This window comes from Streptomyces sp. NPDC054866 (assembly GCF_053610745.1).
The window spans coordinates 452,381-510,051 of sequence record NZ_JBSGZA010000006.1 but is presented as its reverse complement, the minus strand read 5'-3'; the positions used below and the strand labels follow the sequence as shown (position 1 = coordinate 510,051).

General features: G+C 70.6%; 43 protein-coding genes, 1 tRNA gene and 1 riboswitch (2 of these 45 running past the window's edge). Of the genes, 20 read left to right on the top strand and 24 right to left on the bottom strand.

Annotated elements, in window-relative coordinates:
* The 11 genes from eno to ACWGI2_RS30345 all read right to left on the bottom strand — a co-directional run.
* Window positions 1-1,131 carry the 5' portion of a phosphopyruvate hydratase gene (gene eno / locus ACWGI2_RS30395; protein WP_453400206.1) on the bottom strand. The gene continues 150 nt to the left of window position 1, outside the view, so 1,131 of the gene's 1,281 nt are visible here — the first part of the coding sequence; it begins with the start codon at window positions 1,129-1,131; the stop codon falls past the left edge of the window.
* A gap of 263 nt (window positions 1,132-1,394) precedes the next feature.
* A complete protein-coding gene (locus ACWGI2_RS30390; RefSeq protein ID WP_453698789.1) occupies window positions 1,395-2,108 on the bottom strand; it encodes a transglycosylase family protein in 714 nt (237 codons plus the stop codon).
* Between the two features lie 3 nt (window positions 2,109-2,111).
* A riboswitch (cyclic di-AMP (ydaO/yuaA leader) is annotated at window positions 2,112-2,299 on the bottom strand.
* A 182-nt stretch (window positions 2,300-2,481) separates the two neighbouring features.
* Window positions 2,482-3,468: a transglycosylase family protein gene (locus ACWGI2_RS30385; protein WP_453698788.1), complete on the bottom strand. Its 987-nt coding sequence runs from the start codon at window positions 3,466-3,468 to the stop codon at window positions 2,482-2,484.
* 135 nt (window positions 3,469-3,603) lie between these two features.
* Window positions 3,604-4,944: a cytochrome P450 family protein gene (locus ACWGI2_RS30380; protein ID WP_453698786.1), complete on the bottom strand. Its 1,341-nt coding sequence runs from the start codon at window positions 4,942-4,944 to the stop codon at window positions 3,604-3,606.
* Window positions 4,945-4,990: 46 nt separating this feature from the next.
* On the bottom strand, window positions 4,991-5,395 hold the full coding sequence (locus ACWGI2_RS30375) for a type II toxin-antitoxin system VapC family toxin (protein ID WP_453698784.1): 405 nt from the start codon (window positions 5,393-5,395) through the stop codon (window positions 4,991-4,993).
* Entirely contained in the window at window positions 5,392-5,673 is a 282-nt protein-coding gene (locus ACWGI2_RS30370; RefSeq protein WP_453400201.1) for a type II toxin-antitoxin system Phd/YefM family antitoxin, read from the bottom strand. Before ACWGI2_RS30370 ends, ACWGI2_RS30375 begins: the two co-directional genes overlap by 4 nt.
* 61 nt (window positions 5,674-5,734) lie before the next feature.
* Window positions 5,735-6,715 (bottom strand): nucleoside triphosphate pyrophosphohydrolase, encoded by a 981-nt coding sequence (locus tag ACWGI2_RS30365; protein WP_453698783.1) that lies wholly within the window; start codon window positions 6,713-6,715, stop codon window positions 5,735-5,737.
* Window positions 6,716-6,790: 75 nt separating this feature from the next.
* Window positions 6,791-7,456 (bottom strand): SurA N-terminal domain-containing protein, encoded by a 666-nt coding sequence (locus tag ACWGI2_RS30360; RefSeq protein WP_453400199.1) that lies wholly within the window; start codon window positions 7,454-7,456, stop codon window positions 6,791-6,793.
* Between the two features lie 128 nt (window positions 7,457-7,584).
* Complete coding sequence (locus ACWGI2_RS30355) at window positions 7,585-9,123, bottom strand: protein kinase domain-containing protein (RefSeq protein ID WP_453400310.1); 1,539 nt, start codon at window positions 9,121-9,123, stop codon at window positions 7,585-7,587.
* A 14-nt stretch (window positions 9,124-9,137) separates the two neighbouring features.
* On the bottom strand, window positions 9,138-9,716 hold the full coding sequence (locus tag ACWGI2_RS30350) for a hypothetical protein (protein ID WP_453698781.1): 579 nt from the start codon (window positions 9,714-9,716) through the stop codon (window positions 9,138-9,140).
* 183 nt (window positions 9,717-9,899) lie between these two features.
* Window positions 9,900-11,978: an N-6 DNA methylase gene (locus tag ACWGI2_RS30345; RefSeq protein ID WP_453698780.1), complete on the bottom strand. Its 2,079-nt coding sequence runs from the start codon at window positions 11,976-11,978 to the stop codon at window positions 9,900-9,902.
* Window positions 11,979-12,176: 198 nt separating this feature from the next.
* Between ACWGI2_RS30345 and ACWGI2_RS30340 the strand changes: the two genes are divergently transcribed.
* Window positions 12,177-12,944, top strand: a complete 768-nt coding sequence (locus tag ACWGI2_RS30340; RefSeq protein WP_453698778.1) for a hypothetical protein — start codon at window positions 12,177-12,179, stop codon at window positions 12,942-12,944.
* A gap of 33 nt (window positions 12,945-12,977) precedes the next feature.
* Here the strand turns inward: ACWGI2_RS30340 and ACWGI2_RS30335 are convergent, their stop codons facing one another.
* The 3 genes from ACWGI2_RS30335 to ACWGI2_RS30325 all read right to left on the bottom strand — a co-directional run bounded on the left by ACWGI2_RS30335 (window position 12,978) and on the right by ACWGI2_RS30325 (window position 15,346).
* Entirely contained in the window at window positions 12,978-13,721 is a 744-nt protein-coding gene (locus ACWGI2_RS30335; RefSeq protein ID WP_453698777.1) for an N-acetyltransferase, read from the bottom strand.
* 102 nt (window positions 13,722-13,823) lie between these two features.
* A complete protein-coding gene (locus ACWGI2_RS30330) occupies window positions 13,824-14,570 on the bottom strand; it encodes an HNH endonuclease family protein (protein ID WP_453698775.1) in 747 nt (248 codons plus the stop codon).
* Window positions 14,567-15,346, bottom strand: a complete 780-nt coding sequence (locus ACWGI2_RS30325; protein WP_453698773.1) for an MOSC domain-containing protein — start codon at window positions 15,344-15,346, stop codon at window positions 14,567-14,569. The genes ACWGI2_RS30330 and ACWGI2_RS30325 overlap by 4 nt, the downstream gene beginning before the upstream one ends.
* An 81-nt stretch (window positions 15,347-15,427) precedes the next feature.
* Here ACWGI2_RS30325 and ACWGI2_RS30320 point away from each other — a divergent pair, with 81 nt between their 5' ends.
* Complete coding sequence (locus ACWGI2_RS30320; RefSeq protein ID WP_453698771.1) at window positions 15,428-15,847, top strand: nuclear transport factor 2 family protein; 420 nt, start codon at window positions 15,428-15,430, stop codon at window positions 15,845-15,847.
* A gap of 137 nt (window positions 15,848-15,984) precedes the next feature.
* Window positions 15,985-16,743 (top strand): GNAT family N-acetyltransferase, encoded by a 759-nt coding sequence (locus tag ACWGI2_RS30315; protein ID WP_453698769.1) that lies wholly within the window; start codon window positions 15,985-15,987, stop codon window positions 16,741-16,743.
* A gap of 36 nt (window positions 16,744-16,779) precedes the next feature.
* Here the strand turns inward: ACWGI2_RS30315 and ACWGI2_RS30310 are convergent, their stop codons facing one another.
* Window positions 16,780-17,409: a TetR/AcrR family transcriptional regulator gene (locus tag ACWGI2_RS30310; protein ID WP_453698767.1), complete on the bottom strand. Its 630-nt coding sequence runs from the start codon at window positions 17,407-17,409 to the stop codon at window positions 16,780-16,782.
* Window positions 17,410-17,624: 215 nt separating this feature from the next.
* Between ACWGI2_RS30310 and ACWGI2_RS30305 the strand changes: the two genes are divergently transcribed.
* The gene (locus ACWGI2_RS30305; protein ID WP_453698765.1) at window positions 17,625-19,922 is read left to right on the top strand and encodes an MMPL family transporter; all 2,298 of its coding nucleotides are present in this window, start codon (window positions 17,625-17,627) and stop codon (window positions 19,920-19,922) included.
* A gap of 77 nt (window positions 19,923-19,999) precedes the next feature.
* Here the strand turns inward: ACWGI2_RS30305 and ACWGI2_RS30300 are convergent, their stop codons facing one another.
* On the bottom strand, window positions 20,000-21,070 hold the full coding sequence (locus tag ACWGI2_RS30300; protein ID WP_453698763.1) for a saccharopine dehydrogenase family protein: 1,071 nt from the start codon (window positions 21,068-21,070) through the stop codon (window positions 20,000-20,002).
* Between the two features lie 600 nt (window positions 21,071-21,670).
* Here ACWGI2_RS30300 and ACWGI2_RS30295 point away from each other — a divergent pair.
* The 4 genes from ACWGI2_RS30295 to ACWGI2_RS30280 all read left to right on the top strand — a co-directional run bounded on the left by ACWGI2_RS30295 (window position 21,671) and on the right by ACWGI2_RS30280 (window position 28,164).
* Complete coding sequence (locus tag ACWGI2_RS30295) at window positions 21,671-23,968, top strand: hypothetical protein (protein WP_453698761.1); 2,298 nt, start codon at window positions 21,671-21,673, stop codon at window positions 23,966-23,968.
* A 75-nt stretch (window positions 23,969-24,043) separates the two neighbouring features.
* Window positions 24,044-26,587, top strand: a complete 2,544-nt coding sequence (locus ACWGI2_RS30290; RefSeq protein ID WP_453698759.1) for an aminotransferase class III-fold pyridoxal phosphate-dependent enzyme — start codon at window positions 24,044-24,046, stop codon at window positions 26,585-26,587.
* Between the two features lie 48 nt (window positions 26,588-26,635).
* Window positions 26,636-26,899: an acyl carrier protein gene (locus ACWGI2_RS30285; protein WP_453400185.1), complete on the top strand. Its 264-nt coding sequence runs from the start codon at window positions 26,636-26,638 to the stop codon at window positions 26,897-26,899.
* Complete coding sequence (locus ACWGI2_RS30280) at window positions 26,896-28,164, top strand: beta-ketoacyl-[acyl-carrier-protein] synthase family protein (RefSeq protein WP_453698757.1); 1,269 nt, start codon at window positions 26,896-26,898, stop codon at window positions 28,162-28,164. Before ACWGI2_RS30285 ends, ACWGI2_RS30280 begins: the two co-directional genes overlap by 4 nt.
* Before the next feature lie 117 nt (window positions 28,165-28,281).
* Here ACWGI2_RS30280 and mfd read toward each other — a convergent pair whose 3' ends face one another.
* The 3 genes from mfd to ACWGI2_RS30265 all read right to left on the bottom strand — a co-directional run bounded on the left by mfd (window position 28,282) and on the right by ACWGI2_RS30265 (window position 35,447).
* A complete protein-coding gene (gene mfd / locus ACWGI2_RS30275; RefSeq protein ID WP_453400183.1) occupies window positions 28,282-31,812 on the bottom strand; it encodes a transcription-repair coupling factor in 3,531 nt (1,176 codons plus the stop codon).
* Between the two features lie 264 nt (window positions 31,813-32,076).
* Entirely contained in the window at window positions 32,077-34,662 is a 2,586-nt protein-coding gene (locus ACWGI2_RS30270) for an ABC transporter permease (protein ID WP_453698755.1), read from the bottom strand.
* Window positions 34,659-35,447 (bottom strand): ABC transporter ATP-binding protein, encoded by a 789-nt coding sequence (locus tag ACWGI2_RS30265; RefSeq protein WP_453400181.1) that lies wholly within the window; start codon window positions 35,445-35,447, stop codon window positions 34,659-34,661. Before ACWGI2_RS30265 ends, ACWGI2_RS30270 begins: the two co-directional genes overlap by 4 nt.
* Window positions 35,448-35,893: 446 nt before the next feature.
* Here ACWGI2_RS30265 and ACWGI2_RS30260 point away from each other — a divergent pair, with 446 nt between their 5' ends.
* The 3 genes from ACWGI2_RS30260 to ACWGI2_RS30250 all read left to right on the top strand — a co-directional run bounded on the left by ACWGI2_RS30260 (window position 35,894) and on the right by ACWGI2_RS30250 (window position 39,713).
* The gene (locus tag ACWGI2_RS30260; RefSeq protein WP_453698754.1) at window positions 35,894-37,492 is read left to right on the top strand and encodes an MFS transporter; all 1,599 of its coding nucleotides are present in this window, start codon (window positions 35,894-35,896) and stop codon (window positions 37,490-37,492) included.
* Window positions 37,493-37,614: 122 nt separating this feature from the next.
* Window positions 37,615-38,070: a DUF485 domain-containing protein gene (locus ACWGI2_RS30255; RefSeq protein WP_453698752.1), complete on the top strand. Its 456-nt coding sequence runs from the start codon at window positions 37,615-37,617 to the stop codon at window positions 38,068-38,070.
* Window positions 38,067-39,713, top strand: a complete 1,647-nt coding sequence (locus ACWGI2_RS30250) for a sodium/solute symporter (protein ID WP_453698750.1) — start codon at window positions 38,067-38,069, stop codon at window positions 39,711-39,713. The genes ACWGI2_RS30255 and ACWGI2_RS30250 overlap by 4 nt, the downstream gene beginning before the upstream one ends.
* Before the next feature lie 245 nt (window positions 39,714-39,958).
* Here the strand turns inward: ACWGI2_RS30250 and ACWGI2_RS30245 are convergent, their stop codons facing one another.
* From ACWGI2_RS30245 to ACWGI2_RS30235, 3 genes are all read right to left on the bottom strand, one after another.
* Window positions 39,959-40,843 carry a cellulose-binding protein gene (locus tag ACWGI2_RS30245; protein ID WP_453698748.1) on the bottom strand — a complete coding sequence of 295 codons (885 nt, stop codon included), beginning with the start codon at window positions 40,841-40,843 and terminating at the stop codon, window positions 39,959-39,961.
* A 401-nt stretch (window positions 40,844-41,244) separates the two neighbouring features.
* Window positions 41,245-44,010: an SUKH-4 family immunity protein gene (locus ACWGI2_RS30240; protein ID WP_453698902.1), complete on the bottom strand. Its 2,766-nt coding sequence runs from the start codon at window positions 44,008-44,010 to the stop codon at window positions 41,245-41,247.
* 7 nt (window positions 44,011-44,017) lie between these two features.
* Window positions 44,018-45,004, bottom strand: a complete 987-nt coding sequence (locus ACWGI2_RS30235; protein WP_160505501.1) for an SMI1/KNR4 family protein — start codon at window positions 45,002-45,004, stop codon at window positions 44,018-44,020.
* 315 nt (window positions 45,005-45,319) lie between these two features.
* Between ACWGI2_RS30235 and ACWGI2_RS30230 the strand changes: the two genes are divergently transcribed.
* Together ACWGI2_RS30230 and ACWGI2_RS30225 are read left to right on the top strand one after the other, a co-directional pair.
* Entirely contained in the window at window positions 45,320-45,889 is a 570-nt protein-coding gene (locus ACWGI2_RS30230) for a YwqJ-related putative deaminase (RefSeq protein ID WP_453400176.1), read from the top strand.
* A gap of 56 nt (window positions 45,890-45,945) precedes the next feature.
* Complete coding sequence (locus ACWGI2_RS30225) at window positions 45,946-46,467, top strand: SUKH-3 domain-containing protein (protein ID WP_453698746.1); 522 nt, start codon at window positions 45,946-45,948, stop codon at window positions 46,465-46,467.
* 763 nt (window positions 46,468-47,230) lie between these two features.
* Here ACWGI2_RS30225 and ACWGI2_RS30220 read toward each other — a convergent pair.
* On the bottom strand, window positions 47,231-48,562 hold the full coding sequence (locus ACWGI2_RS30220; RefSeq protein ID WP_453400174.1) for a sensor histidine kinase: 1,332 nt from the start codon (window positions 48,560-48,562) through the stop codon (window positions 47,231-47,233).
* Window positions 48,563-48,729: 167 nt separating this feature from the next.
* Here ACWGI2_RS30220 and ACWGI2_RS30215 point away from each other — a divergent pair, with 167 nt between their 5' ends.
* The 7 genes from ACWGI2_RS30215 to ACWGI2_RS30185 all read left to right on the top strand — a co-directional run bounded on the left by ACWGI2_RS30215 (window position 48,730) and on the right by ACWGI2_RS30185 (window position 54,398).
* Window positions 48,730-49,608, top strand: a complete 879-nt coding sequence (locus ACWGI2_RS30215) for a hypothetical protein (protein ID WP_453698745.1) — start codon at window positions 48,730-48,732, stop codon at window positions 49,606-49,608.
* Between the two features lie 11 nt (window positions 49,609-49,619).
* A tRNA-Gln gene (locus tag ACWGI2_RS30210) sits at window positions 49,620-49,693 on the top strand.
* A 114-nt stretch (window positions 49,694-49,807) separates the two neighbouring features.
* Window positions 49,808-51,265: a bifunctional UDP-N-acetylglucosamine diphosphorylase/glucosamine-1-phosphate N-acetyltransferase GlmU gene (gene glmU, locus ACWGI2_RS30205; RefSeq protein ID WP_453698743.1), complete on the top strand. Its 1,458-nt coding sequence runs from the start codon at window positions 49,808-49,810 to the stop codon at window positions 51,263-51,265.
* Window positions 51,266-51,384: 119 nt separating this feature from the next.
* A complete protein-coding gene (locus tag ACWGI2_RS30200; RefSeq protein WP_266866016.1) occupies window positions 51,385-52,362 on the top strand; it encodes a ribose-phosphate diphosphokinase in 978 nt (325 codons plus the stop codon).
* A gap of 218 nt (window positions 52,363-52,580) precedes the next feature.
* A complete protein-coding gene (locus tag ACWGI2_RS30195; RefSeq protein WP_160505508.1) occupies window positions 52,581-53,174 on the top strand; it encodes a 50S ribosomal protein L25/general stress protein Ctc in 594 nt (197 codons plus the stop codon).
* Between the two features lie 102 nt (window positions 53,175-53,276).
* The gene (gene pth, locus ACWGI2_RS30190) at window positions 53,277-53,879 is read left to right on the top strand and encodes an aminoacyl-tRNA hydrolase (RefSeq protein ID WP_453400171.1); all 603 of its coding nucleotides are present in this window, start codon (window positions 53,277-53,279) and stop codon (window positions 53,877-53,879) included.
* Window positions 53,880-53,927: 48 nt separating this feature from the next.
* Entirely contained in the window at window positions 53,928-54,398 is a 471-nt protein-coding gene (locus tag ACWGI2_RS30185; RefSeq protein ID WP_453400170.1) for a hypothetical protein, read from the top strand.
* A gap of 703 nt (window positions 54,399-55,101) precedes the next feature.
* On the opposite strand, the gene ppc is transcribed toward ACWGI2_RS30185, so the two are convergent.
* Window positions 55,102-57,671 carry the 3' portion of a phosphoenolpyruvate carboxylase gene (ppc, locus tag ACWGI2_RS30180; RefSeq protein ID WP_453698742.1) on the bottom strand. It continues 163 nt past the right edge of the window, so only the last 2,570 of its 2,733 coding nucleotides appear in the window; its start codon lies off the right edge, out of view; it ends in the stop codon at window positions 55,102-55,104.

Sequence of the window (57,671 nt, the reverse complement as noted above, 5' to 3'; positions counted from 1 at the left end):
GGCGAGGTCGGCGATGGTGACGTCCTCGGTCTCACCGGAGCGGTGGGACATCATGCACTTGAAGCCGCTGCGCTGGGCCATCTCGACGGCGTCCAGGGTCTCGGTCAGCGAGCCGATCTGGTTGACCTTCACCAGAAGGGCGTTGGCCGACTTCTCCTCGATGCCACGGGCCAGGCGCTCCGGGTTGGTGACGAACAGGTCGTCGCCCACGAGCTGGACCTTGTCGCCGAGCTTCTCGGTGATGACGTTCCAGCCGGCCCAGTCGTCCTCGAACAGCGGGTCCTCGATGGAGACGAGGGGGTACGAGGCGACGAGCTCCTCGTAGTACTCGGTCATCTCGGCGGCCGAGCGGGACTTGCCCTCGAACGCGTACGAGCCGTCCTTGTAGAACTCGGACGCGGCGACGTCGAGCGCGAGCGCGATCTGCTCACCGGGGACGTAACCGGCCTGCTTGATGGCCTCGAGGATGAGGTCGAGCGCGGCGCGGTTGGAGTCCAGGTTCGGGGCGAAGCCGCCCTCGTCACCCAGGCCGGTCGAGAGGCCCTTGTCCTTCAGGACCTTCTTGAGCGTGTGGTAGACCTCGGTGCCCCAGCGCAGGGCCTCGGAGAACGACTCGGCGCCGATCGGCGCGATCATGAACTCCTGGATGTCGACGTTCGAGTCGGCGTGCGACCCGCCGTTCAGGATGTTCATCATCGGAACGGGCAGCAGGTGCGCGTTCGGGCCGCCGAGGTAGCGGAAGAGCGGGAGGTCGGAGGCCTCCGACGCGGCGTGCGCGACGGCGAGCGAGACGCCGAGGATGGCGTTGGCGCCGAGCGAGCCCTTGTTGTCGGTGGCGTCGAGGTCGAACATCGCCTGGTCGATCAGGCGCTGCTCGGTCGCGTCGTACCCGACGAGCTCCGGGCCGATCTGCTCGATGACGGCGAGGACGGCCTTCTCCACGCCCTTGCCCTGGTAACGGTTGGGGTCACCGTCACGGAGTTCGATGGCCTCGAAAGCACCGGTGGACGCACCGGACGGAACGGCGGCACGACCCGTGCTGCCGTCGTCGAGGCCGACCTCGACCTCGACCGTGGGGTTGCCTCGGGAGTCCAGGATTTCCCGGGCTACGACGACGTCGATGGACGGCACGAGCATCTCCTTCTGGGATGTGACGCGGGTACGCGGGGCGTTGGCCTCGCGGACACGAGCCTAACCGGCTCCCGGGCAACAGCCAGCCGAGCGACCGTCCTGTGGACAAACCGAGAGCAAAAAGTTTCCGAACGGAACAAAGCGGCGAGGGACAAATGAACCCCGCCCCGGTGCGTACGGGGGATACGCGCACCGGGGCGGGGTGGACCCGTGGGGACGGGGCGGGGCGGCGCCTCCGCCGGGGCGCCGCCACTGACAGCTGCTTAGCTGAGGTGCAGCTGCTGACCCGGGTAGATCACGTCGGCGTTGTCGATGATGTCGCCGTTGAGCTTGTACACCTTGTGCCAGCCGCCCTTGACGTCCTTGGCCTCGGCGATCTTGGAGAGGGTGTCACCCTTCTTGACCTTGTACTCGCCGTCGCCCTTCTTGACCGTCTTGCCGGTCGGGGTCTCGACGGTCTTCTTCGACTCGGTCTTGGGGGCCTCGGCCTTGGGAGCGGCCTGCTGCGGCTGCTCGGTCTGGGCGCTGGGCGCGCTCTGCGGCTGCTGCTCCTGGGGCTGCTGCTGCTGCGGGGCGCTCTCCTGCGCACCGCCACCCTCGTTGGAGGCGCTCGACAGGCCGACGCCGCAGCTCGGCCAGGCACCCTTGCCCTGACCCGCGAGGACCTTCTCGCCGATCTCTATCTGCTGGGCCTTGGAGGCCTTGTCGGCGGTGGGCGCGTACTTCGTGCCGCCGTACGCGGCCCAGGTGGACGACGAGAACTGCAGGCCGCCCGTGTAGCCGTTGCCGGTGTTGATGGACCAGTTGCCGCCCGACTCGCACTGGGCGACGGCGTCCCACTCGGAGTTCGTCGCGGCGGAGGCCGAGCCGGCCGCCATCAGCGGGGCCGCGACCGCGACACCGGTGACGCCGGCGAGCGTGGCGACACGGGTGGCCTTGGACGGGCGGCGGTGCTTGCCCTTGCTGGAAAACAGCATGAGTGATCCCCTCACCGACGCCTGCGAGGTGAGCTGTCGGGTTCGGGCCAGTGAAGTTGCCCGGCCGCGCTTCTTGAGCGCGACTTAACCCCTAGCCGTTCCTGTCCGTCCGCCTCGCTCTCACGAGGCCGAACGGCCGGGTCCGGCGGAAACCTTGGGTCCCCCGCTCCTGCCTACGGCGCATTACGCGACGACTGTTCCCGAACGGCCGTTGGCAGGACTCGGCGTACCGACCGGCGGGGCCCGCTGTGGCGAGCGGTCACGACCGTAGTCATGCGATCGCCCGAATTTCAAAGACGATCAGGGCTTCTGAGACCCATGTCTCACTTGCGCCAATTGGGATATCAAGCGCAAAGCGACTCGCCAACTACCCCTACTTTTCGCCCAAATCGAGGCTCTGACCGGGAAGGATGAGGTCGGGGTCGGAGCCGACCGACTGCTCGTTCTCGGCGTACAGCCCGGCCCACCCGCCCTGCACGTCGTGCTCGTCGGCGATGGTCCAGAGGTTGTCTCCGGAGCGGACCGTGTACGTCCCCTCGGAGCCGTCCTTCTGACGCTCGTCGCCACGGGAGGCGTGCCGGCCCGAGCCCTCGCGTGAGGCGTCGCCTGACGGCTCGTCGTCCGCGCTGTCGCCGCGGTGGCGGCCTTCGCCCTCACCGGCGGGAGGGGTGGGGGCGGGCGAAGTGGCATCGTCCTGCCCGGACTTGTCCGGGTCACCGGACTTGGCCGAGTCATCCGGCTTGTCGGACTCGTCGTGATTCTTGTCTCGTGCCTCGTCGTCGGCGTCCGGCTTCTCGGAAGCTTCCTCGGAGGGCTTCTTGGAAGGCTCGGCGCTGTCCGAGGGGTCGGCCGACTCGCTCGGTGACGTGCTCGGCTCGCTCGGCTCGGACGACTCGGACGTCTCGTCGGACCCGGTCGGCTCCGACGGCTCGTCAGAAGGAATCGTCGTGATCGGGGCGCCCGGGTCGACGTCGGCTGCGGCGCCGTCCTGGGTGAGTCCGGCGATCGGCGCGCAGCTCGGCCAGGCCTCGGTCCCTTGGTCGTCAAGGACCTTCTCGGCGACGGATATCTGCTGCGAGCGGCTGGCCAGGTCGGCGCTCGGCGCGAAGTCGAGGCCGCCGTACTCCTCCCAGGTCTGCTGCGAGAACTGGAGCCCGCCGTAGTAGCCGTTGCCCGCGTCCGCGCTCCAGGATCCGCCGCTCTCGCACTCCGCGAGCTTGTCCCACGTGGCGGTGTCCGCCGCGCTCGCGCTGGTGGCGCCGAGCAGCGGGATGGCGATGGCCGATCCTGCGACTCCTGCCGCGACGATCAGGGCCGGGGCCTGGCGGGGGCGTCGGTGACGACCATTGCCGGAGAGCATGCGGTTGCCTTTCGCGTGACTGGAGCGACGACTGCGGCACGGGAGGCCGAGTCGTCGTGAACGTAGCGGCAGTCGAACGCTTGTCACAAGTCGATGCAGCGGAGATCACGTGAAAGTCACAGTCTTGACGGTCCGTCAGTTAAACGTCGTTTCAGGTGCCGAATCTTTGCTCTTCTGTGCGGGTGCGAACTCCACGGGGAGGGTGCGGAGTCCGCGCATGATGAGCCCGCCGCGCCACCTCAAATCACCAGGTTCCGCCGCGAGGCGCAGGTCAGGGAGGCGGCGCAGGAGCGTCGCGAGGGCCGCTTGGCCTTCGAGCCTGGCGAGCGGTGCGCCGAGACAGTAATGAATGCCATGGCCGTAGCCGAGGTGTTGGTTGTCGCGTCGGGAGAGGTCCAGCGTGTCCGGCTGATCGAATCGTTCGGGGTCCCGGTCGGCGGCGGCGAGGACGACGAGGACGGGGTCGCCGGCGGCGATGTCCTCCCCTCCGATCGTCAGCGGCTCGGTGGCGAACCGCCAGGTGGCGAGTTCGACGGGACCGTCGAAGCGCAGGAGCTCCTCAAGACCGGTCTCCAGGAGTCCGGTGTCGCCGTCCCTGAGAGAGTCCTGGAGGCGCTCACGCTGCTCGGGGTGGGTGAGGAGGGCGTAGGTGCCGTTCCCGATGAGGTTGACGGTGGTCTCGAACCCTGCGAAGAGAAGGATGAACGCCATCGCGGCGGCCTCGTTCTCGGTGAGGTGCTCGCCGTGGTCCGAGGCGCGGATGAGCCCGGAGATGAGGTCGTCGCCGGGTTCGAGGCGCTTGCGGTGGATCAGCTCGGCGAGGTAGCCGCGCATCTTCTTCACGGACCGGGCGACCCCGCCCCGCGGCCCTCCCCCGTGGCGGATCATCATCCCCGCCCAGTCGCGGAAGTCGTCCTGGTCCTCACGGGGCACGCCGAGCAGGTCACAGATCGCGTAGATGGGGAGCGGGAAGGCGAAGTCGTGGATGAGGTCGGCTTCCCCCTTCTCCACGAACTGGTCGATGAGCTGGTCGGTCAACTCCTGCACGCGGGGCGCGAATTCGGCGACGCGGCGGGGCGTGAAGGCCTTGGAGACGAGGCGGCGCAGCCGTGTGTGGTCCGGCGGGTCGATGTTGAGCAGATGCGTCATGAGGTTCGCGCTGCGCTCGCCGGGGATGCCGGTCTTGCTCTTCGCGTCCGAGCGCTCGCCGTGGTGGGCCGGATTCTTGCTGAGCCGCTGGTCGGCGAGCGCCTGCTTGGCATCGCCGTACCGGGTGACCAGCCAGGCCTCCACACCACTGGGCAGCCGGGTTTTGCGCACGGGCGCGTTCTCACGGAGCCAGGCGTAGGCGGGGTAGGGGTCGGTGGCGAACTCCCAGGTGAAGAGCTCCGGGATGTCCGGCCCCTGGGCCTCGGACACGGGAGCGTGAGCCCCTGCGGGGCAGGCTGCGGGAGTGGCGGGCGGCTGGTCTTGCATGGTCCTGACCGTATCCGGCCGCCCGCCCCGGCGTGCCGCCGGTCAGTTACGCCGGGGCGCTCACCGGAAAGCCGAGCTCCTCGGCCGCGCGAGCCAGCTCCTGGTCGTAGGTGACGAACTCGGTGATGTCCTGCCGGAAGGGGTCCGCGCTCGCCAGGTGGATGGCATCCAGCGTGCCGAGCCGCTCGGTGCGGTAGGCGGCTGCCCGCGCCATGACCGTGGTGGTGACATCGGCGAGGTAGACGCCGCGTACGGCCTGCCCCACAAAGAAGGGGACGCGCTGATGGTCGACGCCCGCTCGGTACAGGGTCCGGGTGATCTCCAGCCGGGTGAGCTCGCTGCCGAGCAGCTCTGTCCCGTCCGGCAGTCCGGCCCGCCAGGCGCGCAGCGCCTCGGTCTCCTTCTCCGGCTTGATGAACTTCAGCAGCGCACAGCTGTCGAGGTAGATCACCGGCGCCGCTCCCTGTCGCGCTCTTCGAGCAGCACGTCGGAAAGGCTGTCGAGTTCGGGCGCGAGATCGGTGAAGACCTCGGGCATGCCCTCCTCCGCGGGCGCGGTGACATCGCCCGATTCGAGCAGGCGCCGCAAGGTGCTCGGGGCCTCGGTCTCCGGGACCATGCGGAGGACCGGCTTGCCCCGGTCGGTGACGAGTATCGAGGCACCGGCCCTGACCCGGGCCACTGCCTTGGAAGGGTTCTGGTTCAGCTCACGCAGGCCGATGGTCTCCATACCCCTAATGTACCTACCTTGTGTAGGTACATCAATCGGTGAGAGCCCCACGGCACCGGCACTAAGCCCCCGCGCCCTCCGCGGCCAGCACCGCGTCCCGGTAGGCCCTGGCCGCCGCTCGCAGTGCCGCCTCCGGGTCCACGCCCTCTCCCTCCGCGCGCAGCGCCAGCGCGAGGAGTTCGTAGCCGACCCCTTCCCCGGAGGGGAGGGCGACCTCAAGGCCCGCCGTCCGTACCCGTGAGGCCAGCTTTGCCGCGAGGGCCAGGCCCGGCTGGCCCAGGGGAATTCCCTCCGTCACCGACGAGCGCTGCTTCTCCTCGGCCTTCGTGCGGAGCCAGTGCGCCTTCACGTCCTCCGGGGTGTCCGCCGAGTCGTCGCCGAACACGTGCGGGTGCCGGTGGATCAGCTTCTCCACGATCGTGCCCGCCACGTCGTCCACGGAGAAGGGGGACTCGTCGTCGTCCTCGGCGATCCGCGCGTGGAAGACCACCTGGAGCAGGACGTCGCCCAGCTCCTCCCGCAGCTCCTCCCTGTCGCCCTCCTCGATCGCCTCGACCAGTTCGTACGCCTCCTCGATCGCGTACTTCGCCAGGCCCTTGTGCGTCTGCTGGGACGACCAGGGGCACTCGGCCCGGATCTGGTCCATGACCTGGACGAGGTCCAGGAGCCGCGCGCCCGGCAGGTCGTACGACGCCGGGAGCAGTTCCAGGTCGGGCATCGAGACGCGGCCCGAGCCCGCGAGCCTCGCCAGGCCGTCCGTCAGGGCGCGGTCACCCTCGGCCGTGGCGATGACAAGGACCGTGCGGTCTCCGGCGCACGCCTCCACCAACTCCTGGGCCGTGGGCGACGCCTGGCCCACCCGCACGCCCGCCTCGCGCAGGTACGGCAGCTGGGGGTGCGTGGCGTCGGCGCACAGGACCTCGTCGGCCCCGTGCAGGGCCTGCCACGCGGGCCAGGAGAGCAGGCCGGGGGCCACCCGGTGGCTCGTGGTGAGGAGGATGACGCGGCCGGGAGCGTCGGCCGGGGGCGTGGTTTCGTTCACCCGTCGAACGTAACCCACGCCACTGACAGCCCCCGCACGGTGTTCTTGTGCCTGGTGTTCTTACGCCTGCTGTTCTTATGCCTGCTTGGGGCCCGCCGCGCCGTCCCCGGACACCTCGCGCACCCACGGCGTCTTGGAGTCCGCGCGCTTGCTCTTCTCCACGTCCCACGTGCCGTACCGCGGGTTCAGGTCCACGTCCAGCTTCTTGGAAGCCTTGGAGAGTTCCTTCCAGAAGACCGCCTGGCCCTCCGGCGCGTTCATGTCCACGCCCAGCTTCTTCGCCAGCTTCTGGGCCTCGATCTCCGTGCGGAGGCTTTCCTCCAGGCGGGACGGGGCGACGCTGTACTGCTGGAGCCAGCCCTGTTCGAGGGCCTTCTTGCCGCCCGCCTGCTGTTCCAGGCCCGCTCTCATGGTCTGGATGTCGCGGCGCGAGACGTCGACCCCGGCGTCGGCAGCCGCCTGGTGCAGCACCTTGTCCAGGACCATCGTGTGCAGCGTGCTGCGAGTGAGGCCGCCTGACTTGGCGATGGCCTGCTCGTACTGCTGCTCGTCCGGGATCGCGGCGCGCTGCGCGTCGCGCACCTCGTTCACCCGGCCCTCCAGCTGCGAGACCGTGATCCGGTCGTTGCCCACGACGGCCGCGGCGCCCGGGTGGGCTTCGCTGCCGCAGGCGGTCAGGAGGGGGGCCGCGGCGATCGCGGCGGTGGAGAGGACGAGCGCGGTGCGACGGCGGCGGTGCAAGTGAGCCTCCCGAGGAGATTGTGCGGCGGTGCACAAAGTCTTGCGGTGATCGATGTTAGGGAGTGGCCGGTCTCTCGGCCACCCATTCGACCAACGATTCGACGGGAATTGGGGTACGTTCCCCGCCTTCAGCCCCGCACCTGGCCCAGCCACTGCAACGTACGCCGGATCTCCGCCGGGAACGGATGACCGACCCCGTGCATCCGCTCGGCGTCCATGAGCAGCCGCGCCAGCGTGTCGTGGGCCGCCGCGCGGTCGCCGAGGGCGAGGAGCAGGTGGCCGATGCGGCGGCGGATGTCGAGGGGGCGTTCGCGGTCGTCGGAGGCGTAGCGGTTCTCGTAGTAGGGGAGCAGGGCGCGGTACTCCGCGAGTGCCGCCGCCGGTTCGCCGAGCTGCTCCAGGCACTGCGCGGCCTCGTAGCGGAACTGGAGGGAGTGCGGGTCGGCCTGGCCGGACTCGGCGGCGCGCTCGTCGGCGAGGCGGCGCAGTTCGGGCAGGGCGCGGCGGTACTGACCGTCGTCCATGAGCGTCGCCGCGTACTGCTTGCGCAGGGAGCGGACCACCGGGGAGTGCTCGCCGTGCTTGGCGGCGGCCGCGGGCAGGATCGAGCCGAGGATGTCCACAGCCTGTGTGATGCGGCCCTCGCCGAGGAGCCGCTTGACCTCGTCGACCGCGTGCACGACGTCGGTGTGGCTGCCGGGGGTCTGCCGGTGGTCGGTGCGGTCCGGCTGGATGGCGGGGGCGGGCGCCGGTGTGGTCGCGCGGTCGGGCCACGGGGCGTGCGGGCGCAGGAAGGGGCGGGTGGGGTCGAGCGGGCCGCCGGTGGGGATGCCGCGCGCGGGGAGCAGCGGGGCCAGTTCCTCGTAGACCTCCTGGGCGCTGCCGTGCCGGTGCTGGGGGTCCTTGGCGAGGAGCCTGAGCACCAGGGCTTCGAGGGCCTCGGGGACCTCGGCACGCAGGCGGCGGACCGGGAGCGGCGGTTCGTAGAGGTGGCGGTGCAGGACGCCGAGCGCGGTCGATCCGCTGAACGGCACGTCGCCGCTGAGGAGTTCGTGGAGGAGGACGCCCAGGGCGTAGAGGTCGGTGTACGGGCCGACCGCGCCGCCCATCGCCTGCTCGGGGGCCATGTACGCGGGGCTGCCGATGGGCGAACCGGTGTGCGTGAGGCGGGTGGTGTCGGTGTCCATCACCGAGGCGATGCCCAGGTCGAGGATGCTGATCGTGCCGTCCTGCTTGACCATCACGTTCCGCGGCTTGAGGTCGCGGTGCACGATCGGCACGGCGTGCACCGCGGAGAGCACGGCGCACAGCTGCGCGGCGATCGCGACGGCCCACTGCCACGGGTAGGGGTCGTGCTCGGCGAGGTGGTCGCCGAGGTCCGCCCCGTCCACGTACTGCATGACGAGGTAGAGGTCCTCGCCCTCCGTGCCCGCGTCGTGGACGGTGACCAGGCCCGGGTGGTCGACCTGCGCGGTGACACGGCACTCGCGCACGAAGCGGCGGCGCAGTTCGTCGGCCTCGGCGCCCGCGACCCGGTCGGGGCGCAGGAGCTTGACCGCGACGCGGCGGTCGAGACGCTGGTCGTACGCCGTCCAGACCTGGCCCATGCCGCCCTGGCCGATGAGCGTGGAGAGTTCGTAGCGTCCGGCTACGACACGGCCCCCGATCCCCGGTGTCACGGTCAGTTGCCGCCTTCCTGCTTGCGCAGGTAGTCACTGAGCTCGTCGAGCTCAGCCTGTACTTGGTGGATGCGGGCCGGTGCGGGGCGCGTGGGCGGGGGCGGCGTCTGCTGGACCGGCGGCTGGTGCAGTTGGGTGGGCTGGAGATGTACCGGGCCGGGGGCGGGGGCGGGTCCCGGCTGCTGCGGGTAGCCGTACGCGGGCTGCGGGGTCGCGTAGCCGCCGTACTGCTGCTGCCGGTAGCGGCTGAAGTGCCGTATGTCCGCGAACAAGTAGTAGGCGACCGCGGCGAGGAGCGTGGTCAGGAGCACCACCATGCCCGCGTTGCCCGGCCCCTGGAACTCCTCGTCGCCCGGATCGACGCCGACGAGGATGAGGGCCGTCACGTCGAGCGCGGTCACGAGGCCGAAGAACACCCAGTCGTACGCCTTGCGGGTCACGATCGCGAGCCGCAGCATCGGCGCCCAGGCGAGCAGGCCGCACGTCACGACGGCGAGGACCACGAACAGCACGCGCAGCGTCACATACGTGCTGCCGGGGGTCGGCGGCGGTTGCTGCGGCGCATAGCCGTGGCCGTGCATGGCTGCTCCTGGTGCCTGATGCGGCCGCACGTTCCGTCGGGGGAACGCACGGCCGAAAGTCGAAATACGAACTGGTACGGATTCGAGCGTATAGGCCGACAAGGAGAAGCGGTCCCGGCTTGTACCGAACCGTTGCCGTACTGGTCACGTCCCGATCGCGGGCACCGGCGGAACCCGGTTGTGTCACTCCGGCGGAAGCGTGCCGTCCGTCAGTCCGTCGTGCAGGCCCCGCACCAACTGCTCGCCCAGCCTGCCCGCGAGACGCAGGGAGTCCTCGAAGGCGGCGAGCGCGCGGAACCGCTCTCCGTAGCGGCGCTGTCCCTCCAGCGGCAGGCGCGGCAACCGCAGCCTGCGGATGTCGAGCCGGGCCGCGGTGGACGCGTAGCTGCTCGCCTGGCGGTTGTTGGCGGTGCCGCGCAGGAAGCCCGCGAGGAACCACGGGTCAAGGGCGGCCGGATCGGGGCGCAGGAGAGTGAGCCCCCGGCCGAGCGCGGCGCCCGCCGTGGTCTCGTCGATGACGCGGGCCGCGGTGCCGCCGCCGGAGACGGGGATGACGACGTCACCGGGCCGGGTGACTACGGAGTCGGTCTGGTCGGCCTCCCGAGCGGCAGTACCCGAGGGTGTGGTCCCGGCCAGGACGTCGTGTTCGGTGAGGACCGTTGCCCCGGGGGCGGCGTCCCCCGTCCCCGTACGCAGCAACAGCGCGTCCGCGCGGGCCAGTTCCCCCACGGTGGTGACGGGCCAGTGGGCAGCTTCGGCGGACTCTGCGGACTCGGCGGGCTCGGCAGGCGGCGGCATGAGGTCGGCCGTCCGCCGCACGGCGTCCCCGAGCCGCTCGCGGACGGCGGTCAGCTCCCGCACCCCGCCGCCCGTGGCCGGTGGCGGCAGCCGGCGGGCCGGTGCCAGGTCGACCTCGTCGTCGAGGACTTCGAGCACCGGCACGCAACGGGCGAGCCCCGGCTGTTCGTCGACCGTGCCGTACCGGTCGAAGCTCCGCCAGACATCGACCACGGCGTCCTGCACGGGCCGCCACGCCTGCCGATCCCTGCCGTCGGCCACGGAGAGCCCCGCGGTCTCGACGAGGAGCAGCGCGGGCGGGGGCTGCGCGCCGGGCACTGGCCTCTTCAACACCCATACGTGCAGGGGGATGTTGTACGGGGGCGCGGCGCCGGCGGGAAGCGCGATCACAGCGCGCAGGGCGCCCCGGCGAAGGAGGTCGGCGCGGACGCGACGGCCCGAGCGGCGGGAAGCGGCGGCGGGCGGCATGAGCAGGACGGCGGTGCCGCCGTCCCGGAGCCGGGCCAACGCGTGCTGGACCCAGGCGAGTTCGGACTCCGTACGAGCCGGGAAGCCGTACTCCCAGCGGGGGTCGTAGGCGAGTTCGTCGTGCCCCCAGTTGCGCTCGTTGAACGGCGGGTGACAGAGCACGGCGTCGGCCCGCGCCTCGCCGAAGGCGTCCGCGCGCAGGGTGTCGGCGGCGGCGGCGCGGACGGTGGCGTCGGAGTGCAGGGCGAGACGCAGGGCGGTGAGGGCGGCGAGTTCGGGGGCGCTGTCCTGGCCGTAGAGGCACTGGCCCGGCCGCGGGGCGACGGCTCGCAGCAGGGCGCCGGTCCCGCAGGCGGGATCGAGCACGGCCTGCGCGGACCCGGCGAGCGCGGCCATCAGCTCGGCGGGCCCGGCCGGAGTGAGCGTGTACTGCCGGGGGTTGGCATCAATGTGCCGCCCGATCAGAAACTCGTACGTCTGCCGGGCCCCCAACTCGGAGGCGAGCTCGGCCACGCCGCGCAACAGCGGGACGGAGGGCAGGAGTTGGGCAGGGCTCGGTACGCGCACGGCTGCCTGGAGCGGGCCGGCTCCGGCGGCGGGACCGCCGAACCGCGGCGTGAGGACCTGCTCAAGGGCTTCCGGAAGCAACTCCGCCATCCGCTCGTCCGACACCGCGCTCACCTGGAGCCAGTCCGGGTGGCGGTCCCGCACGAGGAGCAGGGCGCAGCCCGCGTGGAGGAGGGCGGTGACCGGGCCCTCTGGGTGGCCCGCGAGGTGCTGCCAGACTCGCTCCTTGAGCGGCACTTCGCCCAGCTTGCCCTGGGCGCGCAGCCACTCCTCGACCTCCGCGAGCGCGAAGGAGGGGCTGGTCTCGGTGCCGCCGACCGGCTTGGGGAAGTCGGGGTGGCGGCGGCGCCAGTTGCTGACGGCCGCCCGGCCGACGCCGGCGAGCCGGGCGATCCCGGCGGCGGTCACCTCTGTCGCGTTGTCCCGCACCGACTGGCTCCCCTCGGTCCCGCTGCCCCCGCCGCGCACGTGCCCCGGCGCGGCGCTGAGCGCCGATCATACCCATCCGACGAAGGACCGCTCGATTCACGAGTGTTAACTCGTTGTCCACATGGACTTGTGTTGACTCGGTTCACAGCCTCTGCTGAGATGGTCGCAGCACTTCCAAGCTCCCGTGGGGGGATCTTCATGCGACGTACGACTCTTGCCGCTGTATGCCTGGCCACCGCCGCGGCCATCGGCCTGACGGCCTGCGGCACCGAAACCGGCGGGCCGAAGAAGGAGGGGAAGGTGAAGGAGGCCAAGAAGGAGGCGGGTCCGTTCCCCGGCATGTCCGGGCCCGACATCGTCGACAAGGCCGTGAAGGCGACGACCGACGCCTCGTCGCTCAGGGTGAAGGGCAGCGTCCCGGACGAGACCGGCACCATCGAGCTGGACATGGCCTTCGACACCAAGGGGCAGTGCGCGGGCACGATGGCGATGGGCGGCGAGGGCTCGGTGAAGCTGATCACCACCGCGCGCACCGTCTACATGAAGTACGACGAGGAGTTCCTGCGCGCCCAGGGCAAGGGCGAGCCTGCGGCCGACACCCAGGCCGCCGTGGACATGCTCGCGGGCCGGTGGGTGAAGACGTCCGCGACCGGCGCCGACGCGAAGGACATCGCCTCGTTCTGCGACCTGGACGTCCTGCTCGCCGAGTTCAAGGACGTCAACTCCCCTGCCCGCAAGGGAAAGACGACCACGGTCGACGGCACACCGGCCCTCACGCTCACCGAGAGCGACGGCACCGACCGGTACACCCTCTACGTCGCCACGGAGGGCAAGCCGTATCTGCTGAAGGTCGTGAACGAGACCGCCAGGACGCCGGAGAGCCTGGCGTTCAGCGACTTCGACAAGCCCGTCGACGCGACGCCGCCCGCAGGCGACATCATGGACATCGACAAGCTCGCGGGCTGATTCCACGAGCCTCACGTGGCATGCGGCACGGCCTCACAGCACGTGCCGCACCCACACATTCGGCTCCACGTACACCGCGTACCCGCGCTCCGGCTCGCAGAGCACCGGCACCAGCGCGCCCGGCACCTCGACGGGCCCCGCGGTGTCGAACGGCAGCCCCGTCCACTCCCGCCACTGCGCGAGCGAACCGGACACCGTCATCGACGCGTGCGCCACCTTCTCGATGGCGCCGCCCGCCCGCACGTGCACCCGCAGCCACGGGTCGGCGGGCAGCCCGTCGTCCCGCTTGCGCAGTGCGTACGTGTCGATCAGCTCGGCCGGTTCGAGGTGCTTGGCGTTCGGGCGGACCGGGGCGACGACTTCCGCGAAGCCACGCGCGCGTGCGTTCTCGCGCAGCGCGGTGAGCATCCGACCGGAGACACCCTGCCCGAGGTATTCCTTCGCCACCGTTATCTCGATCGCGCTCACCGTGTCGGGCTTCCTGCCGTGCCGCAGGTCGGAGAACGCCCACAGCATGACCTGGTCCCAACCGCCGTCCGGCAGCTCACCGCGCCCGGCGGCGCCCAGCGCGAACGGCACGCTGAACGCCTTGGCCGCGACCGTGCCCCGCTCGTCCGTGGCGACCAGGACGTAGTCGGGAAGATCCTTGACGATCCTCCCGATCATCGACCACGCGATCGGGTCGTTCCCGATGAACTCCGGCCAGGTGTCGTCCATCTCCCAGAGAGGTCCGGCGAGTTCGGGCCGCTCGGCCAGCGTCGTGATCTTCAGGTCCATGTCCCGGACGGTAGCGGGCGCGGACCGGCCTGTTAAGCCATTTTTCTGTACCTACGAGTACGTACGGAACCTACGAGTACGTACGGACTGACTGACTGGGCCTCAGCGCGCATGGAACCGGCCGGGCGCCGCTGTCGAAGCACCCCCGATCGGCAGCTTCTCCCGCGGGCAGTCCGACAGGACCCGCTTCATCGCGTCCCGTTCGGCGCCCGTCACCCACACCTCGTACTTCTTCTTCACCGCCACCTGCCGCGCCACATAGGCGCATCGGTAATCCTTGTCCGGCGGCAGCCACGTGGCCGTGTCGCCGTCCCCCTTGCCGCGGTTGGGCCCCGCGTCCACCGCGAGGAGGTTGAGCGGGTCGTTGGCGAAGGCGATGCGCTTGCTCGGCGCCCACTTGCCGGCGCCCTTCTGCCAGGCGTCCGAGAGGGCGACGAGATGGTCGATGTCGACCTGGCTGCGACCACGCACGAACGTTACGTCCTTGCCGGTGTACGGATCGGGCGAGAGCACACCGGACGACACCTCACAGTCTCCGCCGTCGCGGTACTTCACGTTCTCCAGGTCGCGCTTGAGGATGTCGTCGCGGGTCCCACAGCCGTTCGAGTCCGTGTCGGCCCAGGGGCTGCCGAAGCGGTCGCGGTCGTAACCCGTCTTGGGGGCGCGGCCCTTGACGGTGAGGGTGTCGACCGCGGCGAGCGCGGGGCCCGCCTTGGCGTCGGACCCCGAATTACCGTCGGGTCCGGAGGAGCCGTCGGTCTTCTCCTCCGGGGAGCAGCCCGTGACGGATCCGGTGACGACGGCCGCGAGCAGCAGCGCCGTTCCAACTCCCCTGCCGCGAAGCCTCACTGGACGGTCACCCGCGCGCCGAGTGCGAGCGTGCCGGGCGTCACGACGTCCGCGTACACCCCGATGCTCATGCCGCGCGACGCGGTGAGCGTCTTGAGGATGCGATTGTCGGCCGGGAGGCCGCGCTGGGCCTGGGTGGTCATGACGCAGCGTTCGACGCGCTCGACCACGCGCAGGCTCGGGCCGCCGTCGAACGTGATCTGCCGGCCGACCCAGTCCTCCTCGATCCACGGCTCGTCGGTCTCGACCACGATGTTCTTGCGCAGCCTGCGTACGTCGACGGGATCGGAGTCGCCGAGCAGCTCGCCGAGCGCGCGCAGCGACGCGGTGCCGACGAGGGAGACGGCGCCCGCGTCCTGATGGCTCACCTCGTCCTCGCGCGCCAACTCCACGCCCGCGCCGAAGAGTTCGGGGATCCGGGGGTCGCCAGGCCGCAGCGTCTCGCCGTCCGGCGTGGTGATGACGGGGTCGTCACCCTCGAACACGGCGTCGTACTCCAGCGTCCCCGGCGTCCGCCGGAACCGGCGGCTGTTCTTGCCGCTCCCCAGCTTCCCGTCCTCGTACCGCAGGGCCCACAGCCGGTCACCGGCCACGCCCCGCTCGTCGAGTACGAGCCGCTCGCGCTCCTCCCCCAGCATCGACTTCACCGGAAAACAGACGAGCCCCACAACAGCCCCAAGCCCCACGGCACTTCCCCTCCCCTGATCCACACGCTCGGCCCACACGGTTGGCCCACGCGCTTGCGTCTCTCCCCGCCACCGTATTACCCCCGGCATTACCTCCGGCGTAATCGACCCCTCGCCCGGCCTGCGGAAGCATCAACGGCACACGCAAGAACGCCGACCTAGGAGTACGACATGACCGCCACGTCCACCGAAGATGCCACCCGCGCCGGCGTCCAGGCCTTCCTGCAGTGCAGGCTCGCGGGTGACACCGAGGGGCTCACCGCTCTCTTCGCCGACAAGGTCGACTGGATGCTGGCCGAGAACCCGGGCGTGCCGTGGATCCGGCCGCGTTCCACCGCTGCCGAGTGCGCGGCCCAGTCCGACGAACTCGCCGCGCACACCGTGCCGGAGAAGGCCGGGGCCACCGTCGACACGATGCTCGTCGACGGCAAGGACGCCGTGATCTTCGGTCAGCTGTGGGGCACTGTGCGGGCCACCGGCAAATCCTTCGAAGGCCCCTTCGTGCTGCGGCTGACCGTCGAGGACGGCCGGATCACGCGGCACCACCTCTACGAGAACAGCCGGTCGATCGCCGACGCCTGCACCCCGTGACCGGACAGGCCATGACCGGCCGAAATAGGTTCACATGACTTGGTCAAACGAACAAGTGCCGTCTACCGTCACAACAGGGAGCCAATAGCCCTCCACTAGGACATGGGCAGCCAGAGCTGCGGAAACAGGTGGTCATCGTGCAGAACACCCAGCACACCCGGCCCTCCGGGAACCCCGGGAAGTCCCGGCTCTCCCGGAACTCCAGGACGTCTCCGAACCCCGCCGTCACGGTGCGCCCCGCCGTGCCCGCCGACCTCGACTTCGTCGTCCAGGTCATGGAGACCGCCGCCACGTCCCACCTGGACCGCTGCTGCTGGGAGCCGCTCCTCGGGGAGCGGACCGAGGTCACCCGGAAGATCCTGCGCACGCTCGCGCTCTCGCCCCGCACGCACTGGTGCCACCTGTCCCGCTTCTGGGTGGCGGAGGTCTTGGCGGCAGGGGCGCCGGGTGACGCGGGCCCCCGCCCGGTGGGTGCCCTCACCGCCTACGACCCCGCGACCGACGGGCACGCCGCGATCGGCGAGCAGTGCGCCGCCCTCGCCGCGACCGCGGACTGGCCCGGCACGGCCGCCTTCGAGGACGTGTACGAGCGCCAGCAGATCTTCCAGTCCTGTCTGCCCGCGGACTACGCCGGCTCCTGGGGGATCGAGAACGTCGCCGTCGTCCCCGAGTTCCGGGGCACCGGCGTCGTCGAAGCCCTGCTCGACCACGCCCTGGACCTGGGGCGCGAGCAGGGCTACGCCTGTGCGCAGGTCCTCTGCCTCAACGGCAACACGCGGGCCCAACACACCTGGGAGCGCGCCGGGTTCGAGGTGCGTGCCGACTACCGGGGTCGGGAGTTCGAGGCGCTGATGGGCGCGCCCGGCCTCAAACTCCTGGTGCGGGAGTACGCGTAATCCCGCAGTACGCGTAACCCCGCCCTCCGGCCGCTCCTACTTGGCGCGCGTGAGGTTCAGCGTCGCCTCCAGCAGGCGCTCCAGATCGGCCGCGGAGTCCGCGTCCGCCGCCGAATCCCCCTTGCCGTCCCCCATCACCAGGTGCCGGAGCGAGAGCCCGTCGAAGCCCTGGAGGAAGAAGCGGGCGACGACGAGGGGTTCGGCGGCGTGGACGCCGTCCGTCAGGGCGAGGACGTCCGCGATGAGATCCGCCGCCGTCTCCTCCAGGTCGCGCTGGTGGCGGCGGAGCAGCTCGTGCAGATCGGGGTTGCGCACGGCGTACGTGGTCAGCTCGATGAAGAGCCGGAAGCGGCCGGGCTGTTCGCGGAGCGCCTGCCAGAGCGCCTCGGCCATCCGGCGCATGGACCGCTCGAAGTCGGCGGGCCCCTCCTCATCAGCGGGCCCGGCACCGCGGACCAGCTCGACGAGCTCGACGGTCATCTGCTCGATGACCGCGCGGTAGAGATCGCGCTTGGTGCCGAAGGTGTAGTGCACCGTCGCCTGCGCCACGCCCAGCTCGGCGGCGATGGCGCGGGTGGATCCGGCGTCGACGCCCTCGCGGGCCATCAGCTCGATGGCGGCTTGGACGAGTTGCGGACGCCGCTCGGCGGCGGGGATGTGTGCCATGGCCCCAGAGTATCGGTGAGAGCGACTCAATCAGTCGACCCTGACGTACGACTTCGTCGGTCGACTTTGTCAGATGACCAACTTGTGCGTATGGTGGTCGGCGTAGGCAGGCGAAGGGGCTGTTCTCCCGGCCCCGCGCCACGTACGCACCCCGTACGCACCCTGTATGCACCCCGTGTGACCCCGTGTGACCCCGTGTGATGGAGGCACCTCCCATGGCCCTGCTCCTCTACCGATTGGCCGGGCTCTGCTATCGGCGCCGCCATGCCGTGGTGGCCGTCTGGCTCGTCCTGCTGCTCGCGGTCGGCGGGCTCGCCGCCGCCTTCTCCGGCAAGACCACCGACGAGTTCCGGGTGCCGGGCACCGAGGCGCAGACCACCATCGACCGCATCTCGGACCGCCTTCCCGAGTACGCGAACGCTTCGGCGCAGGTCGTCTTCGCCGCCCCCGATGGGCAGTCGCTCACCACGCCCGAGCGGCGCGAGGCGGTCTCCGCCGCCGCGGCGGCCATCGGCAAGGCGGACGGCGTGGCCCAGGTGATCGAGCCGTTCTCCGCGCAGGCGGTGTCCAAGGACGGCCGGATCGCCCTCACCCAGGTGGTGTTCGACACCCGCCTGCACGACCTCGGCGACGGGCCGCGCGACGCGGTGCGCGAGGCCACCGAGAGCGCCGAAAAGGCAGGCGTCCAGGTCGAGTTCGGCGGTGACGCCTACACGCCGACGGTGGCGGTGGAGGGCGGCGAGGTCATCGGCGTCGGCGTCGCGGTGCTCGTCCTGCTCATCACCTTCGGCTCGATGCTCGCGGCCGGTCTTCCGCTGCTCAGCGCCCTGGTCGGCGTGGGCCTCGGCATGGCGGGGCTGCTCGCGCTGACCGGCTCGTACGACATTATCTCCACGGCGCCCGTGCTCGCCCTGATGATCGGCATGGCGGTCGGCATCGACTACGCCCTGTTCATCGTGTCCCGCCACCGGCAGAACCTCGCCGAGGGCATGGAGCCGCGGGAGGCGGCGTCGCGGGCGGGCGGCACGGCGGGCAGCGCCGTGGTCTTCGCCGGGGCGACCGTGGTCGTGGCGCTCGCCGGGCTCGCGGTGGCCGGGGTGCCGTTCCTGACCGTGATGGGTCTTTCGGCGGCCGGTGCCGTGATCATCGCGATGCTGATCGCCGTCACGCTGCTGCCCGCCCTCTTCGGATACGCGGGCCGCTCGGTCGACCGCCTGCGCCTGCCGGGACTCGGCGGCGGCAAGAAGAAGCCGGGCAGCGGGAAGCCGTCGGCGGGCGAGCGCTGGGTGCGCGGTGTCGCGCGGCGCCCCGTCCTCGTACTCATCGCCTGCCTGGTCGGCATCGGGGCGGTTGCCATCCCCGCGAAGGACCTGCGGCTCGGTCTCCCCGGCAACGGGTCCTACCCCGAGAGCACCTCGGCCCGCCAGGCGTACGACCTGGTCAGCGAGGGATTCGGGCAGGGCTTCAACGGGCCGCTCATCGCGGTCGCGGAGGCAAAGGGGGCGGGCGGCCCCCTCTCCGAGGACGGCGTCAAGCAACTCGCCCAGAAGCTCGGGCAGTTGCCCGGCGTCTCGACGCTCCTCCCGCCGTCCGTCGACAAGTCGGGGCAGCTCGCAGCGATCCCCGTGATCCCCAAGGGCGGCCCGGATTCCCAAGCCACCGAGGACCTAGTCGCGGACATCAGGGGCGAGGGCGAGCGCACGGCGGACAGCGCCGGGATGAAGCTCACCGTCACCGGCACCACCGCGGCCAACATCGACGTGTCGAAGAAGCTGAGCGACGCGCTCGCGCCGTTCATCGCGGTGATCGTCGGCATCTCGCTCATCCTGCTCGCGCTGGCGTTCCGCTCGCTGCTCGTCCCGCTCAAGGCCGTGGTCGGCTTCCTGCTGAGCATCGCGGGGTCCGCCGGAGCGGTGGTGGCGGTCTACCAGTGGGGCTGGCTCTCGGACTTCATCGCGGTGCCGAAGGTGGGGCCTGTGGTGAGCTTCCTGCCGATCCTCCTGATCGGGGTGCTCTTCGGTCTCGCCATGGACTACGAGTTGTTCCTCGTCTCCCGCATGAAGGAGGAGAGTTCACGCGGGGCGGCCCCGAAGGACGCGGTGATCGCCGGGTTCCGGGACGGTTCGCGTGTGGTGGTGGCCGCCGCGCTGATCATGATCTCGGTCTTCGCCGGATTCGTCATCGGCCACGATCCGATCGTGCAGCCGATCGGGTTCGCGCTCGCCATCGGCGTGTTCATCGACGCCTTCGTGGTGCGGATGGCGCTGGTCCCCGCCGTCATGACCCTGCTCGGCAAGTCCGCCTGGTGGTTCCCGCGCTTCCTGGAGCGGACCGTGCCGCACGTCGACATGGAGGGCGAGCGGCTCTCGGCGCAGCTTGCGGGCGGTACGTCGGCCGGGGCGGAGCGGGACGCAGCGGCGGCCGCCGATGGAGACGGCGAAAGCGACTTGGTCGACAGTCACGCGGGCGGCATCGACCGCTCCTCCGCAGAACGGCGTGGGGCCGGTAAGTGACCCCTCCCCACGCACCGCGTCCGGTTCCGGGCAACACCATTCCCCCGTCGCCCCGGAACCGGTCGGGCTTGGGCCGGCTACGCGCCCGCGTCGCCGGCCCAAGCCGTCAGGCCGTGCGCGGCCAGTGCCTCGGGCACCTCCGCGAGGCCCGCCGCCTCCTCGATGTGGTGGACGCCGGTGGGCACTTGACCCTCGTACACCCGCGCCGCGACCTCCGCCGCGGTGAGCCCGGTGAAGCGGGACTGCGACGTGGCGGTCAGCGCCCGCGTCGCCCGGCGGCCGCCCCGGTGCGCGTCGACCCGCACCGCGAACCGGTCGCCGCCCAGGTGGATGCGGGTGAGCGAGGCGGTGAGCGCCCCGTCGAGCCGGGCCCGGCGCGCGGCCCGGAAGACCCCCGCCCTGCGCAGCCCGAACAGCAGGCCCGTCAGCGCGCCGGAGTCGAGGCCGAGCCGGGTGGTGACGTCCGGGACGCCGAGGGTGCGGCGCAGGGTGTGCTGGTCGGAGAAGGGGAACGGATGGTGGGTGCGCTCCCGGCCCGGCGGCCAGGTCGCCACCCGCAGCGGCCGCGCCCCGCCCGTCCCCCCGTCCATGAGCTGGGCCACGGTCCAGCGCACCGCGTCCTTGCCGTGGGCCTCGCCCGCCCCGAGGACGACGGAGATGTCGAGGCGTTCGGCGCCGCCGACGTCATCGGCAGCCCGGCGGGCCAGCAGGTTGGTCAGGCCGGGGGCGACGCCGACGCTGAGCACGGCGGTCGCCTCCCGCTCACGGGCCAGCGCGTCGTGCCGCTCGACCTCGGTGATCAGCGCATGGGTCGCGGTGACGTCGACCAGACCGATGCCCCGCTCGAAGAGCAGACGCGCGGGATGCGCGGCCGGGGTGCGGGGCTCGACGGAGAGCACCACGAGGGAGACGCCCTCCAGCGCCTGTTCCAGTGAGGCCGGGTCGGCGAGGTCGACCCGCGCGGGGAGCAGGGCGCCGCCGCTGCCCGCGGCGAGCTCGGCGGCGCGGGCCCGGTCGCGGCCGGCGACGATCACCCGGCCCGGCAGCCTCGCCGCGAGGTCGAGCGCGGCGGTCCTGCCCACGGCCCCGTAGCCGCCGAGCACCAGGATATTCCCGTCCTGCTTCTTAGATTTCGTTAAATTCTGCATGACCCAATGAAATCAATTGGACGCGTGCCGAAGCAAGCGTTGACATCAATTGCGGGTTACCAGACACCGAACAGATTTCAACTTTCGCACTCATCCTCGGATTGCGTGACCCGCATCACGCGACGCGTCCATTGATCTGCTTGACCCGAACAACTTCGCTGCTGAATGATGACACTTGAACCAGAAAACCGGGCAACGACGCCCGGCTACGTTCGACAACGGGGGCCCCACATGTGTCAGTTCATCATCGCCGAGTCGTAGACCACGACTGAGGGCGATTCCTCAACTTCTCTCAGGGTTTCTGCATAAGTGCAGGTCAAGCACGAGCTTGGCCTAGTTTGCGATGCCTTGATTCAGGCTTTACGCCTTCCTTGCCATACCCTCGCACGAGGTCTTCACATGTGCGACTGAAGGCCTTTGCGATGCCCTTTTCCGTTTACCCGTATGGGAGCAGCAAAGGTGTCATCGAGCTCATCCAAAGAATCGGAAAGCGCATTAAGCAACCGCTTCTCAGTCCTCTCCATCAGTAAAAGAGCGGACTTCCACGAGCGGGTCGCCACCGGGTTGAACGACCTTATGGGAGAGTCCGCCGACCCCTCCATGAGCACCCCGGTCTACCGTGAAACTCTGGCCAGATCCCGACGTTTTCTCGACCGGGCGGTACCCGGCCTCGACATACGGATCGTCACCGCGGACAGCACTGCGGCAGCCGCCCGAGCTGTCCGAGAATCGACCCTCCCCGCCGCCCTCTCGCTGGTCCTGATCGACGCCGACGGAGCGGGCCTGAGCGCCGACCCCTTCGACCGCTCGCTCCCCGAGGCCCTGGAGCAGCTGGCCGACGATCTGCCCGAGCCGCTGCGCGCCACACTCTCCGCGCACAGCACCTACGTCTACGGGATCGGCGGCGCTCCCGAGAGCCTCGCCGCCGCCCAGGTCGCCCGCCCCTACGTGCTGCGCGCCCTGCCCGCCGACGCCTGGGTCCTCGCGGCCGACGTCATCTGCGCGTTCACCGACCACGTCCAACTGCGGCACACCGGCTCCGCCCTGCGCGCGGCCACCAAGAAGGGCCCATCGGCGCTGGCCGCAGCCCTGCACGACTTCCTCGGCCGGCAGCCCCGCGCCGAGAGCGACGGACCCTGGGGGCTGCACTACTACACGGGCTCCGTGGTCTCCGGCACCATCTCCGACCTGGACCGCCTCGCCACCTCCACCGGCAACCCGGTCCTTCGCGGGCCGAGCGAACACAGCCTGGCCAGCGGGGCGTTGGCGCGCTGGCAGCTCGACCGGGCGCCCTTCGTGATCGTCGTGACCAGCGGCATGGTCGACGAGTTCCGCGGCACCCTGGCCAACCTGCGCGACGCCCGCGCCCGCGGCTTCGTCATCTGCGCCGACACCCCGCCCGACGCGTGGTTCCCCTTCCAGGGCACGGTCCACGCGGCCGAGGACTCCCGCGCCGTGCTCGCCGCCAAGGGCATCCCGTACGTGTATCTCGACGACCCGGAGCGCATCGCGGACGACCTCGCCAAGGCGTACGCGGCGTACCACGCGCACCGCGGCCCGGTGTTCCTGCTCGCCACGCCCGCCGTGCTCGACGCGACGGGCACCGCGAGCGAACTGAACCGGCCAGAAGCCGTCGAGCCGCCCGCGACCGCCGCCCTCCAGGTCGAGGAGAGCGACCTCGAACCGGTGCTCCGCATCGTCAACTCCGAGCCCAGCAGGCTCCTTTGGCAGTGCGGATCGCTGGACGCGGAGGAGTCCTGGCTGGTCCACGACATCGCCTCACGGGCGGGTGTCGGCCTCGCCGACTCCCTCACCCGGCCCGGCAGCGTGGGCCGCCACCGCGACGGATCCGTGGTCGAGGAGTATCTGGGCACCCTCGGCCTGTACGCCTTCTCCTCACGCGTCCACGCCTATCTGCACGAGGACGGCAGGCTGCGTCCGCGCGGCGAACAGGCCCTGTTCTTCCTCAAGAGCCGCCTGGGCGAGGCGGCCACACCCTTCTCGCCCCGGACGCTCGGCCGCCAGCTGCGCATCGTCCAGGTCAGCAACGACAAGGCGCACCTCGCGCCCTACGCCGACCACCCCGTGCACGCCGACGCGCGCGCCTTCCTCAAGGCCGTACGGGAAGGCCTCGACGTCACGCCCAGCGTCCTCGACGTACGCAAGGAGGCCATCGCTCGCACCCGCGACAGCGCGTCCGACGTGATCCACGGGCTTCCCGTGCTCCCGATGAGCGCCAACTACTTCTTCCAGCACCTTCGCACCGTGCTGGAAGACCTCATCACCCGGCACGGCTACACCTATACGGGCGTCTTCGACGTGGGGCGCGGCGGCATCTCCGCCGTCCGCAACCTGCCGCGTACGGGGCCTGGCTTCTCCGGCTGGTACGGCAGGGCGCTGATGGGCGACGCGCTCCAGGCCGTGCCCACCGTCGCCCTGACCCGCGACGACAACGTCCTCGCGTTCATCGGTGACGGCGCCGCGTCCCTCGTACCGGACATCACGCCGACCCTCGTGCAGCAATCCGCGCTCTACGGACGGCGGTTGAGGCAGAACGTCACCGTCTTCCGCCTGGTCGACGGCGGCCACTCCGTCATCCGCACCTACCACGAGGGCCGCACCGGCGCCGAGTCCAGCCGCCAGACCCAGGTGCTCTCCCTCCTGGAACCGGAGTGGACCCGCCGCTACGGCGACCTCACCGTCCGCCACCGGCACATCACCGACGCGGCCAGGACCGATCTGCGCGGCCTGCTCCAGCAGCGCGCCGCCGTCACGTTCGCCTCGGTCCTGCTCTCCCACAACAACGAGGGCGACGGCCTGAGCCTGCTCTCCTCGCTCGGCTGGCAGCGCGACGACCTGCCCGAGCTGACCTTCGCCATGGCCCGCGCGGCCCGCTGACCCACCTCCGTAGAAGAACCGCAGAAGAACCGCAGAAGACGTCTCCTGACAACCACGAATCGGAGTCATCTCCCCATGCCGGCCACCTTCGGCTTTCTCGCTCACCCCATCAGTTCCGGCCACCGCAACCAGGTCCGCGCCCTCGACCTGCTCGGCCGCCTCTTCGACGACCACCGCGGCACACCCGAGCCGCCCGGCACCCGCCGCCACCACGTGCCCGTGCCGCTCCTCACCTCCGTGACCTCCGCGACCGGCGCCACCGCGACCGGCGAGGTCCGCCATCTCCCCTACACCGCCCAGCAGTTGCTCGCCCGCCCGACCACCGCACGGGACCTCGTCGTCGCCGAGGTCAGCGCACTGCGCGAGGAGGCGGGCGCGCAGCTCGTCGGCCTCGGCGGCGCGACCTCCATCGTGGGCGACCGCGGCCTGTGGACCGCCGAACAGGTCGGCGTCCCCGTCACCAGCGGCAACTCCCTGACCGTGTACGCCGCCCACGCCGAAATCGCCCACGTCGTACGGCTGTTGGGGCTCGCCCCGGAGCATGCGCGGGTCGCCGTCGTCGGCTACCCCGGCTCCATCGGCCTGGCCATCGCGAAGCTGCTGCTCGCCGACGGCCACCCGCTCGACCTGGTGGCCCGCATCGGCACCCAGACGCCCGAGCGGCTCCTGCGCCATCTGGACCCGGTCCACCACGACCGGGTGCGGCTCGTCGAGGACGTCGCGCAGTGCACCGCCGAGACCCTCCTCTACGTCACCGCGTCCTCGGTCGGCGGCCTGGTCGACCCCGCCGCGCTGCGGCCCGGATCGATCGTGGTCGACGTGGCGCTGCCCCGCGACGTGGCCGAGCCGCCCGCGCCCGGCAGCGACGTCCTGGTCATCGACGGCGGCCTGGTCAGCGCCTCGGACGAGGTGCAGGTCGGCGACGGTTCACTGCCCGCGCCCGCACAGCAGCTCAACGGCTGCCTCGCGGAGACCATCGTGCTCGCCCTGGAAGGCCGCGCCGAGTCCTTCTCGCTGGGCCGCGAGCTGGACCTGGAGCGGGTGCGCACCATCGGCTCCCTAGCCGCCCGGCACGGCTTCAGGCCCACACCGCTCGCCTCCTTCGGGCGCACCGTCCACGACGACGACGTGGAGCGCCTGGCCCGCCACCACCGCCCTGCCAGGTCCGCCTCACCGGCGCCCGCGCCCGACACGGCGGCCGAGACGCCGCGCCGCTTCGAGCAGCACGTCAACCCGCCCATGGCCCGCCTCTTCGCCGCCCACGGCCTCGACCGGGTCTTCACCGGCGGCAGCGGCGCCACCCTGACGACGGCCGACGGCACCGACTACCTCGACTTCATCGCCGGGTACGGCTGCCTCAACCTCGGCCACAACCACCCCGAAGTCACGGGCAGGCTGCGGCAGTTCCTCGACGCCTCCGCGCCGACCTTCGTGCAGTACGTCTCCATGCCCACGCACTCCGCCGAGCTCGCCGAGCGGCTCAGCGCCCTGTCCCCCGGGCGCCTGGAGCGGGTCTTCTTCAGCAACTCCGGTACGGAGGCCGTCGAGGCGGCGCTGAAGCTGGCGCGGGCCGGCACCGGCCGCAGCCGCCTCGTCTACACGGAGAACAGCTACCACGGCAAGACGCTCGGCGCGCTCTCCGTCACCGGACGCGCAGGCCACCGCGCTCCCTTCGGACCGCTGCTCCCCGAGACCGCCGAGGTGCCGTACGGGGATCTCGAAGCCCTGGAGCGGGCCATCGAAGGGGCGGCGGGGTTCATCGTCGAGCCGGTGCAGGGCGAGGGCGGCGTCGTCCTGCCGCCGCCCGGATACCTGCGCGCCGCACGGGAGTTGTGCCGCAAGGCAGGGGCCGCGTTCATCCTCGACGAGATCCAGACGGGGCTCGGCCGCACCGGGGCACTGTTCGCCGCCGACCACGACGACCTCGAACCGGACGTCCTGTGCCTGGCCAAGTCCCTCTCCGGCGGCCTGATCCCGATCGGTGCGACACTGTGCGGTGCGGATCTGTGGGACGCCGCGTACGGCACCACCAACCGCTCCATGCTGCACTCCTCCACGTTCGGCGGCGGCAACTTCGCGGCGGCGGCAGGACTCGCCACGCTCGACGTCCTGACCGGCGAGGACCTGCCCGCCCACGCCCGCAAGGTCGGCGAACACCTGCGCGGCAGGCTCCGCGAGGTGACCGCTCCGTACGGCTTCGTCAAGGACGTGCGCGGCATCGGCATGATGACCGCCATCGAGTTCGACGGGGACTTCTCCGGCGCCGTGCGCGCCCTCACCGACGAGGCGCTCACCCGCTTCCCCGGCGATCTGCACACCCTCGTGGACTGGCTGCCCGACGAGCTGCGCGGCGCCCTGTCCGGCGTCGGCCGCGCGATGGAGTCCACGCTCGGCGACCTGATGTGCCTGCGGTTCGTCGGCACCCTGGCCCGCGACCACAAGATGCTGACCTTCGTCACCGCCAACCGCACCGGTGTCATGCGCATCCAGCCGCCGCTCGTCCTCGACACGGCACAGGCCGACCGCTTCGTCGACGCGTTCGCCGAGGTGTGCCAGGGCCTCGCGCTCCACGCCGACCTGGGCGCCTGGCAGCGGCCTGCCGCGTCGCCCGCCTCCTGAACCACTAACCGAACACACCTTCTTGCACCTGTGAAAGGAACAGCCACCATGAGCGACACCCTTCAGCAGCAGATGACGGACTACCTCGTCGACCGGCTCGGCCTGCTCCCCGAGGAGATCGGCCCGAAGGCCCGGTTCAAGGAGGACATGGGCCTCGACTCCCTCGACATGGTCGAGCTCGTCTCCCTCCTGGAGTCCCACCTGGGCGCCGCCGTCGCCGACACCGCCCTGGAGCACCTCACGACCCTTCAGGACGTCGTCACGTACCTGGAGGAGCACGGCACCACCACCACGTCCGAGGCCGCCGCGTGAGCGCCCCCCAGGGTGCCGACGCCCCCGCCCGTCGCGTCGTCGTCGTCACCGGCATCGGCCCCGTCACACCGCTGGCCATCGGTGCGAAGCACTTCCAGGTGGCCCAGATGGAGGGCCGGAGCGCGATACGCCCCATAACCCGCTTCGACGCCTCGCAACTGCCCGTCCGGATAGCCGGCGAGGTGGACCTGCCCGAGGATCTCGCCCCGGACCGGCGCACCGAGAGGATCACCGACCGGGCGACCCACCTCGCGTCCGCAGCGGCCGAACTGGCCCTGCGGGACAGCGCTCTCGACCTAGGCGCCGAGGACCCCGACCGGATCGGTGTCGTCATCGGCTCCGGTGTGGGCGGCGGCGGAAGCACGGAGGAGAACCTCCGCGCGGCCTACGAGAAGGGCGGCTACCGCGGCCTGTCCGCGCGGTTCATCCCGGCGACGATGGTGAACAGCTCGGCCGCGTGGATCGGCATCAAGTACGGCCTGACGGGACCCAGCAGCGCATCGGTCACCGCCTGCGCATCGGCGGCCGACTCCCTCGTCGCCGCCCACCAGATGATCACCAGCGGCGAGGCCGACGTCGTACTCGCCGGAGGCACCGACGCCCCGGTCATCCAGTCGGTGCTCGGCGGCTTCGCCAAGATGCGGGCGCTGTCCACGCGCAACGACGAACCGGAGCGGGCCAGCCGCCCGTTCAGCGCCGACAGGGACGGCTTCGTCCTCGGCGAGGGCGCGGCGGTCCTCGTACTGGAGGAGGCGGGGCACGCGGCGGCTCGGGGCGCGGTGCCGCTCGCGGAGTTCAGCGGGTACGGGCGGTCTTCGGACGCCTATCACATCACCGCGCCGCGGCCCGACGGCTCGGGGGCGGCCAAGGCGGTGACCGCGGCGCTGCGTTTCAGTGGGCTCGCCCCGCAGGACGTCGACCTCGTCAACGCGCACGGGACGGCTACGTCGTTCAATGACGCGGGGGAAGCGGCTGCGTTGCACTTGGCGTTGGGCGAGGCGGCTCGGCGGATTCCCGTGACCGCCACCAAGTCGCTCACCGGGCACACGTTGGGCGCCTCCGGCGCCATTGAGGCGGTGTCCGCGGTGCAGAGCATTGTCCATCGGGTGGTGCCGCCGACCGCCAATCTCGATACGCCTGACGCGGCGTTGGGCCTCGACGTCGTCGGGGCGGGGGGCCGTGAGGGCGCCGTCGACACGGTGTTGTCGAACTCCTTCGCCTTCGGCGGGCACAACGTCGTGTTGGTGTTCCAGCGGCTGGGGTGAGGTTGGAGCGGCCGGTTCTCGTCTGCGGGTCGGTTGTGGCTGGTCGCGCAGTTCCCCGCGCCCCTAAAGGGGCGACCGTCGTCCCCCCGGTTGGCACCGGGGGGACGACGGTCGCTTTTACGACCCCACGATCGTCGTCAAGAACTCCCCGACCCAGCCCAGGAGTTCACGCCCGATCAACGGCTTTCCGCCGACCTTCGCGGTCTTCGGGCGCGGGACGAGGAGCTGGTGTGCGTTCTCCTTGATGACCGTGCCGGGGTAGAGGCGCTTGAGCCTCAGCTCCTGCGACTCCCGCAGCTCCACCGGGGCGAACCGGATGTTGTTGCCCTGGAGCACGATCTCGCCGACCGAGCACGCACGGGCCAGCATGCGCAGGCCAGCCACCAGGAGGAGGTTCTCCACGGGCTCGGGCAACTTGCCGTAGCGGTCGGTGAGTTCCTCGCGTACCGCCTTGATGTCCTGCTCGCTGCTCGCCGATGCGATCGAGCGGTAGGCGGCCAGGCGCAGGCGCTCGCCGGGGGCGTAGTCGTGCGGGACGTGCGCGTCGACCGGCAGCTCGACCTTGACCTCCAGCGGCGGCTCCTCCTCCACGCCGCCCTCAAGGGACGCGCGATAGTCGGCCACCGCCTCGCCCACCATGCGTACGTAGAGGTCGAAGCCGACGCCCGCGATGTGGCCGGACTGTTCGCCGCCCAGGAGGTTGCCCGCGCCGCGGATCTCCAGGTCCTTCATCGCCACGTACATGCCCGCGCCCATCTCCGTGTGCTGGGCGATGGTGGCGAGGCGCTCGTGGGCGGTCTCGGTCAGCGGCTTCTCCGGCGGGTAGAGGAAGTAGGCGTAACCGCGCTCGCGGCCTCGGCCCACGCGCCCGCGCAGCTGGTGGAGCTGGGAGAGGCCGAAGTTGTCGCCGCGCTCGACGATCAGCGTGTTGGCGTTGGAGATGTCGATGCCCGATTCGACGATCGTCGTCGAGACGAGCACGTCGAACTTCTTCTCCCAGAAGTCCACCACCACTTGTTCCAGGGCCTGTTCGGACATCTGGCCGTGGGCGGTGGCGATGCGTGCCTCGGGGACGATGTCCCGCAGGCGGGCCGCCGCTCGGTCGATGGACTCGACGCGGTTGTGGATGTAGAAGACCTGGCCCTCGCGCAGCAGTTCGCGGCGGATGGCCGCGCCGATCTGCTTCTCCTCGTACGGGCCGACGAAGGTCAGGACCGGGTGGCGCTCCTCGGGCGGCGTGGTGATGGTCGACATCTCGCGGATGCCGGTCACGGCCATTTCGAGCGTACGGGGGATGGGGGTTGCCGACATGGTCAGGACGTCGACGTTGGCCCGCAGCTTCTTCAGCTGCTCCTTGTGCTCGACACCGAAGCGCTGCTCCTCGTCGACGATGACCAGGCCCAGGTCCTTGAACTTCGTCTCGGAGGAGAAGAGGCGGTGCGTGCCGATGACGATGTCGACGGAGCCTTCGTGCAGGCCCTCCAGGGTCGCCTTGGACTCCGTCTCCGTCTGGAAGCGGCTCAACGCCCGCACCTTGACGGGGAATTGGGAGTAGCGCTCGCTGAACGTGCCGAAGTGCTGCTGCACGAGCAGCGTCGTCGGGACGAGGACAGCGACCTGCTTGCCGTCCTGCACCGCCTTGAAGGCGGCGCGGACCGCGATCTCCGTCTTGCCGTAGCCGACGTCGCCGCAGATCAGGCGGTCCATCGGGACCGTCTTCTCCATGTCGTCCTTCACCTCGGCGATGGTGGTGAGCTGGTCGGGCGTCTCCACGTACGGGAAGGCGTCCTCCAGCTCGCGCTGCCAGGGCGTGTCGGGGGCGAAGGAGTGGCCGGGGGCCGCCATGCGGGCGCTGTACAGCTTGATCAGATCCGCGGCGATCTCCTTGACCGCCTTCTTCGCGCGCGCCTTCGTCTTCGTCCAGTCGGCGCCGCCCAGGCGGTGCAGCGTGGGGGCCTCGCCGCCGACGTACTTGGTGATCTGCTCCAGCTGGTCGGTGGGGATGTAGAGCCGGTCGCCGGGCTGGCCGCGCTTGGCGGGGGCGTACTCCACGACCAGGTACTCGCGCGTCGCGCCCTGGACGGTGCGCTGCACCATCTCGATGTAGCGGCCGACGCCGTGCTGCTCGTGGACGATGTAGTCGCCGGCCTCTAGGGTCAGCGGGTCGATGGTCTTCCTGCGGCGGGCGGGCATCCGCTGGCCGTCCTTGCCGGCCGCCTTCTGGCCTGACAGGTCGGTCTCGGTGAGTACGGCGAGCTTGAGCGCGGGGTCGACGAAGCCGAAGTCGATCGAGCCGCAGGAGACGTGGACGAGCGAGGGCGTCAGCTCGCCGAGGTCCCCGTCCAGTCGGGCCGCGATGCCTTCGCCGCCCAGGACCTCGACGGTGCGGGCGGCGGGGCCATGGCCCTCCGTCACATAGACGGTGCGCCAGCCGTCGGCCAGCCAGCCCTTGGTGTCGGCGAGGGCCTTCGCGGTGTCGCCGCGGTAGGTCTCGGTGGCGTGCATGCCGAGCTTGAGGGTGTCGTCTCCCAGCTCTTCATCGGCGGCGAAGGGGGAGACGGACCACCACATCATGCCCAGGTCACGGGCGTGATCACGGACGTCGGCGATACCCCAGAGGGAGGCGGCGCCCACGTCGATGGGGGCTTCTCCGCCCCCGGCGGTCGCTGCCCAGCTGGCCTGGAGGAACTCCTGCGAGGTGGCCACCAGGTCGGCGGCGCGGGTGCGCACGCGCTCGGGATCGCAGACCACGGCCATGGAGTCCGGCGGCAGGACGTCGAGCAGCAGCTCCATGTCGTCGACCAGGACCGGCGCGAGGGACTCCATGCCCTCGACGGCGATGCCCTCGGCGATCTTGCCGAGCAGTTCACCGAGCTCCGGGTGGGCCTCGGCGAGGGCGGCGGCTCTCTCCCGCACCTGGTCGGTGAGCAGCAGCTCGCGGCAGGGCGGGGCCCACAGGCCGTGGTCGGCGACTTCCAGGGAGCGCTGGTCGGCGACCTTGAAGTAGCGGATCTCCTCGACGTCGTCGCCCCAGAACTCGACGCGGAGGGGGTGCTCCTCGGTCGGCGGGAAGACGTCGAGGATGCCGCCGCGCACGGCGAACTCGCCACGCTTCTCGACCAGCTCCACACGGGAGTACGCGGCTGCCGCGAGGGCTTCCACGGTCTCGTTCAGGTCCGTACTCTCGCCGGTGCGCAGGGCGACGGGCTCCAGGTCGCCCAGGCCCTTGACCTGCGGCTGGAGCACCGAGCGCACGGGGGCGACGATGACGGAGACGCGGCCCGTCTCGGGGTCGTCGGGGCGGGGGTGCGCGAGGCGGCGCAGGACGGCGAGGCGGCGGCCGACGGTGTCGGAGCGCGGCGAGAGGCGCTCGTGCGGGAGCGTCTCCCAGGAGGGGTACTCGACGACGCCGTCCGGCGGGATGATCGTGCGCAGGGCGGCCGCCAGGTCCTCGGCCTCACGCCCGGTCGCCGTCACGGCGAGGACGGTGCGGTTCGTCTCGCGAGCAAGAGCGGCGACCGCGAAGGGGCGAGCGGCGGGCGGGCCGACCAGATCCACGTGGGCGCGGTTGCCGTCGGTGGCGGCCTTGACCGCCTCGGCGAGGGCGGGGTCCTTGACGACAGCGTCGAGCAGACCGTGCAGGCTCATGTGGGCTTTCGCTTTCCGTCCAGGTTCGGGGGGCGCGCGGGAGGGCAACGCGAACCGCCCGGCTCCGTCATACGGGCCGGGGGCTTCCAGCGTACGACTCCGGACTGACAGCCGCTGGCCGTCGGCACACGCGCACCCATCCGTCCGGCCCGCGCGCCCACCCGTCCGGCCCGTCCGCGGCCGAAGAAGCCCCCGACAGCAGGCGGCCCCCGGCGGGCGCGAAGCCCGCCGGGGGCCGTATCCCCCGCACCCCCGTAGCGGAAGCTATTCGGTGGCGATCGCGTTCAGCACATTCATCCGGCCCGCCCTGAACGCCGGCACCAGCGCCGCGAACAGGCCCACGAAGGCCGAGCCGATGAAGACCGTGATGATCGTCGGCCAGGGGATCTCCAGGACCTTCAGGCCCTCCAGGGCCAGGAGCTGCTGGGCCGTCGCGCCCCAGCCCATGCCGAGGCCCAGGCCGAGCAGCGCGCCGAAGAGGGCGATGACCACCGACTCCATGCGGATCATGCGGCGCAGCTGGCGGCGCGAGAGGCCGATCGCCCGCATCAGGCCGATCTCACGGGTCCGCTCGACGACCGAGAGGGCGAGGGTGTTCACCACACCCAGGATCGCGACGATGATCGCGAGACCGAGCAGGCCGTAGACCATGTTCAGCATCTGGCCGACCTGGTCCTTCAGCGTCTGCTTGAAGTCGGTCTGGTCCATGACCTTGTACTGCGGGTAGTCGGACATGGCCGCCTTCAGCGACGTGTACGCCGCGTCCTGCTGGCCCTTGTCCGCCTTGGCGAACATGATCTCGTTCGGCGGCATCCGGTCGGCGGGCACGTACTTCGCGGCGGTCGAGATGTTCACGTACATCGCGCCGGAGTCGATCGTGGCCTCGCTCGACGTGATGGCCCGGACCGTGATCTCGCCCGTCCTGCCGTGGTCGAAGGCGAGCTTCACCTTGTCGCCGACGCTCAGGCCGTGGTCCTTGGCGAAGTCCTCGCCGACCGACATGGAGTCCGGCTTGTAGGCGTCGGCGAGCTTGCCGGCGACGGTCTCGCTGCGCAGGTCCTCGGCGTACGTCGCGTCGGCGGCGCTCAGGCCCACGCCCTTGGCGGTCTTGCCGTTCGGGGCTGTCAGGTCCGCCTTGACGTCCTTGTACTGGGTGATGTGGGCGATGTGATCGGCCTTCTCCAGGGACTTCGCGGCCTTCGGGGTGATCGCCTGGCCGTTGTCGGACTGGATGATGAAGTCCGCGCCGACCGACTTGTCGAGCTCGTCCGTGGCGGAGGCGACCATCGAGGAGCCGACCACCGAGAGGCAGGCGACCAGGGCGAGGCCGATCATCAGGGCCGCGCCGGTGGCGCCGGTGCGGCGCGGGTTGCGCAGGGCGTTGCGCTCGGCCATGCGCCCCACAGGGCCGAACCACCGCAGCAGTACGGCGCTGATGACGCGGACCACGCCGTTCGCGAGGACCGGGCCGATGACGACGAAGCCGATGAGGGTGAGGACCACGCCGCCGCCGAGGAAGAGCGAGCCCTCGCTCGCCTTGTCCGCCTGGGACGCGGTGTAGAGGCCGAAGCCGCCGGCGCCGGTGAGGACCAGGCCGATGACCGCGCGCAGGGCGCTCGCCTTGCCGTCGGCCGGTGTTCCGGCGTCGCGCAGGGCGGCCATCGGGGAGACCTTGGCGGCGCGCCGTGCCGGGAGGTAGGCGGCGAGGACGGTGACGACGATGCCGAGGACCATGCCCACCACGGGAGTTGTCCACTTGACCGTGAGGTCCTGGGTTGACAGTTCCATGCCCATGCCGGACATCAGCTGCATCAGGCCGACGGCGAGCCCGACGCCCGCGCCGACACCGAGGACCGAGCCGATGACGCCGAGCAGCAGCGCCTCGACGAGCACGGAGCGGTTGACCTGCTTGCGGCTCGATCCGATGGCCCGCATCAGGCCGATCTCGCGGGTGCGCTGGGCGACCAGCATCGAGAAGGTGTTGATGATGAGGAAGATGCCGACGAGGAAGGCGATTCCGGCGAAGCCGAGCATCGCGTACTTCATCACGTCGAGGAAGCCGCTGACGCTCTTGCGGCTGTCGTCCGACGTCTCCTGCTGCGTCTTGACCTTGTACGCGGAGGCGTCCGCGCCCATGGACTCGGCGACGTTCCGCTTGAGGACCGTGTCACTGACGCCCTGCTCGGCGGCTACGTTGACGTGCGTGAACTTGCCGGTGGAGCCGAGGAGTTCGCGCTGCGCGGTCGCGGTGTCGAAGTAGACGATCGCGGCGCCGGGGTTGGTCACCTTGAAGGTGGCTATGCCGGAGATCTTGGCGGTGTGGTCGCCGGCGACGGCGATGGTGCGCAGCTCGTCACCGATCTTGAGGTGGTGCTTGTCGGCGGTGTCGGCGTCGACCATCACGTCGGTGGGCCCGCGCGGGGCGTGCCCGGAGGTGATGTCCATCGAACGCAGGTCGTTGTGCGTCCAGTTGCCCGCGATGGTGGGACCACCGCCGGTCGGACCCACGTTCTTCTTCTCGGAGTTGACGACGGTGACGGCGGTGCTGCTGACGGCGCCCTCCGCGGACTTCGCGCCCTCCGCCTTCTTCGCCCGGTCGACGACCGAGGCGGGGATCGACTCGGGCCTGCCGCTGTCGGGCGTCTCGCCCGAGTCCTCGGCGTTCTTGTCGGTGACGGTGACGTCGGCGGACGTCGCGGCGAAGAGCTTGTCGAACGTCGTGTTCATCGTGTCGGAGAAGACGAGCGTGCCGCAGACGAACGCCACCGACAGGACCACGGCCACGGCGGAGAGCGCCATACGGCCCTTGTGCGCGAAGAAGTTGCGCATCGAGGTCTTGAGGACGGTCATGACGTACGCCCCCGCGCGTCGAAGTCCTTCATGCGGTCGAGGACGGAATCGGCGGTCGGCGCGTACATCTCGTCGACGATCCGGCCGTCCGCGAGATAGAGCACCCGGTCCGCGTACGAGGCCGCCACCGGGTCGTGCGTGACCATCACGATGGTCTGGCCCAGCTCGGTCACCGACTTGCGCAGGAAGCCCAACACCTCTGCCCCTGCACGGGAGTCGAGGTTTCCGGTCGGCTCGTCACCGAAGATGATCTCGGGGCGCGCGGCAAGGGCGCGGGCCACGGCGACGCGCTGCTGCTGGCCGCCGGAGAGCTCGGTCGGGCGGTGCTTGAGGCGGCCCGCGAGACCGACGGTCTCCACGACCTGGTCGAGCCAGCCGCGGTCGGGCTTGCGGCCCGCGATGTCCATCGGGAGCGTGATGTTCTCGATGGCGTTGAGCGTGGGCAGGAGGTTGAACGCCTGGAAGATGAAGCCGATCCGGTCCCGGCGCAGCTGCGTGAGCTTCTTGTCCTTCAGGCCGGTGATCTCGGTCTCGTCGAGGTAGATCTGCCCGGAGGACACGGTGTCCAGGCCCGCGAGGCAGTGCATCAGGGTCGACTTGCCGGAGCCGGAGGGACCCATGATCGCGGTGAACTGCCCGCGGGCGATGTCCACATCGATCTCGTCGAGCGCGACGACCCGGGTCTCCCCGGTCCCGTACGCCTTCACGACCTGGCGCGCCCGTGCCGCCACGGCCGTACGCCCTCCAGTGCCCCCGTGCCTGGGAATGGTTACAGCCGATGTCACGGTAAGTCTCCTAAGTCGGTTACGCGGTAGGTCAGGTGTTCTCAGGTGTGTTCAGGTGTGTTCGCTACGCATAAAGAGTCTGGTCGTCCGACGGCTCAAGCACCCTGGTGCCCAGCGCAGTCTTCTGCTGGGGAAAACCCCACCCCCGAAGGTGTGGCTGGTCCGACCCGAAGGTGCTTCCCCGGTCCGTTCCGAGGTGCTTCCCGGCCCGCCCCGTCGGCATAAAGCCAATCTAAGAAGCCGCCGGTGCCTTCTCGTCCTCCAGCAGTACGAACGCTCCCCGGTCCGTAGTACGGAGGTTCCCCTAGGGGATCTCCACCTCCCGGTGGAGTGGTTCTCGGGGTTGCTCCACCCTCCTGCCGAGCGGACACCGGCCCACCTGCCGGGATCTCTCCACCCCTGCCCCCGCGGCCCACCCGGGTGAGAAGGTGGCCGGAAGCAATTAGATGCAGGGGGAAGGAATCTCGGTGGGCGGCATACCTTCGGCCACGCACGACACACGGCGGCGCGGCCCCGTCGTAGCCGCCCTCATGCTCGCCATGGCGCTCGCCGCCCTGGACTCCACGATCGTCTCGACGGCCATCCCGCAGATCGTCGGCGACCTCGGCGGCTTCTCCGTCTTCTCCTGGCTCTTCTCCGGCTATCTGCTCGCCGTCACCGTCACCCTGCCCATCTACGGCAAGCTCTCCGACACCTTCGGCCGCAAGCCCGTCCTCATCGCGGGCAGCATCCTCTTCCTGATCGGCTCGGCCCTGTGCGCCGTGGCCTGGAACATGGGCGCGCTCATCGCCTTCCGCGTCGTCCAGGGCCTGGGCGGCGGCGCGCTCCAGGGGACGGTGCAGACACTCGCCGCCGACCTCTACCCCCTCAAGGAACGCCCGAAGATCCAGGCGAAGTTGTCCACCGTGTGGGCCGCGTCGTCGATCGCGGGCCCCGCGCTCGGCGGCCTGATCGCCGCGTACGCCGACTGGCGCTGGATCTTCCTGATCAACCTGCCCATCGGGGCGGTGGCCCTCTGGCTGATCGTGCGCCACCTCCACGAACCGGAGCGCGAGGAGGCCACCCGCGGGCGCACCGACTGGGCGGGCGCGTTCGCGGTCTTCGCCTGCGGCGGCGTACTGCTCACCGCGCTCGTGCAGGGCGGCGTCGCCTGGGGCTGGCTCTCCGCGCCGTCACTCGCGCTGTTCGCGGGCGGGCTGCTGCTCGCCGGGGCCGTCGTGGTCATCGAGCGGCGCGCGGCGGAGCCGATCATCCCCGGCTGGGTCTGGCGCAGGCGCACCATCGCCGCGGTCAACCTCGCCCTGGGCGCGCTCGGCCTCCTGATGGTCGCGCCCACCGTCTTCCTGCCGACGTACGCCCAGTCCGTGCTCGGCCTCGCGCCGATCGCCGCCGGGTTCGTGCTCTCCGTGATGACCCTGAGCTGGCCGGTCTCCGCCGCCCTGAGCCAGCACGTCTACCGCAGGCTCGGCTTTCGCGACACGGCGCTCATCGGCATCGGCGGTGCCGCGCTCTTCCTCTTCGCGTTCCCCTTCCTGCCCTATCCGGGGCAGGCCTGGCAGCCCGCGCTGATCATGCTGCTCCTCGGCGCGGCACTCGGTCTCTTCCAACTGCCGCTGATCGTCGGGGTGCAGTCCACCGTCGGCTGGTCGGAGCGCGGCACGGCCACCGCGTCCATCCTCTTCTGCCGCCAGATAGGCCAGACCCTGGGCGCGGCGCTCTTCGGCGCGATCGCCAACTCCGTCCTCACCTCGCGCCTCGGCGGCGCGGGCTCGCTGGACTCCGTGGCCCACGCGCTGGAGGACCCCGGCGCGGTCGCCGATCCCGAACGGCTGCGGCGCGCGGTCGACTCGGCGGTCGACACGGTGTACGTGGGGGCGGGGTGCGCGGCGGTTGTCGCACTCCTCGTTCTGCTGTTCCTGGCCCCTCGGCGCTTTCCGGTAATCGGGGCGGAGACCCCGGAGAACGGGGAGGTGGGAGCCCCGGAGAGCGAGTCGCGGACCGAACTTGCCCCCCGTGAAGGCCGTACGAACAGACCGGCCGGATAGACCGACCAACCAGTATGGGCAAAACCCTTCGCGGCTCTACTACTTACAAGTAACGTGCTCGATCCTCACCTCTCGCTCCCTGCGGTCCCGCACCGGACCGACGCCGCGCAAGGAGAACCGGGATGCCCTACCCTCACCAGCCCCAAAACCCCCAACGCCCGCAGCACACCCACCGCCCGCAGCACCCGCAGGGCCTGCACGCCCCCTCGTATCCCACCTACCCCTGGCAGCCCGTCGCGCCGCCACCACCCCCGCCGCCCCCAAGACTCCCCCGCCACCCCGCACTCGGCCGCCACAGCGACCTGCGCCGCCTGCGCAGCGCCTACCGCTGGCAGCGCCGCGTCGCCACCCTCACGGCGCTCGGCTACTTCACGCTCTTCCTGATCCTGTCCGCCTTCGCGCCGTCCCTGATGACGGACACGGTCTCCGGCGGCCTCTCCACCGGCCTGCTGCTCGGCCTGTGCCAGCTGCCCGTCACCCTGCTCGCCATAGCGCTGTACGAGTTCACGGCCCGCCGCAGGGTCGACCCGATGGCCGAACGGCTGCGCAAACTGGCTGAGTTGGAGGCCAACCGATGAACTCCGACTTCGCGCCCGTCGCCCCCGTCGCGCCCGGCATCACCCTGGCCGCCGACTCCGCGCAGGCCATGTCCCTCGTGGCGTTCACCGCCGTCGTCACCCTCACGCTGCTCCTGTGCGTGATGACGGGCCCCGACCGCGACAACCTCGGCGAGTTCTACACCGGCTACGGCGCCCTCTCCCCCATGCGCAACGGCCTGGCCATCGCGGGCGACTACATCTCGGCGGCGACCGTGCTCGGCACCGGCGGAATCATCGCGCTCCTCGGGTACGACGGTGTCGTCCTCGCCCTGAGCACGGCCCTGTCCCTGATGCTGCTGATGTTCCTGCTGGCCGAACCCCTGCGCAACGCGGGCCAGTTCACCATGGGCGACGTACTGGCACGCAGGATGCCCGGCCGCGCCGTACGCGTCACCGCGTGCGCGGCGACACTGGCCGCGCTCATCCCCCTCATGCTGGTGCAGCTGGCGGGCGCGGGCGACCTGCTCTCCTTCATCCTCGGATTCTCCGGCGAGGGCGTGAAGACAGGGTGCGTCGTCGCACTCGGCGCACTCATGATCAGCTACGCGGCGATCGGCGGCATGAAAGGCACCGCCCTCATCCAGATCCTGAAGATCGTGATGCTGCTGGGCTCCGGAGTGGTCATCGCCGCCCTGATCCTGCGCCGCTTCGACTGGGACTTCGGCGCGCTCCTCGCCGCCGCCGAGAAGGGCAGCGGGGTCGGCCCGGCCTTCCTCCAGTCCGGCCTCCAGTTCTCGGGAGGGCCCAACCCCCGCCTGGACATGATCAGTTCGGAACTCACGGTCGTACTGGGCGGCGCGTGTCTCCCCCACGTGACGATGCGCATGTATACGGCGCGCAGCGCACCCGAGATACGCCGCTCGATGTCCTGGGCGGTTTCATCGGTGGCGCTCTTCGTCCTCATCATCGCGATCGTCGGCTTCGGCGCGACGGCGATGATCGGGCGGGCGGCGATCGCGAAGGCGGACCCGCAGGGCAACACGGCCTATCTCCTGGGCTCCAAGGCGGTGTTCGGCGCGAACGCCTCGACGTTCGAGACCCTCATCTTCACGACGGTCACCACGGCGATCTTCCTGACGCTGCTCGCCTCGGTCGCCGGAATGATCCTTGCCTGCGCCAACTCCCTTGCGCACGACGTCTTCGCCCACCTGCGCAGGGATCTCACCCCGCGCAGGGAGATGACGCTGGCCCGCGTCTCGGCGCTGGCCATAGGGGGCGTGGCGATCGTTCTCGCGGTCATGGTCAAGGACCACAACTTGCAGCCGCTGGTCACCCTGTCCTTCTGCCTGGGCGCGTCGGCCCTGGCCCCGGCGCTGGTCTACAGCCTCTTCTGGCGCCGCTACACCCGCAGGGGCCTCCTATGGACCCTGATCGGCGGCACGCTCGGCTCCATCATCCTCATGACGGGCACCAACTTGGTCTCGGGCGCCCCCACTTCGGCGTTCCCGAACCACGACTTCAACTGGTTCCCCTTCACCACCACAGGCCTGGCCTCGATCCCCCTCGGCTTCCTCCTGGGCTGGCTCGGCACGGTGTCATCGGGCCCGAGGGAGTCGGAGGAACAGCGCAAACGGTACGAGGCGGTGGAGGGCTGGATTCTGGCGGGGGCGACGAAGAGGTAAGCGAGGCGGGGGTGATCGGCTACCCCTCCCAGGGAGAACGCGACGCGGGGCAATCGACTGCCCCTCCCAGGGAGAACGCGACGCGGGACGATCGGCTACCCCACCCAAGAAAAACGCGAGGCGGGCAATCGACTGCCCCACCCAAGAAAAACGCGAGGCGGGGCAATCGACTGCCCTCCCAGGGAGAACTCGACGCGGGGTAATCGGGTGGGTGGGCGGGAAAAAATCCGCCGCGAAGCGGCGGTCTAGGACACCCGCCCAGTCAGCGCAGCGAGACTGCTCCGCACATGCTCCATGTGCGCCCGCACCTCGTCCCACTCCTCCCCATGCTCCCGCAGCATCCGCTCGGTCTCCCGGGCGATCCCTTCCTCCCGGACCCCCGCGGCGGCGACCAGCTCCGCACCCCGCGCCTCCGCGTCCTCCTGCCCGTGCCGCGCGGACTCCTCCGCCTCGGCAAAGGCACGCTTGGCCTCGGACAGGCCGGCCTCGGCGGCGGCCACGAGCGAAGCCTCGTGAGCCTCCGCCTCGGCCTCCCGCAGGGCGATCTCCCGCTCGGCGGCCTCCCAGCGCTCGGCCTGCTCCTTCTCCTGCTCCTCCAGGAGCGCCGCACTGCGCTGCCGTGTCTCCCGCAGGGCGGCGAGGGCCTCGCCCCGCCACTCCTTCACGTCACGGCGGGCGGCGATCCGCGTCTCGTCAGCGCTCGCACGGCAGGCGAGCAGCCGCTGCCGGGCGCGCTCGTCGGCCTCGCCGAGGATCTCGTCGGCGTACGCACGAGCGGCGTCACGGACCTCACGCGCCTCCGCCTCCGCCGCCTCCGTCACGCGCCGCGCGTCGGCCTCCGCCGACTCCCGCACGGCCGCGGCCTCCGCCTCGCCGAGGGCGAGGATGTTCCGCGCGCGCTCGCTCAACGTCTCGTACGTCTGAGGGGCAAGCCGCGAGACCACGTCCCGCAGCCGTTCCGCCTCCGCCTCCATCTCCTTGGCGAGGACGGTGAGCCGGGCGGCACGTTCCCACGCGTCGTCGCGGTCCTGGGAAAGATCGAGGGCGTACGCGTCCACCTGCTCGGGACGGTAGCCACGTCCGCGCACGGAGACGAAGCCGTGCTCCGACGCCGTAGAACCGCTGCTCATCCTTGAATCCCTCCTCCGACACACCACGCGCGTATTACGCGATTGGCGCACATCTTGATGGATCAAGCGGAAGCGCTCATAACGCGACACTCCGCGCATCTCATCCGCTCAAGGATGCGTTATTTCTTGCCAGAAGTCGGAATCGGGGGGTGCTGTTTCTCCACGGCGCGGCAGGCACGGCTCCGGGCTCCCCCCTCAAGCCCGCCGCTTCGCGACGGATCTCTCCCGCCCACCCACTCGAGCACCCCGGGGTAATCGGGTGGGTGGGCGGGAAAAAATCGCCGCGAAGCGGCGCTCAGAAAGCCACCGCCGCGGCAGGGTCAAGGAACGCACAAGGCGCCCGCCCCACGCGCAGTGGGCCGAGCGCCTCGAGTGCCTACGTCGCCCCGGCAGGGGCGAGTTCAGAGCAGTCCGTCCCACATCTGCTCAAGCAGCACCGACCACCAACTCTCCGGCGAAGCCAACGCCGCCGGATCCAGCGCGGCCAGCTGCCCCTGGAAGTCGACCGTCCAGCGGCCCGCCTGCTCCTGGTTCAACCCATACCGCAGCCGCCACATGCGACCCAGCAGCGCCAGGCAGCGCGCGAACTCCGGCAGGCCCGTGTTCACGAACTGCGGCGGCACCGAAGCCCCGCCGGGACCCGCCTCCACGGGCACGGCCACGATGTTCGCCGTGCCGTACTGGACGCAGATCGCGCGGCCGAAGTCACTGCCCATGACGAGGTACGAACCGGCGTCCGACGCCGGCTGCACCCCACGCTCCTGCGCCGTCTCGGCAAGCGTCGGCACCGGACGGCCCGGCTGGGCCTGCGCCCAGAAGAACGGACCGAAGTCGACCGGCAGGCCCGCCACGACGAGCGTGTGCGCCACGAGATCGGGCACGCCCTGCCGGGAAACCGCCCGCTGGTCGAAGCGGAAGATGCCGGGCCCGAAAGCGCCCACCAGCTCCTGCGCCACGCCCTCCGGCGGAATCGGCGGTGCGGGCTGCACCTGCGGCAGCGGCGCGCGCACCGGCGCGGGACGCGCGGGACCGTCCGCGACCTGGTGCAACTCGGCCTGGTGAGCGATGAGCTGCTGCATGCCACCCTGCCGGGACCCGTGGTCCCTGCCGTACGGGGCGATGCTCGTGATCCGCGCCTGCGGCCACGTCTCACGGATCATGCGGGCGCAGTACGCGCCGGGCAGCTCGCAGGACTCCAGCTCCGTGTGGAGTTCGAGCACCTGCTGCGGCGGCACGTTCATGCCGCGCAGCTCGTGCAGGATCTGCCACTCCGGGTGCGGCGTACCGGGCGCCGAGCGGCGGATGAGCTGCTGCTCGGAGCCGTCCTGCGCGCGGTAGCGGAGTACGGCCTGGTAGCCAGGGCCGACGGTCGGCTGACCGGTGGGCGGCTGCGGATAGCCGTACGGCTGACCGGGCTGACCGGGAGCGGGCTGCCCCGGCGCGGGCGGCGGCATGCCCGGAGCACCCGGGGCCTGCGGCGGCATGGGCGCGCCGGGACCACCGACCGCGGGCCCGGCCAGCATGGTCGCGGCGTGGTGGACGCCACCGCCGGGAGCACCGGGAGTGCCGGGAGCCCCAGGAGGCTGCGGCGCACCAGCACCCGGAGCACCCGGCGGACCGGGCGGCTGCGGCGCACCAGGAGCACCCGGAGCACCGGGCGCACCCGGCGGCTTGATCCCGCCAGGCCCACCAAGGCTCGGGTCCGCCAGCATCGTCGCCGCATGGTGCACACCACCGGGAGGCGTACCCGGAGCACCGGGCGGACCCGGAGGCTGCGGCGCAACAGGAGCACCAGGAGCACCCGGCGCACCCGGCGGCTTGATCCCGCCAGGCCCACCAAGGCTCGGGTCCGCCAGCATCGTCGCCGCGTGGTGGACACCACCGGGAGGCGTACCCGGAGCACCGGGCGGACCCGGAGGCTGCGGCGCGTCCGGAGCCGCGGGCGGCTGAGGTCCGTCGGGGCCGAGCGCCGATACGAGCTGCGTCGGGACGTACCCGCCCGCCGGTGTGCCCGGAGCACCGGGACCGGACGGCGGCGGCGTACTGCCCTGCGGCACACCGGGAGTCCCCGGGGCGCCGGGAGGCGGCGGCGTACTCGCACCGCTGCCACGCGCACCCCGCGGCGGCCCCTGCGCCTTACTGGTCGCGGCGTCGGCGATGTCCCCGGCACCGGGCGGCACCACGCCGGGAGCGGAACCCTGCGGATAGCCGTACGTGGACGGGGCCGGAGCGCTCACGCCCGGAGGCGGCGGCATGTTCACCGCGGCACCGGCGGGCGGCGGCGGCAGGTTCGGCCCCGGAGCCGCCGGAGGCTGGGCATTGGGCGCGCCGCCGGGAGCCCCGGGCCCCTGCGGATAGCCGTACGCGGACGCGTCGGGAGCACCGGCCCCCGGAGGCGGCGGCAGGTTCGGGCCGTCGAGCGCGGGCGCCACCGTCGTCGACGGAAGGCCGCTGCCGCCGTGCATCAGCGCGGTCTTGGCCTCCGGTGCCACACCGGGCGGCGGAGTGTCGTCATCGTCACCGCCGACCAGCGGCGGCGCGAACACCGTCGCGGGCGCAGGCACCGAACGGTCGTCGCCGGACTCCGCGTTGGTGTCCGTACCGGCCCACGGGGTCGCCGCGGCAGGCTCACTCGACGCCCCGGCCGCGGGCCACGGCGTACCGCCACCGGGCGCTTCGGGGGCGGCGGGAGCAGCGGACGCGGCAGGAGCCACGGGGGCCGCAGGAGCCGAAGGCGCGGCCGGCGCGGCCGAAGCCGGTGTCCCCGCCGACTCCGCCCTGCGGTCCGGGATACCCAGCTTGTCCGCCGCCTCCTGGAGCCACTCCGGAGGGCTCAACAGGAACGACGTCTGATTCAGGTCCACCCGCTCCGGCGGAGCCGGCGCCGCGTCCTCCGGCGCCACATCCAGGGCCCCGTACTCCTCCTCGTACCGGCGGATCACCTCACCGACCGGAAGACCCGGCCAGAGCGTGGCGTCGCCGCTGTCCCGCGCGATGACGAGCCGCTGACGGCCGCCGTCGGACACCGGGCCGTTCTCACGGTCCTCCGCCCACACGACGAAACCGAGCTCGAACTCCCGTACCCGCACCTCACGATGCTGGTATCCGGGCACATCGCCGTTGATCCACTCCTCGGCGCGCTCCTGCGCCTGCGCGAAGGTCACCATCGACAAGTCACTCCCCCACCGGGACGGCGCGCGCGAAGCCGCCGTCCACCATCAGGTTCGCCACGGTCTCCAACTCCGGCGGATTCCCCGCGAGTCGGGACAAGAACGCGTCGAAGTCGTCACCGCACGGAAGCAGCAGCCGCTGCACCCGCTCGGCGGGCTGCCAGGCGGCCGTTTCCGAGACGTCCCGTGCGTCGTCGTACGCGCAGAACCACACCGAACCGATCAGATCGCCCTTGACCTTCACGGCGAGAATGCCGCCCTGCACGAAACCAACTGCCAGGTAGTCCTTGGTGAGATGGTCGCGCAGGCACTTGTTCACGTACACCAGGTCGTTGACCGCGGCCTCGTCCCGCACCGTGAAGAATGGCTGGTCGATCAGGAGACCGAGCTCCGCGTCGAGCGCCGTGCCGACCGGCGCGCAGCCGCCCGCCGCCTTCAGGAAGGAACGGTAGGCGCCGGGCAGCCGGTAGCCCAGCTCCTCCTCGGCGCCGAGGACCTCCTGCTCGCTCACAGCGACCGCCGACTTCGGCAGCGCGAGATGCGCCGGGCGGGTCTCCTGGAGCGGGCGCGTGCCCCTCTTGTTCTGGTCCACCGGCGTCGTGGCGAGCCCGCCGTGATGCCGCAGGAGCGCCTTCACCTCCACCGGGACCAGCTCAAGACGCCTGCCGCCCGGCACGTGGTGCCAGGTCCAGCCGTGCGGGGTCGCCACCGGCGGGATCGTGTCCCACAACTCGTGGTCCGCCGCGGCCATCGCCGCGTTCGCGGAGACATAGTCCGTCAGACGCAGCTCGTCGACGCCGAAACCCTCCGGGGGCTCGGCGATCTCGGCGGCCGCACGCGCGTAGGCCGAGAAGTCCGGATAGCCGTGCTCGTCCACGCGCACACCCCTGGGATGGCGCGTGGCCCGGACCGGATCCGGGAAGTGCACGACCTGCCCGGCGTAGGCCGCGTTCGGCGGTGCGGCCTGCTGCCCCAGCCGACCTGTCGTCATGGCGGTTGCCCCCTGCGGCACTGTTAATGGTTCTGCGGATCGCTGTGCGTCAATGTCGCTTGCACGGATTTGCGTACTTCGTCCTGCGTTCCGCGGACTGCGGATGTCAACAGCCTATGCGTAAGGACGACACCGGTCACCGGGCCTCCGGTTCCATGACCAGCAGCCACCGGACCGTCACCGTGCGACGAAAGCCAGGCGTGTCGCGGCGCCCCAGCTTCCGCACCACCCGCCCCATTTGGCAGGCTGTCCCCGCAACGCGGGGGCGTGGCACACGCGGTCACAACCGCGAGTTGCGGGGAGGGAAGCACCACCATGCACACGGCACAGACCGGTAGGGCCGGCCACACGGCAGGCACGACGGCACCCACGGCGGCACCCATGGCGACCGCCGAGAACCCCGCCGACGCGGGAGATCCACGCGTCGGCTGGAGCAACACGTCCGCGCACGCGCCCACACTGCGCCAGCGCCGTGACGGCATACTCCCCACCGTCGCCGCCGCACTCTCCGTCCGCGGCGCGACCCTCACCTGCACCGCGGGCCGCGGTGAAGAACCTCCCGCTCTGCACCCACTCGTACAGGACTTCCTCGACACCCTCACAAGCGGCCAGCGCGAACGCTTCACCGGGCGGTGCGCCGAAGCCATCCTCATCTCACGCCACCTCACGGCAGCCGACGGCAGCCGCTCCAAACGCGCGGCACGAAAACCGATGACCAACGGCGAGGCCCGCAAGGCCCTCAAGCACGCCAAGCTCACCACCCGCCGCATCCGCGAGGACGGCGACCCCCTGCACGGCGGCTTCGCCCGCCCCTGCCGCTCCTGCACCGCCCTTACAGCGCACTTCGGCGTACGGATCGTGGAACCCGCCGCACCGGAATCCTGATCCCCACCACCGAGCCGCGAAACGCGAACCGCGAACCGCAACGAGGGCAGCCGCACATGCACACCGAACAGCACACCGAGAACCCCACCCAGCCGACCGCCGCGTCACCCCGCTTCCCCGTCCCCGTCGACGCCGCCCTTCGCGCGGCCGGCTGGACCCCCGGCCGCTGGGACATAAAGCAGGCCGAGATCTGGGCCGACGTCCTGCGCCGCCACACGTCGCCCGCGGGGCACCGGCACGCCGTCTTCCCCGCCGCCGTCGAGGCGTGGGCCGAGTTCGGCGGACTGCACATCACCCCGCAGGGCCCCGGCCGCCACATAGCGCCCGCCACCGTGCACCTCGACCCCCTCTACGGCCTCCACCTGGCCCGCACCCTCGGCGACCTCGGCCGCGCCCTCGACACCGAGGTCTGCCCCATAGGAGAGGAGACGGAGACCCAGGCCCTCCTGGCGATCGACGCGGAAGGCCGCGTCTACAGCCTCGACCACAGCGGCGACTGGTACCTGGGCTCCCACATCGACGAGGCCCTGGCCACCCTGGCCTCAGGCACACAACCGGAACGCCTGAAAACAGCCTGAGGCCACGGATCCGGCTGCGGGCGCGGGGGGCCTACGACATCTGGGCCTCCGCGGGGCGGGCGAGGCACGGGGGCTACGACATCCGCGCCACCGCGGCACAGGTGAGGAACGGGCTTACGACATCTGCCTCGCCCGCGCGGGCGAGGCACGGGACTACAACATCTGCGCCACAGCGGCACAGACCAGGCCCGGAGGCTGCGGTCTGCGCCTCAGCCGCGTGGGCAAAGGACAGGACTACGACAACTGCGCCATCGCCGCACGGGCGAGGCGCGGGGCTACGACAACTGCGCCACCGCCGCACGGGCGAGGCGCGGGCCTACGACAACTGCGCCACCGCCGCGCAGGCAAGACGCGGGCCTACGACAACTGCGCCACCGCCGCGCAGGCAAGACGCGGGCCTACGACAACTGCGCCACCGCCGCGCAGGCAAGACGCGGGCCTACGACAACTGCGCCACCGCCGCGCAGGCAAGACGCGGGACTACGACAACTGCGCCACCGCCGCGCAGGCGAGGCGCAGGCCTGCAATATTCGCGCCACCGCCGTACAGGCACGACCACCCACGAGGCGCCCGCCAGCACCCGGCGGCAGGCGCGACATGCCGGGGCGAGTCCGCAGGTAACCGGCCGCAGGCACGACACGCCAGCACACGCCCTTAGACACCCGACCGCAGACACCACACGCCACCACACGCCCGCAGACCCCCGGACCGCAGACACCCCGCCCGCAGGGCGCGGCCCAGCCACCCCGGGGAGGGAAAGCCCTCAGCCCCCAGCGACAGCCGCCGGCAGTACCGCCGATACCCGGAAACCACCCGCGTCCGTCGGGCCCGACACGAAAACGCCGCCCAGCGCGGTGACCCGCTCCTTCATGCCCACCAGGCCGTTGCCCCCGCTCGGCAGCCGAGCATCCCCCGGGCCCACCTCCGGCGGCGGCTCGTTCTCCACCTGCATCGCGATCTCCGCACCACGATGCGCGAGCCGGACGTACGTCTTGGCGCCCGCCGCGTGCTTGTGCACGTTCGTCAACGCCTCCTGAACCACCCGGTACGCGGTCTGCTCGACGTCCGCCGCATACGCACGGGAGTCACCCTCCACGGACAGCTCCACCGCCATCCCCGCCTCACGCGACTGCCCCACCAGCTCATCGAGCTCCGCCAGACACGGCCCGTCCTCGTCCACCGCACGCGAGGCGGCAGCAGCCGCGGCGAACCCCACAGCGGCCAACGGCACCACGTCGGACACCGACCCGTGCCGGCCCCCCGCGGCGGGCGGAGCCTCCCCGGTCCGCAGCACACCCAGCATCTCGCGCAACTCCGTCAGAGCCTGCCGCCCCATGTCACCCACAAGGGCGGCATTCTTGACGGCCTTCTCAGGATCCTTCCGGGCGACAGCCTGCAAGGCCGCCGCATGCACCACCATCAGACTCACCCGATGCGCGACGACGTCATGCATCTCCCGCGCGATCCGCGTCCGCTCCTCATTACGCGCCCACTCCGCCCGCTCCTCGGCCCGCTCGGCCAGCAGCTGCAACTCACCCTTCAGGCTGTCCGCACGCTCCCGCAGACTCTCCATCAGCCGCCGCCGAGCCCCGATATACAGCCCGAGCAGAATCGGCGGCGCGGTCAGCCCGATGGACGTGGTGATCGCGATGAACGGTATGAACCCCTCAGCGAACCCCAGCTCCCCGCTCTCCATGTCCTGCCGAGTCCGCACGAGCGTCACGATGAGCGTCCCGAGCAAGGACATCCCGGCAAGGGACCCGATGATCCGCCGAGGCAACTCAGAGGCGGCCAGCGTGTAAAGCCCGACGACGGTAAGGAAAATCCCCATCTGAGCGGGCGTGATCGCAATCGAAATGAGCACCACGGCAATCGGCCACCGCCGCCGCAACACCAGCGAAGCCCCCGCCAGCACCCCGAACGCGATTCCCACCCCCGTGGGAATCCCCGTGTCCCCCGCGAACGTGATCCCCTCGGCCCCGCACTCCGCCGCCGAGGCCAACGCAAGCCCCACATCCAGCACGGCGCTACGCCGCCGCTCCCACCACCACGGCCCGGTCACGGCCGCGCTGTGGTTCTCCCCCGTCGTGGTCATGCCTTCCAGCCTACGGGCGACAAGCCCTCCTTTTCCGGCGAGTTTCCGGCTCGGTGATCGAACGCATGCGCTGACCGTCGCGAAACGAAACGGCCCGAATTCCCTCGAACTGGCGAACCGCTCCCGGTTCCCGGCCGGACGTCCGCATTCCGGACAAGGGTCGCCGCATGACAGAGATCACGGATCGCCAAGGGAAGTACGCCGACTTCGAGGGGTTGCGGGAGCGGGCAATCGCGCTGCGGCGGGAGGGGCTGAGCCGCCGCCAGATCCGCGACCGCCTCCTCGTGGACAACAACGACATCCTGAACCGCCTCCTGGAGGGCGAGCCGGCCCCGGAGTGGACGAAGCGCCCGAACGCGAAGGACGACCTGCGGGAGCGGGCCCGGGAGCTGCGGCTCCAGGGCATGACCTACGACCAGATCCAGGTGGAGCTGGGGTGCTCGAAGGGTTCGATCTCGCTGTGGGTGCGGGATCTCCCGAAGCCGGAGCGGCGCGATCCGTCAGAGCAGGCGAAGCTGGCGGCGCGGAAGCGGTGGGAGCACGAACTCACGGTGCGGGACGAGGAGCGGCAGCGCGTGAAGGAGGCCGCCGCCCGATCGATCGGAACGATGTCGGAGCGCGAGCTGTTTCTCGCGGGCGTCGCCCTGTACTGGGCGGAGGGGAGCAAGGACAAGCCGTACGACCGGCGGGAGAACGTCACCTTCGTGAACAGTGACCCCGGAATGATCGAGGTTTATCTGGCCTGGCTCGACCTTCTCGGAGTGGAGCGCCGACGCCTGCGCTTCTCCGTGATGATCCACGAATCGGCCGACGTGGCAGCCGCTGAGCTCCACTGGGCCGACCTCGTGGGCGCCGACCAGGTCTTCAACAAGACGACACTCAAGAAGCACAACCCGAGGACCGTCCGCAAGAACGTGGGTCCCACCTACCGAGGGTGCCTGGTGGTCAAAGTCCTTCAGAGCGCCGCCTTGTACCGTCGCATCGAAGGCGCTTGGTACGGCATAGTGTTGTCCGCGCGTCGGCCCGATCAACCGAATCGGACATAGCGCGCAGACCATCCCGGGTCGTCTAATGGCAGGACAAATGGTTTTGGTCCATTGAATGAGGGTTCGATTCCTTCCCCGGGAGCCAGTACAGAACGGGTCCTGACCGCAAGGTCAGGACCCGCCCTCATTTCCGCCCCACAACGCCCCGGTATCCTGCGGATGTCCACCCCCCGCACATCCGAAGCCGAAGGGCACCCCCGTGAGCGCCAACAGCCCGGCAGCCGTCGTCGTCCTTGCAGCGGGTGAGGGCACCCGTATGAAGTCGGCCACCCCCAAGGTCCTGCATGAGATCTGTGGCCGTTCCCTCATCGGGCACGTGCTCGAAGCCGCGTACGCGCTGAGCCCGGAGCGGCTCGTCACCGTGGTCGGGTTCGCCCGCGAGCAGGTCATCGCGCACCTGGGGACGATCGCCCCGGACGTGCGCACGGCCTACCAGAGCGAGCAGAAGGGCACGGGCCACGCGGTCCGCATCGGTCTGGACGAGCTCGGCGGTGCCGTGGACGGGACCGTCATCGTCGTCTGTGGCGACACCCCGCTGCTGACGGGCGCGACCCTGCAGAAGCTGGCCGAGACGCACACCGACGACGGCAACGCCGTCACCGTGCTGACCGCCGAGGTGCCGGACGCGACCGGCTACGGCCGCATCGTGCGGGACGGCGAGAGCGGCGCGGTGACCGCGATCGTGGAGCACAAGGACGCCACCGAGACGCAGCGCCTGGTCCGTGAGATCAACTCCGGTGTGTTCGCGTTCGACGGGCAGCTGCTCGCGAAGGCGCTGGGCAAGGTGCGTACGGACAACAGTCAGGGCGAGGAGTACCTGACCGATGTTCTGGGGATCCTGCGGGAGGCGGGGCACCGGGTGGGTGCGGCCGTCGCCCGTGATCATGAGGAGATCGCGGGGATCAACAACCGCGTTCAACTGGCGCAGGCCCGGCGCACCTTGAACGACCGGCTGCTCACCGAGGCCATGCTGGCGGGTGTGACGGTGGTGGACCCGGCGTCGACGTGGATCGACGCGACGGTGACGTACGAGCAGGACGCGCTCGTGCATCCGGGTACGCAGCTCCAGGGCGCGACGCATCTCGGTGAGGGTGCGGAGGTCGGTCCCAACTCCCGTCTGAAGGACACCAGGGTGGGTGCGGGGGCGCGGGTGGACAACACGGTCGCGTACGACTCGGAGGTCGGGGAGCAGGCGAGCGTCGGTCCGTACGCGTATCTGCGGCCGGGTACCCGGCTCGGTGTGAAGGCCAAGGCCGGTACGTATGTGGAGATGAAGAACGCGTCGATCGGTGAGGGTTCGAAGGTCCCGCATCTGTCGTACGTGGGTGACGCGACGATCGGTGATTTCACCAACATCGGTGCTGCGAGCGTCTTTGTGAATTACGACGGTGAGGCGAAGCACCACACGACGGTGGGGTCGCACTGCAAGACCGGTTCGGACAACATGTTTGTGGCTCCTGTCACTGTTGGGGACGGCGCTTATACGGCGGCGGGTTCGGTCATCACGAAGGATGTTCCGGCGGGTTCGCTGGCCGTGGCCCGTGGGCAGCAACGGAATATCGAGGGTTGGGTGGCGCGCAAGCGTCCGGGCAGCGCGGCTGCGAGGGCTGCGGAGGCGGCGTCCGGGGAGTCCAGGAATTCGGCAAGCGGAAGCTGACCGGAAACAGGTGCGTCGTACACGGCGTACCGTGATAGATGCACACCATTTCGGCCGACTCAGCGCACGGGACGCGCAGTTTCGGCAGCGGGAAGAACTCGTCTGAGGAGACAAGTGCTGTGACCGGGATCAAGACGACCGGCGAGAAGAAGTTGATGCTCTTCTCCGGCCGCGCCCACCCCGAGTTGGCCGAGGAGGTCGCACACAAGCTGGGTGTCGGCATCGTGCCGACGAAGGCTTTTGATTTCGCCAATGGCGAGATCTATGTGCGGTATCAGGAGTCGGCTCGTGGCGCGGACTGCTTCTTGATCCAGAGCCACACGGCTCCGATCAACAAGTGGATCATGGAGCAGTTGATCATGATCGACGCGCTGAAGCGTGCGTCGGCCCGCTCCATCACCGTGATCGTGCCGTTCTACGGCTACGCGCGCCAGGACAAGAAGCACCGCGGCCGTGAGCCGATCTCGGCCCGTCTGGTGGCGGACCTGATGAAGACGGCGGGCGCGGACCGTATCCTCACGGTCGACCTGCACACGGACCAGATCCAGGGCTTCTTCGACGGCCCGGTCGACCACCTCTTCGCGCTGCCGGTCCTCGCGGACTACGTGGGTGCGAAGGTCGACCGTTCGAAGCTGACGGTGGTCTCCCCCGACGCCGGCCGCGTCCGCGTCGCCGACCGCTGGTGCGACCGTCTTGGCGCCCCGCTGGCGATCGTGCACAAGCGCCGTGACAAGGACGTCGCCAACCAGGTCACCGTGCACGAGGTCGTCGGTGACGTGAAGGGCCGCGTCTGTGTCCTGGTCGACGACATGATCGACACGGGTGGCACGATCTGCGCCGCTGCCGACGCGCTGTTCGCGCACGGTGCGGAGGACGTCATCGTGACGGCGACGCACGGTGTGCTCTCCGGTCCGGCCGCGGACCGTCTGAAGAACTCCAAGGTGAGCGAGTTCGTGTTCACGGACACGCTGCCCGACCCGGGTGACCTGGAGCTCGACAAGATCACGGTGCTCTCGATCGCGCCGACCATCGCGAACGCGGTGCGTGAGGTCTTCGAGGACGGTTCGGTGACGAGCCTCTTCGACGAGCAGGCGTAGTCGTCATAGATCGACCGGCGTCGTAGATCGACCGTCGACGTAGATTGATCGACTTTGAGGCGGCCTCCCCCGCCGGGTAGACTCACGGAGTTGCTCGGCGAGGGAGGCCGTACTCATTGAGGTACGGCTGTCCGTTATCGACGCGCTCTTCGTAGCAGGCCGCCAGTCGTGGCCGGGTGACCGACTTTCTTCCGTCACCGCTTTTACGAGGAGTGCACATGTCCGAGGTGAAGATCTCCGCCGAGCTCCGCAGCGAGTTCGGCAAGGGCGCCGCCCGCCGTCTGCGTCGCGCCGACAAGCTGCCCGCCGTTGTCTACGGCCACGGCGATGACCCCATCCACATCACGCTGCCGCACCACGGCACCCTGATGGCGCTGAAGACCCCGAACGTCCTGATCAACCTGGACATCGAGGGCAAGAGCCAGCTGGTCATCCCCAAGGCCGTCCAGCGTGACGCCGTGCGCATCGGCATCCTGGAGCACGTCGACCTGCTCCTCGTCCGCAAGGGCGAGAAGGTCAACGTCGACATCTACGTGCACACCGAGGGCGAGCTCGCCCCGGGCGGCAACCTGCTCGAGCACGTGCTGAACGCGCTGCCCGTCGAGGCCGAGGCCACGCACATCCCGGAGTCGGTCACCGTCTCCATCGCCGGTCTCGAGGCCGGTGCGACCATCCTCGCCAAGGACATCACGCTGCCCGCGGGCACGACCCTGGCCGTCGACGAGGACACCGTCGTCCTTCAGGTCCTGGCCGCGCAGGCCGAGGAGGCCGCTGCCGAGACCGAGGGTGAGGGTGACGCCGCCGAGGCCTGAGCCTCGACCGCGTTCGCTTGAGCTTTGCCAACCGCCGCTCCGCGCTCCTGCGCGGGGCGGCGGTTGGGCTATGGAGGCGGGTGGTTGGGCTATGAAGGAGACATGCAGATGACGACGGACCCCGGCGCGCCCTGGCTGATCGTGGGTCTGGGCAATCCAGGCCCTGGGTACGCCATGAACCGGCACAACGTGGGCTTCATGGTGGCCGATCTTCTCGCGGAGCGGATCGGTGGCTCGTTCAAGCGGAGCGGGCGTGCGCAGGCGCAGGTGTTGGAGGGCCGGATCGGTCCCGCGGGCCCTGGGAGCCGCCGGGTGGTCCTGGCGAAGCCGATGTCGTACATGAACGTGTCGGGTGGTCCGGTGACGGCGCTGCGCGACTTCTACAAGGTCCCGACGGCGAACATCGTCGCTGTCCACGACGAGCTGGACATCGACTACGGCACGCTGCGGCTGAAGCTGGGCGGCGGCGACAACGGCCACAACGGTCTGAAGTCGATGACGAAGGCGATGGGCCCGGACTACCACCGGGTGCGGTTCGGGATCGGGCGTCCGCCGGGGCGGATGCAGGTGGCGGACTTCGTTCTGAAGGACTTCGCGTCGGCGGAGCGCAAGGAGCTGGGTTACTTCGTGGACCGGGCGGCGGATGCGGTGGAGTCGCTGGTGATCGACGGGTTGGAGCGGGCGCAGAGTTCGTACAACTCCTGAGCGGTGAGCTGTTGACTCAACGCAGCGCCATGGCCAAGGATCGCCGCCATGAACGCGCTGCTTCTCGTACGTCTCGTACGCCGGACGGCGATGGGCGGGCTCGCGGCGCTGCTGCTTGTCGCGGGTTTCTGGGCGTCCTGGGACACTGCGCAGCACGTGATGCTCACCGATGAGCGTGAGCGGGGCACGATGCGGGTTTCGCGGTGCTCCTCGGATGACTGCTTCGGTTCGTATGTTCCCTCGACGGCCGGCTTCGAGCCGCGCGATGAGGTCGTGATCGACCGCTCGATCGCGGAGGAGAAGGGGTCGAGGGTCCCGGTGGCGGTGAAGCCGGGCTCCGACGAGGTCGTACGTACGGGTGGCCCTGGGTTCCTCCACGCGTGGCTGCCGCTGGGCGGCGCGTTGCTGCTGGCCTCGGTGGTGGTGGCCGGGGGCCTGCGCCTGCCGCGGGTGGCGTGGGGCTTGGCCCTGGCGGGCGGCGGGCTGCTGACGGCGTCGTTCGCAACACTGACGCTGTAGCCCGGCGAAGCCTCGCGCCCACTAGGACCCGCCGCTGCGCGGCGGATCACCCCCACCCGCCCACCCGATCACCCCGCATCGGGCGGGGGCGGGTCAACGGCCGGGTGGTCGATGCGAGCGGGAGGGCCCCCCACCGCACAAGACACAAGCCGCCGCTACGCGGCGAATCTCCCCACCCACCCACCCGATCACCCCGCATCGAGTGGGGGCGGGTCAACGGCCGGGTGGGCGATGCGGGGCCGGGAGGGAACCCCGCCGCACAAAATGCAGGCCGCCGCTGCGCGGCGATCTTCCCCACCCACCCACCCGATCACCCGGCATCGAGTGGCAGAACAACCCCGAACCAACTCGACACGGGGCAAACGGGCGGGTGGGCGGGAAAGACCCGCCGCGCAGCGGCGGCAAAGCACTCCCCAAACAGCTCGATCCCGGGCAAACGGGCGGGCGCGTGGGGAACACCCGCCGCGCAGCGGCGAACAAAGCGCTCCCCGGACAGCTCGATCCCGGGCAAACGGGCGGGTGGGCGGGAAAAACCCGCCGCGCAGCGGCGGCAAAGCACTCCCCAGACAACTCGACCCTGGGTAACGGGCGGGTGGGCGGGAGGCCCGCCGCGCAGCGGCGAACAAGGCACCCCCCGCGGGGGAGGCAGGGCCGCCCCCGCCTCCGACCCGGCGGTGGCTGAACGCGCCCCCGCGAGCAAAAATCAGCCCGTGTTCCGCAACCCCGCCGCCACACCGTTGACGGTAAGAAGCAGTGCCCGGCCCAGCAGCGGATCCGCTTCCTCGCCCGCCGCAGCCGCGTCCCGCTGGCGCTTGAGCAGCGCGACCTGGAGGTACGAGATCGGGTCGAGGTAGGCGTCACGGATGCTGAAGGTCTGCTGGAGCTCCGGGTGGGAGTCGAGCAGTCGCTCGCCGCCGGTGATCCGCAGGACTTCCTGGACCGTCAGCGCGTGCTCCGCCTCGATCATGTCGAAGACGTGCTTCAGCTCGTCGGGGACGAGCGTGTCCACGTAGTGGCGGGCGATCCGCAGGTCCGTCTTCGCGAGGGTCATCTCGACGTTCGAGAGGAAGTTCCGGAAGAAGTGCCAGTGCTCCTGCATCTCGCCGAGGACGGTGTCGAGACCGGCCTCGCGCAGCGCCTTGAGGCCGGAGCCGACGCCGAACCAGCCCGGCACGATCTGCCGCGACTGGGTCCAGCCGAAGACCCACGGGATGGCGCGCAGGCCGTCGAGCGAGACGCCCGAGCCGGGCCGGCGGGAGGGCCGCGAGCCCAGGTGCAGGTCGGCGAGCTGGTCCACCGGCGTCGAGGCGAGGAAGTACGTCGGCAGGTCCGGGTCCTCGACGAGCCGCCGGTAGGCGGAGTGCGCGGCGTCCGAGACGACGTCCATGGCCGCGTCCCAGCGGGCAAGCGCCTCGTCGGACTGGCGGGGGGACGTGTGCAGGGCCGAGGCCTGGAGCGTCGCCGCGACCGTCAGCTCCAGGTTCTCCCTCGCCAGCGAAGGCACCAGGTACTTGTCGGAGATGACCTCGCCCTGCTCGGTCACCTTGATCTCGCCCTCCAGCGTGCCCCAGGGCTGCGCGAGGATCGCGTCGTGCGAGGGGCCGCCGCCACGGCCGACCGTGCCGCCACGGCCGTGGAAGAGGCGCAGGCGCACCCCGTAGCGGTGCGCGACGTCACGCAGCCGCCTCTGGGCCCGGTGGATCTCCCACTGCGAGGTGGTGATGCCGCCGAACTTGGACGAGTCGGAGTAGCCGAGCATGACCTCCTGGACGTCACCGCGGAGGGCCACAAGGCGGCGGTAGGACGGGTCGGCGAGCATCTCGTCGAGGATGACGTCGGCGGCGCGCAGCTCGTCCGTCGTCTCCAGGAGCGGCACGATGCCGATCTTCGCCCAGCCTGCGTGCAGGTCGATGAGCCCGGCTTCGCGCGCCAGCACAGCAGCGGCGAATACGTCGTCCGCGCCCTGGCACATCGAGATGATGTACGACTCGATGACCTCGGGCCCGAAGACTTCGAGGGCCTTCTTGACCGTCAGGAAGACACCCAGGGTCTTCTCACCCGCGGCGTCCACGGGGGCCGGGGACGGGCCGAGCGGCCTGCGGGAGCGCAGCTCCTTGGCGAGCAGCTTCTGCCGGTACTCGCGCGGCATGTCCACGTACCGCCAGGACTCCTCGCCCAGGCGGTCGAAGAGCTGACCGAGCGCGTGGTGGTGGGCGTCGGCGTGCTCTCGTACGTCCATGGTGGCGAGCTGGAGGCCGAATGCGGCGAGCGTACGGATGGTGCGGTTCATCCGGCCGTCGGCGAACAGGGCGCCCTTGTGCGCGCGCAGCGACGTCTGGACGAGGGTGAGGTCGTGGATCAGCTCACCGGTGCCGAGGTAGTCGCGCCCGTCCTCGTGGGCGGTGCCGCGGGCCAGACGCTCCTTGGTGTTCTCCAGCTTCTGCCGGATGCAGGTGGCCTTGAGGCGGTAGGGCTCCTCGGCGTTCAGCCGCTTGTAGCGGGGACTGATCTCGGGGAGCCGTTCAAGGTCGAGCTGGAGGGAGGCCTTGAGTTCCTCGGTGGCTCCGGTGTAGCGGATGGAGTTGGAGAGGAAGCCGCGCAGCTCGTCGACGAGGGCGAGGGCGTCGTTGATGCCGTGCTCGTGCTGGAGGATCAGGACGTCCCAGGTGACGGCGGGCGTCACGTTCGGGTTGCCGTCGCGGTCGCCGCCGATCCAGGTGCCGAAGGTGAGCGGCCGGGTGCCTTCGGGCAGCTGGACGCCGACGCGCTCGAGCTCGGCGGTGAGGTCTTCCAGTACGTCCCCGACGGCGCCGGCGTGCAGCTCGTCGAGGTAGTAGATGGCGTTGCGGGCCTCGTCCGCGGGTTCCGGACGGACGACGCGCAGCTCGTCGGTCTGCCACACCAGGTCGATGCTCTCGGCGAGGCGGGTGTCGTGGCGGCGCCGGTCGGACTCGATGACCGGGGTCTCAAGGAGCTCGGCGATGCGGCGCAGCTTGTTGAGGACGGAGCGGCGAGCGGCCTCGGTGGGGTGCGCGGTGAAGACGGGGCGCACGTTCAGGTGCTCCACGGTCTGGCGCAGGTGCTCGGGGTCGGCGTCCTTGAGCCGGTCGGCTGTACGGGACAGGAGCCCGCCCTCGGCGGCCCGGCGGGCCCGGAGCTCGCGCCCGCGGTGGACCTGCTCGGTCACGTTGGCCAGGTGGAAGTACGTGGAGAAGGCGCGGACCAGCTTGGCCGCGGTTTCCAGTTCGGTGCCACCGAGCAGGCGTGCTGCGG

Bases quoted from the DNA above. Each gene is read 5' to 3' on its own strand.
- ACWGI2_RS30390 (WP_453698789.1), bottom strand. From the start codon at position 2,108: ATGCTGTTTTCCAGCAAGGGCAAGCACCGCCGCCCGTCCAAGGCCACC.
- ACWGI2_RS30385 (WP_453698788.1), bottom strand. From the start codon at position 3,468: ATGCTCTCCGGCAATGGTCGTCACCGACGCCCCCGCCAGGCCCCGGCC.
- ACWGI2_RS30380 (WP_453698786.1), bottom strand. From the start codon at position 4,944: ATGCAAGACCAGCCGCCCGCCACTCCCGCAGCCTGCCCCGCAGGGGCT.
- ACWGI2_RS30370 (WP_453400201.1), bottom strand. From the start codon at position 5,673: ATGGAGACCATCGGCCTGCGTGAGCTGAACCAGAACCCTTCCAAGGCA.
- ACWGI2_RS30350 (WP_453698781.1), bottom strand. From the start codon at position 9,716: ATGCACGGCCACGGCTATGCGCCGCAGCAACCGCCGCCGACCCCCGGC.
- ACWGI2_RS30340 (WP_453698778.1), top strand. From the start codon at position 12,177: ATGCGACGTACGACTCTTGCCGCTGTATGCCTGGCCACCGCCGCGGCC.
- ACWGI2_RS30335 (WP_453698777.1), bottom strand. From the start codon at position 13,721: ATGGACCTGAAGATCACGACGCTGGCCGAGCGGCCCGAACTCGCCGGA.
- ACWGI2_RS30325 (WP_453698773.1), bottom strand. From the start codon at position 15,346: ATGCCGGGGGTAATACGGTGGCGGGGAGAGACGCAAGCGCGTGGGCCA.
- ACWGI2_RS30320 (WP_453698771.1), top strand. From the start codon at position 15,428: ATGACCGCCACGTCCACCGAAGATGCCACCCGCGCCGGCGTCCAGGCC.
- ACWGI2_RS30310 (WP_453698767.1), bottom strand. From the start codon at position 17,409: ATGGCACACATCCCCGCCGCCGAGCGGCGTCCGCAACTCGTCCAAGCC.
- ACWGI2_RS30305 (WP_453698765.1), top strand. From the start codon at position 17,625: ATGGCCCTGCTCCTCTACCGATTGGCCGGGCTCTGCTATCGGCGCCGC.
- ACWGI2_RS30300 (WP_453698763.1), bottom strand. From the start codon at position 21,070: ATGCAGAATTTAACGAAATCTAAGAAGCAGGACGGGAATATCCTGGTG.
- ACWGI2_RS30295 (WP_453698761.1), top strand. From the start codon at position 21,671: ATGAGCACCCCGGTCTACCGTGAAACTCTGGCCAGATCCCGACGTTTT.
- ACWGI2_RS30290 (WP_453698759.1), top strand. From the start codon at position 24,044: ATGCCGGCCACCTTCGGCTTTCTCGCTCACCCCATCAGTTCCGGCCAC.
- ACWGI2_RS30285 (WP_453400185.1), top strand. From the start codon at position 26,636: ATGAGCGACACCCTTCAGCAGCAGATGACGGACTACCTCGTCGACCGG.
- mfd (WP_453400183.1), bottom strand. From the start codon at position 31,812: ATGAGCCTGCACGGTCTGCTCGACGCTGTCGTCAAGGACCCCGCCCTC.
- ACWGI2_RS30270 (WP_453698755.1), bottom strand. From the start codon at position 34,662: ATGACCGTCCTCAAGACCTCGATGCGCAACTTCTTCGCGCACAAGGGC.
- ACWGI2_RS30260 (WP_453698754.1), top strand. From the start codon at position 35,894: ATGCAGGGGGAAGGAATCTCGGTGGGCGGCATACCTTCGGCCACGCAC.
- ACWGI2_RS30255 (WP_453698752.1), top strand. From the start codon at position 37,615: ATGCCCTACCCTCACCAGCCCCAAAACCCCCAACGCCCGCAGCACACC.
- ACWGI2_RS30250 (WP_453698750.1), top strand. From the start codon at position 38,067: ATGAACTCCGACTTCGCGCCCGTCGCCCCCGTCGCGCCCGGCATCACC.
- ACWGI2_RS30245 (WP_453698748.1), bottom strand. From the start codon at position 40,843: ATGAGCAGCGGTTCTACGGCGTCGGAGCACGGCTTCGTCTCCGTGCGC.
- ACWGI2_RS30240 (WP_453698902.1), bottom strand. From the start codon at position 44,010: ATGGTGACCTTCGCGCAGGCGCAGGAGCGCGCCGAGGAGTGGATCAAC.
- ACWGI2_RS30235 (WP_160505501.1), bottom strand. From the start codon at position 45,004: ATGACGACAGGTCGGCTGGGGCAGCAGGCCGCACCGCCGAACGCGGCC.
- ACWGI2_RS30230 (WP_453400176.1), top strand. From the start codon at position 45,320: ATGCACACGGCACAGACCGGTAGGGCCGGCCACACGGCAGGCACGACG.
- ACWGI2_RS30225 (WP_453698746.1), top strand. From the start codon at position 45,946: ATGCACACCGAACAGCACACCGAGAACCCCACCCAGCCGACCGCCGCG.
- ACWGI2_RS30220 (WP_453400174.1), bottom strand. From the start codon at position 48,562: ATGACCACGACGGGGGAGAACCACAGCGCGGCCGTGACCGGGCCGTGG.
- ACWGI2_RS30215 (WP_453698745.1), top strand. From the start codon at position 48,730: ATGACAGAGATCACGGATCGCCAAGGGAAGTACGCCGACTTCGAGGGG.
- ACWGI2_RS30195 (WP_160505508.1), top strand. From the start codon at position 52,581: ATGTCCGAGGTGAAGATCTCCGCCGAGCTCCGCAGCGAGTTCGGCAAG.
- pth (WP_453400171.1), top strand. From the start codon at position 53,277: ATGCAGATGACGACGGACCCCGGCGCGCCCTGGCTGATCGTGGGTCTG.
- ACWGI2_RS30185 (WP_453400170.1), top strand. From the start codon at position 53,928: ATGAACGCGCTGCTTCTCGTACGTCTCGTACGCCGGACGGCGATGGGC.